Annotated in this window: 73 protein-coding genes (2 of these 73 cut by a window edge); 16 read left to right on the forward strand and 57 right to left on the reverse strand. The window is 68.2% G+C overall.

Annotation, left to right across the window (positions count from 1 at the left end):
- The 4 genes from E5F05_RS17565 to E5F05_RS21400 all read right to left on the reverse strand — a co-directional run.
- A protein-coding gene (locus E5F05_RS17565; RefSeq protein WP_129119940.1) for a 3'-5' exonuclease crosses the window boundary here: on the reverse strand, positions 1–285 show its 5' portion. 258 nt of this gene lie to the left of the window's left edge; only the first 285 of its 543 coding nucleotides appear in the window; the start codon lies at positions 283–285; the stop codon falls past the left edge of the window.
- Between the two features lie 70 nt (positions 286–355).
- Positions 356–925 (reverse strand): NADPH-dependent FMN reductase, encoded by a 570-nt coding sequence (locus E5F05_RS17570; RefSeq protein WP_129119941.1) that lies wholly within the window; start codon positions 923–925, stop codon positions 356–358.
- Positions 926–962: 37 nt separating this feature from the next.
- Positions 963–1,859: a UV DNA damage repair endonuclease UvsE gene (gene uvsE, locus E5F05_RS17575; RefSeq protein WP_129119942.1), complete on the reverse strand. Its 897-nt coding sequence runs from the start codon at positions 1,857–1,859 to the stop codon at positions 963–965.
- Positions 1,852–1,992 (reverse strand): hypothetical protein, encoded by a 141-nt coding sequence (locus E5F05_RS21400; RefSeq protein WP_164973544.1) that lies wholly within the window; start codon positions 1,990–1,992, stop codon positions 1,852–1,854. Before E5F05_RS21400 ends, uvsE begins: the two co-directional genes overlap by 8 nt.
- A gap of 86 nt (positions 1,993–2,078) precedes the next feature.
- On the opposite strand from E5F05_RS21400, the gene lhpI reads away from it, so the two are divergent.
- Positions 2,079–2,969 (forward strand): bifunctional Delta(1)-pyrroline-2-carboxylate/Delta(1)-piperideine-2-carboxylate reductase, encoded by an 891-nt coding sequence (gene lhpI / locus E5F05_RS17580; protein WP_129119943.1) that lies wholly within the window; start codon positions 2,079–2,081, stop codon positions 2,967–2,969.
- A gap of 4 nt (positions 2,970–2,973) precedes the next feature.
- Here the strand turns inward: lhpI and E5F05_RS17585 are convergent, their stop codons facing one another.
- Entirely contained in the window at positions 2,974–4,056 is a 1,083-nt protein-coding gene (locus E5F05_RS17585; RefSeq protein ID WP_129119944.1) for a 3-deoxy-7-phosphoheptulonate synthase, read from the reverse strand.
- A gap of 257 nt (positions 4,057–4,313) precedes the next feature.
- On the opposite strand from E5F05_RS17585, the gene E5F05_RS17590 reads away from it, so the two are divergent.
- The 8 genes from E5F05_RS17590 (at position 4,314) to mnhG (ending at position 11,606) form a co-directional block, all read left to right on the forward strand.
- On the forward strand, positions 4,314–4,967 hold the full coding sequence (locus E5F05_RS17590; protein WP_129119945.1) for a hypothetical protein: 654 nt from the start codon (positions 4,314–4,316) through the stop codon (positions 4,965–4,967).
- Positions 4,968–5,126: 159 nt separating this feature from the next.
- Entirely contained in the window at positions 5,127–7,487 is a 2,361-nt protein-coding gene (mbhE, locus tag E5F05_RS17595) for a hydrogen gas-evolving membrane-bound hydrogenase subunit E (protein WP_129119946.1), read from the forward strand.
- The gene (locus E5F05_RS17600) at positions 7,484–7,984 is read left to right on the forward strand and encodes a Na(+)/H(+) antiporter subunit B (protein WP_129119947.1); all 501 of its coding nucleotides are present in this window, start codon (positions 7,484–7,486) and stop codon (positions 7,982–7,984) included. The genes mbhE and E5F05_RS17600 overlap by 4 nt, the downstream gene beginning before the upstream one ends.
- A 430-nt stretch (positions 7,985–8,414) precedes the next feature.
- Complete coding sequence (locus tag E5F05_RS17605) at positions 8,415–8,861, forward strand: Na+/H+ antiporter subunit C (RefSeq protein WP_129119948.1); 447 nt, start codon at positions 8,415–8,417, stop codon at positions 8,859–8,861.
- On the forward strand, positions 8,858–10,396 hold the full coding sequence (locus E5F05_RS17610) for a proton-conducting transporter transmembrane domain-containing protein (RefSeq protein WP_129119949.1): 1,539 nt from the start codon (positions 8,858–8,860) through the stop codon (positions 10,394–10,396). The genes E5F05_RS17605 and E5F05_RS17610 overlap by 4 nt, the downstream gene beginning before the upstream one ends.
- Positions 10,393–10,890: a Na+/H+ antiporter subunit E gene (locus tag E5F05_RS17615; protein WP_129119950.1), complete on the forward strand. Its 498-nt coding sequence runs from the start codon at positions 10,393–10,395 to the stop codon at positions 10,888–10,890. The genes E5F05_RS17610 and E5F05_RS17615 overlap by 4 nt, the downstream gene beginning before the upstream one ends.
- Entirely contained in the window at positions 10,887–11,147 is a 261-nt protein-coding gene (locus E5F05_RS17620) for an MrpF/PhaF family protein (protein ID WP_034357405.1), read from the forward strand. The genes E5F05_RS17615 and E5F05_RS17620 overlap by 4 nt, the downstream gene beginning before the upstream one ends.
- 54 nt (positions 11,148–11,201) lie before the next feature.
- On the forward strand, positions 11,202–11,606 hold the full coding sequence (gene mnhG / locus E5F05_RS17625; RefSeq protein ID WP_129119951.1) for a monovalent cation/H(+) antiporter subunit G: 405 nt from the start codon (positions 11,202–11,204) through the stop codon (positions 11,604–11,606).
- A 230-nt stretch (positions 11,607–11,836) separates the two neighbouring features.
- On the opposite strand, the gene E5F05_RS17630 is transcribed toward mnhG, so the two are convergent.
- The gene (locus E5F05_RS17630) at positions 11,837–12,115 is read right to left on the reverse strand and encodes a hypothetical protein (RefSeq protein ID WP_129119952.1); all 279 of its coding nucleotides are present in this window, start codon (positions 12,113–12,115) and stop codon (positions 11,837–11,839) included.
- On the opposite strand from E5F05_RS17630, the gene E5F05_RS17635 reads away from it, so the two are divergent.
- Complete coding sequence (locus E5F05_RS17635) at positions 12,114–13,007, forward strand: DUF4142 domain-containing protein (protein WP_129119953.1); 894 nt, start codon at positions 12,114–12,116, stop codon at positions 13,005–13,007. The two genes, E5F05_RS17630 and E5F05_RS17635, sit on opposite strands and share 2 nt — an antisense overlap.
- A 62-nt stretch (positions 13,008–13,069) precedes the next feature.
- On the opposite strand, the gene E5F05_RS17640 is transcribed toward E5F05_RS17635, so the two are convergent.
- The gene (locus E5F05_RS17640) at positions 13,070–13,378 is read right to left on the reverse strand and encodes a hypothetical protein (protein WP_129119954.1); all 309 of its coding nucleotides are present in this window, start codon (positions 13,376–13,378) and stop codon (positions 13,070–13,072) included.
- A 66-nt stretch (positions 13,379–13,444) separates the two neighbouring features.
- The gene (locus E5F05_RS17645; RefSeq protein ID WP_129119955.1) at positions 13,445–14,008 is read right to left on the reverse strand and encodes a YIP1 family protein; all 564 of its coding nucleotides are present in this window, start codon (positions 14,006–14,008) and stop codon (positions 13,445–13,447) included.
- 157 nt (positions 14,009–14,165) lie between these two features.
- Between E5F05_RS17645 and era the strand changes: the two genes are divergently transcribed.
- Entirely contained in the window at positions 14,166–15,107 is a 942-nt protein-coding gene (gene era / locus E5F05_RS17650; RefSeq protein WP_129119956.1) for a GTPase Era, read from the forward strand.
- Between the two features lie 45 nt (positions 15,108–15,152).
- Here the strand turns inward: era and E5F05_RS17655 are convergent, their stop codons facing one another.
- The 4 genes from E5F05_RS17655 to E5F05_RS17670 form a co-directional block, all read right to left on the reverse strand.
- Positions 15,153–15,653, reverse strand: a complete 501-nt coding sequence (locus tag E5F05_RS17655) for a Nudix hydrolase (protein ID WP_129119957.1) — start codon at positions 15,651–15,653, stop codon at positions 15,153–15,155.
- Entirely contained in the window at positions 15,653–16,165 is a 513-nt protein-coding gene (locus E5F05_RS17660) for a YfiT family bacillithiol transferase (RefSeq protein ID WP_129119958.1), read from the reverse strand. Before E5F05_RS17660 ends, E5F05_RS17655 begins: the two co-directional genes overlap by 1 nt.
- On the reverse strand, positions 16,162–16,491 hold the full coding sequence (locus E5F05_RS17665; RefSeq protein WP_129119959.1) for a nucleotide pyrophosphohydrolase: 330 nt from the start codon (positions 16,489–16,491) through the stop codon (positions 16,162–16,164). Before E5F05_RS17665 ends, E5F05_RS17660 begins: the two co-directional genes overlap by 4 nt.
- 65 nt (positions 16,492–16,556) lie before the next feature.
- Complete coding sequence (locus E5F05_RS17670) at positions 16,557–17,048, reverse strand: DUF4384 domain-containing protein (protein ID WP_129119960.1); 492 nt, start codon at positions 17,046–17,048, stop codon at positions 16,557–16,559.
- Positions 17,049–17,178: 130 nt separating this feature from the next.
- Here E5F05_RS17670 and ftsH point away from each other — a divergent pair, with 130 nt between their 5' ends.
- Positions 17,179–19,071 (forward strand): ATP-dependent zinc metalloprotease FtsH, encoded by a 1,893-nt coding sequence (ftsH, locus tag E5F05_RS17675; RefSeq protein ID WP_146719930.1) that lies wholly within the window; start codon positions 17,179–17,181, stop codon positions 19,069–19,071.
- A gap of 42 nt (positions 19,072–19,113) precedes the next feature.
- Here ftsH and E5F05_RS17680 read toward each other — a convergent pair whose 3' ends face one another.
- From E5F05_RS17680 to E5F05_RS17695, 4 genes are all read right to left on the reverse strand, one after another.
- Positions 19,114–20,298, reverse strand: coding sequence for a mechanosensitive ion channel family protein (locus E5F05_RS17680; protein WP_129119967.1), 1,185 nt, complete (start codon positions 20,296–20,298; stop codon positions 19,114–19,116).
- 88 nt (positions 20,299–20,386) lie between these two features.
- Complete coding sequence (gene plsX / locus E5F05_RS17685) at positions 20,387–21,415, reverse strand: phosphate acyltransferase PlsX (protein WP_129119968.1); 1,029 nt, start codon at positions 21,413–21,415, stop codon at positions 20,387–20,389.
- Positions 21,405–21,986 (reverse strand): LabA-like NYN domain-containing protein, encoded by a 582-nt coding sequence (locus tag E5F05_RS17690; RefSeq protein ID WP_129119997.1) that lies wholly within the window; start codon positions 21,984–21,986, stop codon positions 21,405–21,407. Before E5F05_RS17690 ends, plsX begins: the two co-directional genes overlap by 11 nt.
- A gap of 74 nt (positions 21,987–22,060) precedes the next feature.
- Positions 22,061–22,399, reverse strand: a complete 339-nt coding sequence (locus E5F05_RS17695; RefSeq protein ID WP_129119969.1) for a DUF309 domain-containing protein — start codon at positions 22,397–22,399, stop codon at positions 22,061–22,063.
- A 94-nt stretch (positions 22,400–22,493) separates the two neighbouring features.
- On the opposite strand from E5F05_RS17695, the gene trxA reads away from it, so the two are divergent.
- Complete coding sequence (trxA, locus tag E5F05_RS17700) at positions 22,494–22,826, forward strand: thioredoxin (protein ID WP_129119970.1); 333 nt, start codon at positions 22,494–22,496, stop codon at positions 22,824–22,826.
- A gap of 53 nt (positions 22,827–22,879) precedes the next feature.
- Here the strand turns inward: trxA and E5F05_RS17705 are convergent, their stop codons facing one another.
- From E5F05_RS17705 to rpsL, 37 genes are all read right to left on the reverse strand, one after another.
- Positions 22,880–23,443, reverse strand: coding sequence for an RBBP9/YdeN family alpha/beta hydrolase (locus tag E5F05_RS17705; protein WP_129119971.1), 564 nt, complete (start codon positions 23,441–23,443; stop codon positions 22,880–22,882).
- 10 nt (positions 23,444–23,453) lie between these two features.
- Positions 23,454–24,473 (reverse strand): aminoglycoside phosphotransferase family protein, encoded by a 1,020-nt coding sequence (locus tag E5F05_RS17710; RefSeq protein WP_129119972.1) that lies wholly within the window; start codon positions 24,471–24,473, stop codon positions 23,454–23,456.
- 106 nt (positions 24,474–24,579) lie between these two features.
- Positions 24,580–24,930 carry a 50S ribosomal protein L17 gene (rplQ, locus tag E5F05_RS17715; protein WP_129119973.1) on the reverse strand — a complete coding sequence of 117 codons (351 nt, stop codon included), beginning with the start codon at positions 24,928–24,930 and terminating at the stop codon, positions 24,580–24,582.
- Between the two features lie 62 nt (positions 24,931–24,992).
- A complete protein-coding gene (locus E5F05_RS17720; protein ID WP_129119974.1) occupies positions 24,993–25,988 on the reverse strand; it encodes a DNA-directed RNA polymerase subunit alpha in 996 nt (331 codons plus the stop codon).
- A gap of 14 nt (positions 25,989–26,002) precedes the next feature.
- Entirely contained in the window at positions 26,003–26,623 is a 621-nt protein-coding gene (gene rpsD / locus E5F05_RS17725; protein WP_129119975.1) for a 30S ribosomal protein S4, read from the reverse strand.
- 143 nt (positions 26,624–26,766) lie between these two features.
- Positions 26,767–27,162 (reverse strand): 30S ribosomal protein S11, encoded by a 396-nt coding sequence (gene rpsK, locus E5F05_RS17730; RefSeq protein ID WP_103131472.1) that lies wholly within the window; start codon positions 27,160–27,162, stop codon positions 26,767–26,769.
- 3 nt (positions 27,163–27,165) lie between these two features.
- Positions 27,166–27,546 carry a 30S ribosomal protein S13 gene (gene rpsM, locus E5F05_RS17735; protein ID WP_129119976.1) on the reverse strand — a complete coding sequence of 127 codons (381 nt, stop codon included), beginning with the start codon at positions 27,544–27,546 and terminating at the stop codon, positions 27,166–27,168.
- A 2-nt stretch (positions 27,547–27,548) separates the two neighbouring features.
- Positions 27,549–27,662 (reverse strand): 50S ribosomal protein L36, encoded by a 114-nt coding sequence (gene rpmJ, locus E5F05_RS17740; protein WP_019012075.1) that lies wholly within the window; start codon positions 27,660–27,662, stop codon positions 27,549–27,551.
- 119 nt (positions 27,663–27,781) lie between these two features.
- On the reverse strand, positions 27,782–28,024 hold the full coding sequence (gene infA / locus E5F05_RS17745; RefSeq protein WP_129119998.1) for a translation initiation factor IF-1: 243 nt from the start codon (positions 28,022–28,024) through the stop codon (positions 27,782–27,784).
- 119 nt (positions 28,025–28,143) lie between these two features.
- Complete coding sequence (locus tag E5F05_RS17750; RefSeq protein WP_129119977.1) at positions 28,144–28,737, reverse strand: adenylate kinase; 594 nt, start codon at positions 28,735–28,737, stop codon at positions 28,144–28,146.
- Between the two features lie 147 nt (positions 28,738–28,884).
- Positions 28,885–30,210, reverse strand: coding sequence for a preprotein translocase subunit SecY (gene secY, locus E5F05_RS17755; RefSeq protein WP_129119978.1), 1,326 nt, complete (start codon positions 30,208–30,210; stop codon positions 28,885–28,887).
- A gap of 1 nt (position 30,211) precedes the next feature.
- A complete protein-coding gene (gene rplO, locus E5F05_RS17760; protein ID WP_129119979.1) occupies positions 30,212–30,685 on the reverse strand; it encodes a 50S ribosomal protein L15 in 474 nt (157 codons plus the stop codon).
- Positions 30,682–30,849 (reverse strand): 50S ribosomal protein L30, encoded by a 168-nt coding sequence (gene rpmD, locus E5F05_RS17765; RefSeq protein WP_129119999.1) that lies wholly within the window; start codon positions 30,847–30,849, stop codon positions 30,682–30,684. The genes rplO and rpmD overlap by 4 nt, the downstream gene beginning before the upstream one ends.
- Before the next feature lie 26 nt (positions 30,850–30,875).
- Entirely contained in the window at positions 30,876–31,463 is a 588-nt protein-coding gene (gene rpsE / locus E5F05_RS17770) for a 30S ribosomal protein S5 (RefSeq protein ID WP_164973545.1), read from the reverse strand.
- Positions 31,453–31,791, reverse strand: a complete 339-nt coding sequence (gene rplR, locus E5F05_RS17775) for a 50S ribosomal protein L18 (RefSeq protein WP_129119981.1) — start codon at positions 31,789–31,791, stop codon at positions 31,453–31,455. Before rplR ends, rpsE begins: the two co-directional genes overlap by 11 nt.
- Complete coding sequence (gene rplF / locus E5F05_RS17780) at positions 31,791–32,348, reverse strand: 50S ribosomal protein L6 (protein WP_129119982.1); 558 nt, start codon at positions 32,346–32,348, stop codon at positions 31,791–31,793. Before rplF ends, rplR begins: the two co-directional genes overlap by 1 nt.
- A gap of 80 nt (positions 32,349–32,428) precedes the next feature.
- Complete coding sequence (rpsH, locus tag E5F05_RS17785) at positions 32,429–32,830, reverse strand: 30S ribosomal protein S8 (protein ID WP_129119983.1); 402 nt, start codon at positions 32,828–32,830, stop codon at positions 32,429–32,431.
- A 178-nt stretch (positions 32,831–33,008) separates the two neighbouring features.
- On the reverse strand, positions 33,009–33,194 hold the full coding sequence (locus E5F05_RS17790; RefSeq protein ID WP_129119984.1) for a type Z 30S ribosomal protein S14: 186 nt from the start codon (positions 33,192–33,194) through the stop codon (positions 33,009–33,011).
- Between the two features lie 10 nt (positions 33,195–33,204).
- Entirely contained in the window at positions 33,205–33,744 is a 540-nt protein-coding gene (gene rplE / locus E5F05_RS17795) for a 50S ribosomal protein L5 (protein WP_129119985.1), read from the reverse strand.
- Positions 33,745–33,805: 61 nt separating this feature from the next.
- Positions 33,806–34,153: a 50S ribosomal protein L24 gene (gene rplX, locus E5F05_RS17800; RefSeq protein ID WP_129119986.1), complete on the reverse strand. Its 348-nt coding sequence runs from the start codon at positions 34,151–34,153 to the stop codon at positions 33,806–33,808.
- Positions 34,153–34,557, reverse strand: coding sequence for a 50S ribosomal protein L14 (rplN, locus tag E5F05_RS17805; RefSeq protein ID WP_129119987.1), 405 nt, complete (start codon positions 34,555–34,557; stop codon positions 34,153–34,155). The genes rplX and rplN overlap by 1 nt, the downstream gene beginning before the upstream one ends.
- Positions 34,554–34,838 carry a 30S ribosomal protein S17 gene (gene rpsQ / locus E5F05_RS17810; protein ID WP_129119988.1) on the reverse strand — a complete coding sequence of 95 codons (285 nt, stop codon included), beginning with the start codon at positions 34,836–34,838 and terminating at the stop codon, positions 34,554–34,556. Before rpsQ ends, rplN begins: the two co-directional genes overlap by 4 nt.
- On the reverse strand, positions 34,835–35,059 hold the full coding sequence (gene rpmC, locus E5F05_RS17815; protein WP_129119989.1) for a 50S ribosomal protein L29: 225 nt from the start codon (positions 35,057–35,059) through the stop codon (positions 34,835–34,837). Before rpmC ends, rpsQ begins: the two co-directional genes overlap by 4 nt.
- On the reverse strand, positions 35,046–35,471 hold the full coding sequence (gene rplP, locus E5F05_RS17820; RefSeq protein ID WP_129119990.1) for a 50S ribosomal protein L16: 426 nt from the start codon (positions 35,469–35,471) through the stop codon (positions 35,046–35,048). The genes rpmC and rplP overlap by 14 nt, the downstream gene beginning before the upstream one ends.
- Positions 35,471–36,217, reverse strand: coding sequence for a 30S ribosomal protein S3 (rpsC, locus tag E5F05_RS17825; protein ID WP_129119991.1), 747 nt, complete (start codon positions 36,215–36,217; stop codon positions 35,471–35,473). Before rpsC ends, rplP begins: the two co-directional genes overlap by 1 nt.
- Entirely contained in the window at positions 36,217–36,645 is a 429-nt protein-coding gene (gene rplV / locus E5F05_RS17830) for a 50S ribosomal protein L22 (RefSeq protein ID WP_129119992.1), read from the reverse strand. The genes rpsC and rplV overlap by 1 nt, the downstream gene beginning before the upstream one ends.
- Positions 36,642–36,929, reverse strand: coding sequence for a 30S ribosomal protein S19 (rpsS, locus tag E5F05_RS17835; RefSeq protein ID WP_027460648.1), 288 nt, complete (start codon positions 36,927–36,929; stop codon positions 36,642–36,644). Before rpsS ends, rplV begins: the two co-directional genes overlap by 4 nt.
- A 12-nt stretch (positions 36,930–36,941) precedes the next feature.
- A complete protein-coding gene (gene rplB / locus E5F05_RS17840) occupies positions 36,942–37,775 on the reverse strand; it encodes a 50S ribosomal protein L2 (protein ID WP_129119993.1) in 834 nt (277 codons plus the stop codon).
- A gap of 13 nt (positions 37,776–37,788) precedes the next feature.
- Positions 37,789–38,076: a 50S ribosomal protein L23 gene (locus E5F05_RS17845; RefSeq protein WP_129119994.1), complete on the reverse strand. Its 288-nt coding sequence runs from the start codon at positions 38,074–38,076 to the stop codon at positions 37,789–37,791.
- A complete protein-coding gene (rplD, locus tag E5F05_RS17850; protein WP_129119995.1) occupies positions 38,073–38,714 on the reverse strand; it encodes a 50S ribosomal protein L4 in 642 nt (213 codons plus the stop codon). Before rplD ends, E5F05_RS17845 begins: the two co-directional genes overlap by 4 nt.
- A gap of 3 nt (positions 38,715–38,717) precedes the next feature.
- Positions 38,718–39,341, reverse strand: a complete 624-nt coding sequence (gene rplC, locus E5F05_RS17855) for a 50S ribosomal protein L3 (RefSeq protein WP_129119996.1) — start codon at positions 39,339–39,341, stop codon at positions 38,718–38,720.
- Positions 39,338–39,661: a 30S ribosomal protein S10 gene (rpsJ, locus tag E5F05_RS17860; protein WP_010886955.1), complete on the reverse strand. Its 324-nt coding sequence runs from the start codon at positions 39,659–39,661 to the stop codon at positions 39,338–39,340. Before rpsJ ends, rplC begins: the two co-directional genes overlap by 4 nt.
- A gap of 6 nt (positions 39,662–39,667) precedes the next feature.
- A complete protein-coding gene (tuf, locus tag E5F05_RS17865) occupies positions 39,668–40,885 on the reverse strand; it encodes an elongation factor Tu (RefSeq protein ID WP_146719929.1) in 1,218 nt (405 codons plus the stop codon).
- A gap of 218 nt (positions 40,886–41,103) precedes the next feature.
- Complete coding sequence (locus tag E5F05_RS17870) at positions 41,104–41,520, reverse strand: hypothetical protein (RefSeq protein WP_129120000.1); 417 nt, start codon at positions 41,518–41,520, stop codon at positions 41,104–41,106.
- Positions 41,521–41,616: 96 nt separating this feature from the next.
- Positions 41,617–43,707 carry an elongation factor G gene (fusA, locus tag E5F05_RS17875; protein ID WP_129120001.1) on the reverse strand — a complete coding sequence of 697 codons (2,091 nt, stop codon included), beginning with the start codon at positions 43,705–43,707 and terminating at the stop codon, positions 41,617–41,619.
- 140 nt (positions 43,708–43,847) lie between these two features.
- Complete coding sequence (gene rpsG, locus E5F05_RS17880) at positions 43,848–44,318, reverse strand: 30S ribosomal protein S7 (protein ID WP_129120002.1); 471 nt, start codon at positions 44,316–44,318, stop codon at positions 43,848–43,850.
- A gap of 117 nt (positions 44,319–44,435) precedes the next feature.
- On the reverse strand, positions 44,436–44,840 hold the full coding sequence (gene rpsL / locus E5F05_RS17885) for a 30S ribosomal protein S12 (protein ID WP_041221741.1): 405 nt from the start codon (positions 44,838–44,840) through the stop codon (positions 44,436–44,438).
- 285 nt (positions 44,841–45,125) lie between these two features.
- On the opposite strand from rpsL, the gene E5F05_RS17890 reads away from it, so the two are divergent.
- Together E5F05_RS17890 and E5F05_RS17895 are read left to right on the forward strand one after the other, a co-directional pair.
- Complete coding sequence (locus E5F05_RS17890; protein ID WP_129120549.1) at positions 45,126–45,434, forward strand: IS1 family transposase; 309 nt, start codon at positions 45,126–45,128, stop codon at positions 45,432–45,434.
- 92 nt (positions 45,435–45,526) lie between these two features.
- Entirely contained in the window at positions 45,527–45,847 is a 321-nt protein-coding gene (locus tag E5F05_RS17895) for an IS1 family transposase (RefSeq protein WP_129120550.1), read from the forward strand.
- Positions 45,848–45,863: 16 nt separating this feature from the next.
- Here E5F05_RS17895 and E5F05_RS17900 read toward each other — a convergent pair whose 3' ends face one another.
- Complete coding sequence (locus E5F05_RS17900; RefSeq protein ID WP_129120003.1) at positions 45,864–46,325, reverse strand: hypothetical protein; 462 nt, start codon at positions 46,323–46,325, stop codon at positions 45,864–45,866.
- Complete coding sequence (pgm, locus tag E5F05_RS17905) at positions 46,322–47,965, reverse strand: phosphoglucomutase (alpha-D-glucose-1,6-bisphosphate-dependent) (protein WP_129120004.1); 1,644 nt, start codon at positions 47,963–47,965, stop codon at positions 46,322–46,324. Before pgm ends, E5F05_RS17900 begins: the two co-directional genes overlap by 4 nt.
- A 293-nt stretch (positions 47,966–48,258) precedes the next feature.
- Here pgm and glpX point away from each other — a divergent pair, with 293 nt between their 5' ends.
- The gene (glpX, locus tag E5F05_RS17910) at positions 48,259–49,263 is read left to right on the forward strand and encodes a class II fructose-bisphosphatase (protein ID WP_129120005.1); all 1,005 of its coding nucleotides are present in this window, start codon (positions 48,259–48,261) and stop codon (positions 49,261–49,263) included.
- On the opposite strand, the gene E5F05_RS17915 is transcribed toward glpX, so the two are convergent.
- Positions 49,221–50,429, reverse strand: a complete 1,209-nt coding sequence (locus E5F05_RS17915) for a sensor histidine kinase (RefSeq protein WP_129120006.1) — start codon at positions 50,427–50,429, stop codon at positions 49,221–49,223. The two genes, glpX and E5F05_RS17915, sit on opposite strands and share 43 nt — an antisense overlap.
- On the reverse strand, positions 50,426–50,565 hold the 3' portion of the coding sequence (locus E5F05_RS17920) for a response regulator (protein ID WP_129120007.1). It continues 532 nt past the right edge of the window; the window shows 140 of its 672 coding nt (coding positions 533–672); the start codon falls outside the window, past its right edge; the stop codon is at positions 50,426–50,428. Before E5F05_RS17920 ends, E5F05_RS17915 begins: the two co-directional genes overlap by 4 nt.

A 50,565-nucleotide genomic window follows, 5' to 3' on the forward strand; every position in this document is an offset into this window, starting at 1 on the left:
GTGCGCCACCACCGCCGAGCCGCCCACGAAGTCCAGAAACTCGGGGAGCACCTGTGCCAGCCCGGGCGCGTTGCGGACCATCTCGTCACTGATGCCGTGGACGCGCTGGGCGTACCAGGGAATCCGCAGCGGTTCGCCTGCGGCGCTGAGGGGCCGCACCAGCGTTTCGAAGCGTTCGGCCTCGACCACCCGCCCGTCCCGGACACGCAGCGCGCCGATTTCCACGATGGCGTCCCGCTCGGGCGACAGGCCGGTGGTTTCCAGGTCGAACACGACGACGTTCACAGCAGCAGGGTAGCGCGTCGGGCGCGGGGGCAGGCGCAGGTTTCCCGTTTTTTCGGAACCGGCACCCGAATCATTTCTCGTTACGGAGAGCCTGCCGCACGTACGCGGCCATAACCTCCAGCACACCCGCCACCTGTTCACGAAGTGTCGAATCGACGATCAGGCCGTCCGGGCCGACGCTCTGACGCGACACGGGAATCCGAACGCACGCGGCTTCGATGATGTCCACGCCCGTATAGCCGAGGACTTGACGTAGGGAATGATGGGCACCGGCGGCACCCGTAGGCGAATGGAGTCCTGAAGCGTTGATCCAGGCGGCGGGCATCCCGTAGGTTTCGCCCCCGCCCACGGTCCAGTCCAGCAGGTTTTTGAACGCTCCCGGGAGTGCTCCGGCATACTCCGGCGTCGAGAACAGAAGGGCATCGGCCCTCCCCAGGGCGTCCCGCAAGGCCCTGACGGCAGGATGGAGAGGTTCGTGATCGTCGTCCGGGTTGAAATGCGGCAGGCGGCCGAGTTCCGTGTAGAGCACCGCGTCCACCCCCCCCGGGGCCACGGCTGTCGCCGTGTTCAGCAGCGCGGTATTCGTTGACCCGGCCCGCAAACTGCCCGAGATCATCAGGATGGTTACCCGGCTCGTCATCCCCGCCAGCCTACAGCGCCCCACCTTCCCGCCGGGATCAACCCGGCCGCTCCCCCATCAACGCCGCCACCGCCTCCTCCTTCCCCTTGGCTTCCACCTCGATCCAGGGAACGTCTCGGTAGGCGCTGGGAAGGTGCGCGATCAGGGAGCTGTGGCGGCGGTCCTGCGGGCCTTCCAGGCCGTTGGAGAGGTGGACGACCTGCCACTCCGGGGGGTGCCAGGTCGCGCGGGCGGCCAGGACCCATGCCCTCACGCTGGGGTCTTCCTGATCCGGCAACTTCTCGCGGACGACGTGGTGGTGCGCGTCGAACACGAAGGGCACGCCCGCCGCCTCGCAAACGGGGAGGAGGTCGGCCGGGCCATAGGCCCGCTCGTCGTTTTCCAGCCCCAGGCGCAGGCGAACCGCGTCGGGCAGGTCGGGAATCAGGGCGGCAAGTTCGGCCCCGCGTCCGCCCTTGCCGCCGTGCAGGAGGAGCAGGTTCCAGGGACTGCGCGCAAAGCCGAAGCGGTCGAGCGTCTCGGCGTGGGCACCCAGCGTGCGGAGACTCGCGGCACGCACCTCGGGGCGATCACTGTTGAGCACGATGAACTGCTCGGGGTGCATCAGCACGCGAATCCCGGCGTCACGGAAGGCCTGTCCGGCGGCCCGCATCTGCGGCGCGAGCTGGTCCAGCACGGCCCGGCCGGTATCGTCCCCGGCGAGGTCGAACATCGGAAAGAGGCTGGAACTCAGGCGGTACAGCCGGATACCGCGTGCGGCGCAGAAGGCGGCGGCGCCCCTGACCCGCGCGATGTTGTCGGCGTACAGCTCGCTCAGTTTCGCCTCCCGCTGGGCAGGCGGCAGCGCCCGGTAGCGGGAGAGGGTGACCGTGCGAAAGCGCACCTCCGGGCCGACCGTGAGGCAAACCAGGCCGTAGGCGGGCGGCTCAGGCATAGGCCACTCCCAGCGCGTCCGGCGCACGGCGGGCGAGGTCGGCAGGTGGATTGGCCGCCGTTACCGCGAGCGTCACCACGTCCCGGCGTACGCTGCTTTTTCCGCTGCCCGCCACGCCCATCACCAGCCGCATGGGCGCAGTCTGAAGCAAGGGCAGCGGGAGAACCGTGGGAAGGAGAAAGTTCAGGGAGGCGCAGGTTCGCGGCGTATCGTGGCCGCGTGCCCCTGCCCCTGCCCGACGCCGCGCAGACCGCCCGTCTGCTGCCCTACCCGCTGCTGGTGGAGGCCCTGCGGACGGCCTGCCTGGAATACGCACGCGGCGAGATCCGCAGCCCGGACCGGCTGGCCCTGCCGCTGGGCAGCGGCGGCGTGATGCTGTCGATGCCCGCCGCCGCGCCGGACCTCGCCTCCCACAAGCTCGTGAACGTCTGTCCGGCGAACCGGGAGCGCGGCCTGCCCACGATCCTGGGCCAGGTGACCGCCTACGATGCCGCGACGGGCGTCCCCCTCTTCATGCTGGACGGCCCCACCGTCACCGCGCGGCGTACGGCGGCGGTGAGCCTGCTGGGGATTCAGGCCCTGCTCGGCACGCCGCGGGAAGTGGGACTGATCGGCACCGGCAAACAGGCGGAAGCGCACGCGCAGGCCATCGCCGCCGTCTTTCCGGAAGCGCGGCTGTGGGTCAAAGGCTCCCGGCTGGAAAGCGCGCAGGCGTTCTGCGAGCGCCTCGGCGGTCCACTCTCCCCCGTTTCCGAGCTTCCCGGCCGCGCCGAGGTGGTCATCACGGCCACCACCAGCAAAGTGCCCGTCTACACGCGGCCCGCCCGGCCCGGGAGGCTGGTCGTCGCGGTGGGGGCCTTCACGCCGGACGCCGCCGAGATCGCCCCGGATACCGTGCGGGCGAGCCGCGTGTACGTGGATGACCCGGCAGGTGCGCGGCACGAGGCGGGCGATCTGCTCCAGGCAGGCGTGGACTGGGCCGGGGTGCATTCCCTCGCGGACGCCCTGACCACGCCGCCGTCAGGCGAGAAACCGCTGCTGTTCAAGACGGTCGGCTGCGCCGCGTGGGACCTGGCGGCCTGCCGGGTGGCGCGGGAGCGGCCGGGCTGAGCGCCTACCCCCCCAGCGCCGCGTGCGCCTCCAGCAGCAGCGCCTCCGTCTCGTCCCAGCCCACGCAGGCGTCGGTGACACTCACGCCGGGGAGCAGAGCCGAGAGGTCGCCGGGGATGGTCTGCTTGCCGGGGCGCAGGTTGGACTCCACCATCAGGCCCTTGATGGCCGCCTGCCCGGCGAGGCGCTGTCCCAGCACGTCGCGCCAGACGAGCGCCTGCCGCCGGTGGTCCGAGCCGCTGTTGGCGTGCGAGCAGTCCACCATGACGGCGGGAGAGAGTCCGGCGGCGCGCATCAGCTCCCCGGCTTCCTGCACGAACTGCGGCGCGTAGTTGGGACCGCCCCGCCCGCCCCGCAGGATCACGTGGCCGTCCGGGTTGCCGCGCGTGTGGACGATGCAGGCCCGCCCGTCGTCGTCCACCGTGAAAAAGGCGTGGGGATGGCTGGCGGCGACGATGGCGTCCACCGCGAGCTTGAGGCCGCCGCCGGTGCCGTTCTTGAAGCCCATCGGGGCGCTGACGGCGCTCGCCATCACGCGGTGGGTCTGGGATTCGGTGGTGCGCGCGCCCAGACAGGCCCAGGCCACGGCGTCGAAGAGGTACTGCGGCGCGAAGGGGTCGAGCAGTTCGGTGGCGACCGGCAGGCCCAACTCCGAGACGCGGATCAACAGCTCGCGGGTGCGGCGCAGGCCCCCGTTCATGTCGTTCGCGCCGGTCATATCGGGATCGATCAGGGGGCCGCGCCAGCCGACGGTCGTGCGCGGCTTGTCCACGTAGACGCGCATCTGGACTTCCAGCCGGTCCCTGACCCGCGCCCGCAGCGCCGCCAGCCGCTCGGCGTACTGGGCGGCCTGCCCGAAATCGTGGACGCTGCACGGCCCGACCACCACCAGCAGCCGGTCGTCGCGGCCGTGCAGGATGTCCTGCGCGGCCCGGCGCCCGGCGAGCACGGTGCGCTCGGCGGCGGCCGTGAGGGGCAGCGCCGTTTTCAGTTCACGGGGCGTGACCAGCGGCGTGAAGCCGGTGACATTCAGGTTCTCGGTGCGGCCAGCCTGGAGGGTGGGCTGTGTTGTGGGGGGCTGGGTCATGGACGGCGTCCTCTCGGAAAAGAACAGGGCCCGGAGGGGAAGGTTCCTCCGGGCGGCGCGGGAGCTGGGGGGCAGCGCTGGCGTCAGGCCCGGAGGAACCTGGGCCAATAAAAAAACGCGGCGCTGAGCGACATGGGCCGAGTGTAGGCCGTGCGAGAGCGGACCGCCGCCGGGCCGTCTAGCCGGGCCTGACGGCAGCCTTCATGCGCGCCGCAACTGGGGGAACCCCGCTGGCCGCCACCCCGTACTCTGAGGGGATGAAACGCTCTCTGGCCCTGATGCTCACCACCCTCGCGCTCGCGACCGGTGTGGCGGACGCCGCGCGCCGCAGCGGTGGGGGCTTCGGTGGCAGCCGCAGTTCCGGGGGGTACAGCGCGCCCCGGTATACGCCCCGCACGACCACGCCCCGGTACATTCCCCCCAGCAACACCTACACCGCGCCGCGCACCCCCTCCCCCTCCACCCGCACGCCCAGCACCACGCAGCGCAGCACCGCCAGCAGCGGGGCGAGCGCCGCGAACCGGGCCGCCGCCGCACGGGTGACGCCCTCGCAACTGAACAGTTGGAAGAACGTGAATCTCCCGGCGGGGGTCCCGCGCAGCGCCATCACCTACAGCGCGACCAAAAGCGCCCAGTATCCCTACCAGCTCTCGCCCGGGCGCTACTTTCCCTACCCGCAGAGCTACTACCGCAGCCACGGCATCGGCTCCGACATCCTCAAATACGCGCTCATTTTTACGGCGGTGAGCAGCATCGCCAATGCGGTGAACGGCCCGAACGTGATCGTGAATGGCGGGATGCCGGGAACCGTGGTGACGCAGCCGCAGGGACCGAACCTGTGGACCTATGCGGGCGTGGGCTTTCTGGCCGCTGCGGCCGGGTGGTTCCTGCTGGGCCGCCGTCGGCGCTAGATCCCTGCCCTCTCCGCCCGCTACCCGCGGAGGTCTGTCGGCCGCCTGATCTCCAGCAGGACCGGAGTGTGACCGCGCACACCTCACATTCTCCAGAACGTCCGGGCGTGGTGTTATTGGGGGGATGACGAGACGCCTGACCCTGCGAGTCGGTGGGCCATGACGCTCGCCGTGTTCCTGCCCTTCCTGCTCTCGGCGCTGGCCGCCTGGCTGGGGCCGCGCCTGGGCCGCCGCACTGGATACGCAGCGGCGCTGGCCTTTGTGCCCGCGCTGCTGCTGGCCTTTCCCCTCGCGGGGATGCCGGGGGCCGCGCCTGCCCTGGAAGTCACCCGCTGGGTGCCGGACCTGGGGCTGAACCTGGCCTTCCGGGGCGACGGGTTCTCGCTGCTGTTCGCCGTGCTGATCGGCGTCATCGGAACGCTGGCGAGCCTGTATTCGGTGGCGTACCTGTCGGACCGGGAAAGGTTCGGGCGCTTCTATGCCTACCTGCTGCTCTTCGGCGGCTCGATGCTGGGGCTGGTCCTGAGTGACAACCTGCCAGCGCTGTTCGGCTTCTGGGAGATGACCAGCGTGACGAGCTTCCTGCTGATCGGGCTGTGGCACACCCGCGCGGCGGCCCGCGACGGCGCGGTGAAGGCCTTTCTGGTGAGCGCGCTGGGGGGCCTGGGCCTGCTGGCGGCGGTGTCGCTGATCGGCATCGCGGGGGGGAGCACTTCCCTCTCGGGGCTGGACGTGGCGGCGCTGCGGGCCTCGCCCCTGTTCACACCCGCGCTGCTGCTGACGCTGCTGGCGGCCTTCACCAAGAGCGCGCAGCTTCCCTTCCACCTCTGGCTGCCGACGGCGATGGAAGCCCCCACGCCCGTCTCGGCCTTCCTGCACTCGGCCACGATGGTCAAGGCGGGCGTGGTGCTGGTCGCCAAATTCGGTCTGCTGTTCGGCACCTCGCCGCTGTGGTCCGGCATCATCGTGCCGCTGGGTCTGGCGACACTGGTCTGGGGTGCCTGGCTGGCACTGCGGCAGACCGACCTCAAGGCGCTGCTGGCGTATTCCACCGTCTCGCAACTGGGCCTCCTGATGAGCCTGTACGGTCTGGCCCAGGCGGAGGGCAACTTCGCCGGGACCGCGCACCTGCTGAACCATGCGGCCTTCAAGGCGGCGCTGTTCTTCGTGGTGGGCATCATCGACCATGAGACGGGCACGCGGGAGGTTCCTTTGCTGGGCGGCCTCCGAAAGGCGCTGCCAGTGACGTTCGTGGTCGCCCTCCTCGCCGCCTTCAGCATGGCGGGACTACCGCCATTGGGGGGCTTCATCAGCAAGGAGCTGTTCTACGAGACGATGCTGCATCAGGGACCGCTGTTCATCGTGGTCGCGGTGGTCGGGAGTGCGCTGACCTTCGCGTACACCTTCCGGCTGCTGCGGGTGTTCGTGGGGACGCCGCGTGTCCCGGAAGGCGCGCGCCCGCACGAGGCCCCGCCCGGCCTGACGCTGCCCGCCGCGCTGCTGGCCGGGATCGCGCTGCTCTTTGGCGTGTGGCCTGCCAGTGCGGAGGCACTGACGCGGACGGCGCAGGCGGCGCTGAATTTCGCGGGCTACCGGGAGCATCTGGCGCTGTGGCACGGCGTCACGCCCGCGCTGCTCGCCACGGGGCTGACCTGGGCGCTGGGGGCACTGCTGGTGTGGCAGGCGGGACGGGTGGCCGCCCTGCAACGCCGCCTCACGCCGCGCACAAACGCGAACACGGTGTATTACGCCCTGCTGGAGAACGTCAACGTTTTCGCCACCTGGCTGATCTCGCGCACGCAGGGGCTGGCGCTGCCGGACCAGCTCCGCGTCATGCTGGTCGCCGCCGCCGTGATCGCGGGCTACGCCGTGCTGCGCGCGCCGCAGGTGTTTCACCCCTTCGGGCACCTGCCGCTGGGCGTGCTGCCCATCGCGGCGCTGCTGGTGGCGGGGGCGGTCGGCGTGCTGCTGGCGCGCAACCGGCTGACGGCGGTCGTGGTGACGGGCCTGACCGGGTTCGGGAGTGCCGCCGCCTTCCTGGCCCTGCGCGCGCCCGACCTCGCGCTCACGCAACTGCTGGTGGAGGCGGTGACGGTGATCCTGTTTCTGCTCGCCTTCCGCTACCTGCCCGGCGGGCGGGACCTGGGGCGCTCGCGCTGGCGGCTGCGGCTGGACGTGCTGCTGGCCGGGCTGGCGGGCATCGGGGCCACGCTGCTGGTGCTGTCCAGCGTGCGCTTTCTGGCGCCCCCCATCTCGCCCTACTACCTGGCGAACAGTTACAGCGGAGGCGGCGGCAAGAACGTGGTGAACGTGCTGCTGGTGGACTTCCGCGGCTTCGACACGCTGGGCGAGATCACGGTGGTCGGCATGGTCGCGCTGGCGGTGCTGGCCCTGGTCCGCCTGGGCAAACGGGGACGCACCGTGACCGCGCCGGAAGCCCTCCCCCCGGAAGGTCCGCCGCCCGAGGACCTGACGCCCACGGTCCAGCACCCCACAGCCTCGCACAAGGAGCCCGTATGAGTCCCAGACACAAGAAACCGGCTCCGGTTCCGACGACCGGCAGCAGCCCAACGACCGCGCTGCTCGCCAACGACCCGATTCTCCGCACCGTGAGCCGCGCGGTCTTCGCGCTGGTGCTGCTGTTCGCCTTCCTGCTGCTGTGGCGCGGGCACAATGCCCCCGGCGGCGGCTTTATCGCGGGGCTGATGACGGTCTGCGCGCTGATCCTGCACCGCATCGCCACCGGCACCAGCGCGCTGCGGGTGGACCCCATCCGGCTGGTGCCGTGGGGCCTGGCCCTGGCCTTCGTCACCGGTCTGGTGCCGTACCTGCTGGGCAAACCTTTTCTCAAGAGCGCCTTCGGGTACATCACCACGCCCCTGACCGGCGAGTTCGAGTGGGCCAGCGCCCTGCTGTTCGACTTCGGCGTGTATCTGGCCGTGGTCGGTGCCAGCCTCGCCATCGCCTACGCGCTGATCGACGTGGACCCGCAGGAGCGGGTGGAGGGGGATCAGTGAGAGGGGGCAGCTTTCAGCTTTCAGCCGTCAGCCTTCAGCGGGGGCATGGGGCAAACGTTGCGCTGCGGGACTGGGGGATCTGGGCCGAACGTGGCTCTGGGATGCCAGGCCCGTTCACCCCCTCTCCTGCGGAGCTTTACAAGTCCCAGCCTCTCCCCTCAAGACGCTTGATGTGCATTACAGGGCTGGCGGATAGGACAAGCAGGAGCGTTTTTCTCGTCTGGCACGAGGGCGAGCTACGCCCGCCACCCCTCTCCCGCAAGGGGAGAGGGAGCAAAAAGCCCATCCAAGGCAGCAACTTTCTATTGCACATCAGGCGTTCAAGGGGGAGGAGCAAGAAGCTTTCTCACACCCACACGCCCGCACCTTCTAACTCGCATCAGCCTCAAGCCTTCTGCCTGCCGCTCTCTGCCCCGCCGGAGGCCCGCTGATGGAAGCCCTCTTCTCCATCCTGATCGGCCTGCTGGTCGCGGCGGGGGTTTTTCTGCTGCTGTCGCGCAAGATTGTGCGGGTGGTGCTGGGCCTGTCCTTTATCGGGTACGCGGGCAATCTGGCGATTCTGACGGTGGCGGGGCTGCGGCAGGACAATCCGCCGCTGCTGACGCTGCCGGGGCCGTACATGGACCCGCTGCCCCAGGCGCTGATCCTGACCGCCATCGTGATCGGCTTCGCGACGACGGCGCTGCTGCTGACGGTCGCGCTGCGGGCCTATCAGGTGTCGGGGCACGACAACGTGGCGGCCTTCGGGGACAATCTGGCGCGGGACCCTCACACCGGGGAAGGCAGGTCCGCCGACCCGGAACACCAGGGGCCGGACCTGCCCGACCTGATCCACTCGGACCCGGAGGAACCCGAGCGGCCCGGAGGTCAGCCGTGAGTGGCCTCTCCTGGTTGCCGCTCGCCCCGTTCGTGACCTCGCTGGGCTTCGGGCTGCTGCTGCTGTGGCCTGCGGGGCGAAAGGTAAGGGTGGCGCTGTCCTTTGTGGGGACGCTCGCCACGCTGGCCTTTGCCGCCGGGCTGCTGCTGGCGACGGCCGACGGGACCGTGCTGGTGAGTGAGCTGGGGGGCTGGCGCGCGCCCTTCGGCATCGTGATGACTGCCGACCGCCTGGCCGCCTGGATGAGTCTGCTGGCGGCGTTGAGCGCGCTGCTGGCCGTCTGGCAGGCCGCCGCCGATCCCGACCCCGTGCGCGAGAAGTATCACCTGTTCGCGCTGATGCAGTTCCTGTTCGCGGGCGTGCAACTGTCGTTTTTGACCGGGGACCTCTTCAATCTGTTCGTGGCCTTCGAGGTGATGCTGGTCGCCAGCTACGCGCTGACCGTGCTGGGGTCCACCCGCGAGCAACTGCGCGAGGGCTTCCGCTACATCGTGATGAATCTGGCAGCGTCGTCGCTGCTGGTCGTGTCCTGCGGGCTGGCCTACGGGGTGCTGGGCACGCTGAACTTCGCGCACCTCGCGCAGCGGGCGGCCACCCTCGGGCCAAATGCCACCGTGACCAGTGTGGCCGTGCTGCTGCTGATCGTGTTCGCGGCCAAGGGCGCGCTGTTTCCGCTGGGCTTCTGGCTGCCGGGCACCTACCCGGCGCTGCCGCCCGCCGTGGGCACCTTCTTCGCGGCGGTGCTGACGAAGGTCGGCGTCTACGCCCTGATCCGCGTCTTCACCACCGTCTTCACGCAGGAACCGGAGCTGCCGCATTCGCTGCTGCTGCTACTGGGCAGCGTCACCATGTTGTACGGCGCGTTCGGGATGGTGTCGCAGCGCGAGTGGCGGCCGATCCTGTCCTTCACGGTGATCGGTAGCGTCGGCTACCTCGCCTTCGGGCTGGGGGTCGGGACGCCGGAGGCCGTGCGGGCCAGTGTGGCCTATCTGGCCGTGAGCGTCGTGGTGACCACCGCGCTCTTTGCCATTGCCACCGTCGCGGAGCGGGCGACCGGCACGCGGCTGGTGCGGGCGCGCGGGATGCTGGAGTTCCTGCCGCTGCTGGCCGCCTGCTTCCTGCTGTGCGCGCTGACGGTAGCGGGCCTGCCGCCTTCCGGGGGCTACGTCGCCAAGTACGCGCTGGTGCGGGCGGGGCTCGCGCAGGGGTCGCCCCTCGCATTGCTGGCGGTGGTCAGTGCGCTCGTCGGCAGTCTGGTCACGCTGTACGCGATGCTGAACGTGTGGCGCGGCTTTTTCTGGGGCAAGCATCCCACCTGGCTGCCGGTGTACCGCGTCTCCCGGCCCCTGCACGCCGCCGCCTACGCTGCCTCAGCGCTGGTGGCGGGCCTGACCCTCTTCGCGGGGCCGATCTTCGCGCAGGCGGGGGCGACCGCCGCCGAACTCAGCATCCCACAGCGGTATATCCGGGGCGTGCTGGGGGACCAGCCGGTGGTGATCCCGCCCGCGCCGACCGGAAAGGAGACGCGGCCGTGAACGGCTTCACGCTCAATCTGCTGCTGGCCGTCGTGTGGATGCTGTTCGTGGGCGAGGTCAGCCTGCGGGAACTGGTGGTCGGGTTCCTGCTGGGCTTCGGCATCCTGGCGGTGTTTCCCCGCGCGCTGGGCAGCGGGGGGTATGTGGGTCGCAGCCTCGCCGTGCTGGGCTTTGTCGGCTTCTTCCTGCGGGAACTGACGGTGGCGAACGTCCACATGGCGCTGCTGGCGCTGCGGCCCCACCCCCGGCTCAATCCCATGATCGTGGCCGTGCCGCTGCGGCTCCAGGGCGACGTCGCCCAGACCCTGCTGGCCGCCGTGATCGCCCTGATGCCCGGCACGGTGGCGATGGGCTTCAGCGCGGACCGCCGCACCCTGTACGCCCACGCCATCGGCAGCGCCACCCCGCAGGCCGCCCGCGACAGCATCACGCGGGTGGAAGACCGCCTGCTGCGCGTCACCTCGCCCCAGCCCCTTTCGGAGGAACCGGCATGATCATCAACCTGGCGCTCGGCATCGTGACCCTCTCGGTCCTGCTCGTCACCGTCCGCGTGCTGCGCGGCCCCTCCTGGGGGGACCGCATCATGGCCTTCGACTTCCTGAGCGTGAATCTGGTCGTGCTGTTCGCCCTGATCGCCGTCAAGACCCGGTTGATCGTGGTGCTGGACGCCGCCCTGGTCCTCAGCCTGCTGGGCTTCCTGTCCACCGTGGCCTTGACGCGCTACCTGCTGCTGGGGAGGGTGATGAAGTGAAGCGGTCAGCCGTCAGCGATCAGGCGTCAGCCAGCCCTCGCCTGGGGGCCGCCCGTGGCTGACTTCTCTCCCCTGCGGGACGTTCCTATCCTGATCGGGGCGTTTTTCGTCCTGACGGCGGCAATTGGTCTGATGCGCTTTCCCGATCTGTACGCGCGGCTGCACGCGAGCAGCAAGCTGGTCACGCTCGGCTCGGCGGGCATCTTCCTGGGAGCAGCGCTGGAACTGACGGACGCGGCGGCCTTTACCCGGCTGGCGGCGGTGCTGCTGTTTCACTTCCTGACCACGCCGCTGACGGCCCACTTGATCGCCCAGGCCGCCTATCTGCGGGGCCTGCCGCCCCTCCTGGGCGAAGGCGGGAAGCGCGGCCTCGACGAATGGGGCGCGCTCGGTCAGGCCGGGCAGGTCGCCCACGCCGACCACGAGGCGCAGCGGGCAATGACGGCCGAGGACGGTTAGGCCCTCCGGCCCGGTGAGGCGGCGGGCCGGGGAGCCAGAAGGAAGATGAACGGCCCGATAACGCCGATTTACCGCATTCAAGGAGAGGGATTCAAAGCGGCGGGAAAGCCCCTGCCGTCCTTTCACTCGGCCCGGCGCCCCACCCCCCAGGATGAAGCGGTCGGGGCGTCCCTGGGGTCCGCTGACGGCTGAACCCCCGGTTCCTACCGCCTGACGCCCACCGGAGGAGACTATATGAGACAGGCATCGGCTTTCAGTTGGAGCGCCGCCGTCCTGGGGGTCGCGCTGACCCTGGGGACTTCCACGCTCGCCCAGCAGGGCGGGACGACCAATACGACCCCGCCCGGAACAACGACGGCACCATCAGGGACACCGGGGACGACCACCCCGTCCACCTCCTCCACCCCTTCAACGTCCACCACGACGCCTTCCGCCGCGACCTCCCCCAGCATGGTCTGCGGGCTGACGGGCACGACGGGGACGACGAGGACGACGACCCCTGGAGGCATGGGCACCACCAACACGGGCGGCAACACTGCCGGGAACATGACCGGGGGCACCCAGAGCGGAACCACCGGTACGGCGGGCACCGGCAACACCAGCACCGGAAATGGCATGGGCGGAACGTCCGGGGCCGGAACCTCCGGCACGACCGGCACTACGGGCAACACCGGGAGCACCGGCAACATGGGGAGTACCGGCAGCACCTCCACCTCGGGCGCCGGAACCTCCGGGACGGCCACGGGCGGCACCTCCACCAGTGGGACGTCCACCCAGACCGGCAGCGGCAACACGGGCACTGGAACCGCCACGGGAGGAACGTCCGGCAGCGGAAGCACAACCAATACGGGCGGCACTACGGGCAACATGGGCAACGCCGGGAATACCGGCAACATGGGGAGCACCAGCGGCACTTCCACTTCGGGAACGGGCACCTCGGCCCGCCTGAGCAGCACCGACACCTGCTTTATCCAGCAGGCGGCGATGAGTGACATGTTCGAGATTCAGTCGTCGCAGGTGGCGGAGAGCCGGGCCAGCAGCGCGAACATCAAGAGCTTCGCCAAGCAGATGATTCAGGACCACACCAAGGCCAGCCAGGCCCTGAAGAGCGTCGCCAGCAAGCTCGGCGCGACGGTGCCCACCACGCTCAGCGGCCCCAAGACCCAGATTCTCACCACGCTGCGGGGGCAGCAGGGCAACACCTTCGACCGCACCTACATTGACGCACAGGTGATGGCGCACGAGCAGGCCGTGAATCTCTTCAGAGACTATATCGCCTGGAGCCTGCGTTCGGGCGGCAACGCGAGCCTGCGCGCCCACGCGACCCAAACGCTGCCGGTGCTGCGCGAACACCTCCAACGCGCCATGAACCTGCAAAAGGCGATGGCCAAGACCAAGTAAAGCGTTGCAAGGAGCAGAGGGCGGGAGCGTTCCCATGCCCTCTGCCCTTTGCCCTCGTTTCCCTACTCCCCACCGATCCGCCGCAGGTTCTCGACCCGCCCGGCGAGGTCGCCCAGGCCCAGGCTGCGGAGGGCTTTCGTACTGCGCTGCACGCCTGCCTCGTCCACACGGTTCTGGTTCCAGCCCGCGATCAGCATGGCGCAGCCTTGCAGGGCCTCCGCGACGCTCTCCTTGTGGAACATCGCCGCGAGATTGCCGGGCTGCTCGGGTCTGGTCTGCTGCACCTGCGCCTGCACGTCCAGCACCACCTGCATGAACACCTGATCGAGACGCGCCCGGTCATCTGGGGAGATGTTCTTATCCTGGGTCATGGGCGCAGTCTAGAGGGACGAAGAAAGGTGGGGGCCTCTGCCACCCCCACCTGCGGCTCTCGCCCCTCAGACACCCAAGATCAGGCGGACAAGCAGGTAACCGACCACCCAGTTCGCCACACCGGAGAGAATCAGCGTAACGGCGGAACTCATGGTGTCGCGCAGGTTCATGCTGGACTGCACCGCCAGGTACCCGAAGAAGATCAGCAGGGCGGCGATCAGGATGGGGATCAGCACGTTCAGAATCGGAATCCAGCCCAGCAGCGTCCCGATGATGCTGAGCGGCACGTAGAACAGCGCGAAGGTATACGCGACTTCCGGATAGGTGCCGGTGCCCCGGAACAGCGACCGCCCGATCAGGTAGACCAGGCCGGTAAAGATGCCGAACTGGACCGGAAGCGCGATCAGGCGCGTGATGAACTGCCCAATCACGGTCACGTCGCGGTGAAAAGGCGCGAACAGGGCCCCGATCACGGCCGACACCAACGCCGCCAGCAGCACGTAGATGAAAGCCTGCTTGGTCCCCCCACGCCGCTCGAACAGCTCGAAGGTGGCCGGACTGGGCCGTGACAGGACCGCTATGCTCTGACCGAACATGTCCGAGAGGCTGGCTTGGAGAGGGTTCGTCATGCTCCAGGGTACGGGTGAGAGGGCCACGCCGTTCCAGGCCACCGGCAAGGATGAAGGGAAGATGAACCGGGAGAATTGCCTCCCGTCCTGAAGCGGGTGGGGCCACAAGGCGGGTGCAGAACGGTTGCCGCCGCGTCCCCGTGAGACAATCAGCCCCATGACCGATCAGATTCCCTCTCCCGAGTCCGGCGAGACGCAGCCCCCTAGTGAGACACACAGCGGGTTCGTCGCCATCGTCGGCAAGCCGAACGTCGGCAAGAGCACGCTGCTGAACGCCTTCCTGAACACCAAGGTCGCGCCGACCAGCCCGCGGCCGCAGACCACCCGCCGGGGCGTGCGCGGCATCTACAGCACCGACACGCACCAGATCGTCTTCGTGGACACGCCCGGCCTGCACAGGCCCAAGGACGCGCTGGGCAAGTACATGAACCAGGAGGTCCACAGCGCCCTTGCGGACGTGGACGCGATTCTCTGGGTGGCGGACCTGCGCCACCCGCCCACCGAGGAAGACGAACTGGTGGCCCGCCAGGTGCGCGACCTGCCCAAGCCCCTCTTTTTGATCGGCAACAAGACCGACGCCGCCAAGTACCCCGACGAGGCGATGAAGCTCTACCGCGCGCTGCTGGAGGGCCGCACGGGCGAGACGCACGACCTGATGCTCAGCGCGCAGAACAATCCGCAGGCGGTCGCCACGCTGCGCGAACAGGTGCTGGACACCCTGCCCGAGAACCCCTTCTTCTTCCCGCGCGGCAGCGCGTCGGATCAGACCCGCGAGCAGTGGGCCGCCGAGATCATCCGCGAGGAAGCGATGAAGAAGCTGCGCGACGAACTGCCCTATGCGGTCGCCACCCGCGTCACGAGCTGGACCGAGCGCGAGGACGGCCTCCAGCGCATCGAGGCCGAGATCATCGTGGAGAAGAACGCCCACAAGGGCATGGTGATAGGCGCGGGCGGCAAGATGCTGCGCGAGATCGGCCAGGCGGCCCGCAAGCAGCTTGAGGTCTTCCTCGACCGCAAGGTCTTCCTGGGCCTGGAAGTCATCGTGATCCCCGGCTGGCGCGAGGACGAGGAGGCGCTGCGCGAACTGGGGTACGAGTAAAGCCGTCAGCCGACAGTGGTCAGCTTTCAGCAGAGGGGCGGGCGCTCAGGCGTTCGCCCCTGCGGCTTCCGACCCTACACGCAGCCTCGTCCACTCCCGCAGCGCATCCTCGCAAAAGAGTTTGGTCTGGGACATGCGAATCTGCCCGGCCTCGTACAGCGCGGCGAACTCCTCGCGGCTGACATAACGGGCCTCGGCCACCTCGTGCGCGAAGGTGGGCCTGGGGGTCTGCCCGGGGAGCGGTTCGGCCAGCCAGACGGTGCGGAGGATGTGGACTCCGTCCGGAAAGCGGCCCAGGTAAGCGTTCAGGAACTTCACCAGGCGCACGCGCAGGCCGGTTTCCTCGCAGGCCTCTCGCAAGGCGGTGTCCTGCGGGTTCTCGCCCTCCTCCACACTTCCGGAAGGGATATGCCACAGCCCAGCTTTGGCCGGTTGATCCGGCGCTCCCAGCTCCCGCACCAGCAGGATGTCGCCGCCTTCATTCAGGATGACCACGCCGCTCGCGCGTAGGGTCACGGGCACGTGCATCTTCTCGCCGTACTGCATCAGCCCGTCACCTGCCGGATATGGGCCAGGTGATGCCGCCCGTGCCAGGCGTACATGGCGGCCAGCGTATCCACCGTGAAGGTCTGTCCCTGCGCCGGGTGGGTCCATTCCCGCGCCCACTGTCCGGGCGTGAGGGCGTCCAAGAGCGCGGCCCAGCGCGTATGCAGCCCGTCCAGCAGGCTCAGGCTGGGTTCGAGCGGCAGGCGGGTGTCGGGCAACTCGGCCCAGTCCCCCTCCTCGTAGGGTTTCACGGTGGGGTTGTCCTCGGTCAGCGCCAGCTTCAGGCGCACCAAGGCGTTGAGGTGGCTGTCCGCGAGGTGATGCACCACCTGCCGCACGGTCCAGCCGCCCTCGCGGTAGGGCGTCTCCAGCAACGTGTCCGGCTGGCCTTCGACCAGCGCGCGCAGTTCGGCGGGCAGGGCCCGGATCGCCTGGACCGCCTCTGACCGCTCCTGCGGCGTGAGGGCGAGGCGTTGTGGCATGGGTCCGAGGGGATAACGCGCGTCCGTCATTCCCCCGCCTCCTTGCGCGTCCACCGCTGTGCGTCGCGCGTCTCGATCTTCTGCATCATGCGCTCGAAGCCGCGTTCCAGGCTCAGACCGCGCTCGTTCGCCAGACAGATCATCACGAACAGCAGGTCGGCCAGTTCCATCTCCAGGTCGCCCGCGTCCTCGCCGGGCTTGGGCGTCTTGCCGTGCTGGTGGGCCAGAACGCGGGCAATCTCGCCGGTTTCCTCCGTCAGACGGGCGAGCAGCAGCAGCGGCGGGAAGTAGCCTTCCTCGAACTGGCCGATGTAGGCGTCCACGCGCCGCCGGGCTTCCTCGAAGGTCAAACTCATGCGTCCCAGGGTAAGAGAAAACCAGCCGCGCGGGGGCGACTGGCTGAAGGCTGAGCGTTGGCCGCTTACCGGATGTAGAAGTACGTCTCCTGCACGTCCCGGTCGGCCTGCGCGTAGGGCTGCACGTACTGCGTGGTCACGGTGTTCCAGCCATTGACGTCGTACACGCCGCTCAGCACCAGATCGGTGGTCGGGCGCACGCGGGTGAAGATCGCGCGGACGCGCTGGAGGCCGGTCGGCGGCGCGACGTTGTAGGTCACGGCGTCCTGCGCGCGCGGGAAGACGGTGGTGCCCGCCGGGACGTAGGCGTTGCGAATCAGCGTGCTGGCATAGCCGTTGGGCTGGAGCGCCACCAGCGTGACGTAGCCGGGGGCACGGGTGGTGACGCTGATCCGCACCGGCTCCCCGATGTAGTAGGTGGCGCCCGCACCCCGGTCGGGGCGGACATCGGCAATCAGGTTGCTGCTGCTGCCCACCAGGCCCAGATTCGAGCGAACGGAGACGGTGCAGGCGCTCAGCCCCAGGGCGAGCGCGCCAAGCAGAAGAGCAGGACGCATAGAGTCAGCATAGTCACCCTGCCTGACGGAAGGCTGAGGGAAAGGGCAACGCGCCCCGAGCATTCCAGATGCCCGCCGGAAGGTCACGTAACGCAGGGTAGACCCCGCCATTCCCGGCGTAGCATGGGGCATGCCTCGTCTGCTTGCCGTATGGACGGCGTTTCTGCTGCTGGCCGCACCCGCCGGGGCGGGACAGGTGGGGGTGCCCCCGGCCGCCAGTTCGCCGGAGGTGCTCAGCGCCCCGGCCCAGGCTCCAGGCCAGTCCCCGGTTGACCTGTACGGGAGCGGGACCTACACCACCAACCGCTTTTTTCAGGACCTGAAGGCCGGAGAGGTGGAGTCGGTTACCCTGGACGGCGCGGGAAATGCGTCAGTCAGCCTGCTGAACGTCACCAAGCCGCAGTCGGTGGTCGTGCCGCCCGACGCCGCTACCCTGACGCGGCTGCGGGAGGCGGGGGTGCCGGTGCATATCCTGTCGGGCACCTCCCCCTTCGGCTGGGTGGGGCAGGTGCTCCCGCTGGTGCTGACGGCCCTGATCCTGCTGGTGCTGTGGCGCACGCTGCGTGGGGCCTCCGGCGGCGCGTCGGCGGGCAGTTTCGGGAAGTCGAAGGCGGCGGTGATCGCGGAGGGACAGGTCAAACTGACCTTCCAGGATGTCGCCGGGTGTGACGAGGCCAAGCAGGATTTGCAGGAAGTCGTCGACTTCCTGCGCCACCCCGAGCGTTACCACCAGCTCGGCGCCCGCATCCCCCACGGCGTCCTCCTCGTCGGCCCCCCCGGCTCCGGCAAAACCCTGCTCGCCAAAGCCGTCGCGGGTGAAGCCAAAGTCCCCTACTTCTCCATCTCGGGCAGTGACTTCGTCGAGATGTTCGTGGGGGTGGGCGCCGCCCGGGTGCGTGACCTGTTCGAGCAGGCGCGCAAAAGCGCGCCCTGCATCGTCTTCATCGACGAGATCGACGCCGTCGGCCGCAAGCGTGGCGTCAACCTGCAAGGCGGCAACGACGAACGCGAACAGACCCTCAACCAACTGCTGGTCGAGATGGACGGCTTCTCCAGCGGCCAGGAAGTCATCATCCTGGCCGCCACCAACCGCCCCGATGTGCTGGACGCCGCTTTGCTGCGTCCGGGACGCTTTGACCGTCAGGTGGTGGTGGACGCCCCCGACGTGCGGGGGCGTGAGATGATCCTGCGCATTCATGCCCGCAAGAAACCGCTCGATCCCAGTGTGGACCTCGCAGTGATCGCCCGGAGGACGGCGGGGATGGTGGGGGCGGACCTGGAGAACTTGTTGAATGAGGCGGCGCTGGGGGCGGCGCGGGCGGGACGGTCACGGATCGTGATGCGGGATGTGGAGGAGGCGCGGGACCGGGTGTTGATGGGACCGGAACGGCGCTCACTGGTGGTCCGGGAAGCGGACCGCAAGGTCACGGCGTATCACGAGGTCGGTCATGCCCTCGCCGCGCAGTTGCTCCCCCATGCCCACCGGGTAGCGAAACTGACCGTGGTGCCGCGGGGGCGGGCGGCGGGGTTCATGATGCCGGACGCGGACGACCGGCTGCATGTCACGCGACCGGCGCTGGAGGACATGATCGCGGTGGCGCTGGCGGGCCGCGCCGCTGAGGAGGTCGTGTACGGCGAGGTGACGACCGGCGCGCAGAACGACTTCCAGCAGGCGACCGGCCTGGCCCGGCGCATGGTGACCGAGTGGGGCATGTCGGGCCGGATCGGCAAGGTCGCGCTCGCCACCGACGAGGGGGCCTTTCTGGGCGGCGGCCCGCAACTGCTGCCCATGAGCGAGGCCACCGCCTTTGCCGTGGACGAGGAGGTCCGTGACCTGATCGACGCCGCCTATGACCGGGTGCTGGCCCTGGTGCGCGAACATCTGCACCGCGTTCACGAGGTCGTGACCGTCCTGATGCGCCGCGAAACCCTCAGCGGCGAGGAGTTCTCCACCCTGCTGGCCGGGGGCACGCTGGAGGACGGGCGGGCGGACGGCCCCGCGCCCTCTCCCCTGCCTGCCTGAAGGGGCGTGGGGCAAGAGCCGCAGGCACTGCCCCCTTGCCTCCTACACCTCCTCTTCCTCCGGGTCGCGGGTGAGGCTGGGTTTGACCGGGGCGTGCGTGCGTTCCTGGGTGTCGCGCAGGTCGCGGCCTTCCGGTCCCTCCCGGGTGAGCTTGATCTCCAGGGGGGCGTTGCCCAGCGTGATGGTGCGCTGCGGGGAGGGGATTTTGATGCCCGCCTGGTCCATCGCGATCTTGATGCGGCGGTTGAACTCGCGCCCGATCCCGTACTGGCTCTTGGGCTGCACCTTGAACAGCGCGCGCAGGGTCACGCCGTCCGGGGCGAGCTGGGTCACGCCCTGAATCTCGGGGGCGTCGAGGAAAAAGCCCCGCCACTCGGGGTCGGCGTACAGTTCCTGGCTGACAGCCTCCAGCACCCGCAGCGCGTCGTTGATATTCGCCGCGTAGGTCACGTCCACGGTGGCGACCACGCGCGACCAGTCCTTGCTGCTCACGCTGACGGTCTGAATCTGGCCGTTGGGGATGATGTGGACGGTGCCGTCCAGCGCGCGCAGCACGGTCAGGCGCAGGTTCAGGCGCTCTACATTGCCGCTGAGCTGCCCGGTGTTCACGGTGATCACGTCGCCCACCCCGTACTGGTCTTCCAGCAGGATGAAAAAGCCGGTGAACACATCCTTGATCAGGCTCTGCGCGCCGAAGCCCACCGCCAGGCCCAGCACCGACACCCCCGCCAGCAGGCTGGTCGCGTTCACGCCGAGCGCCTGGAGGCCCGCGATCAGGCCGATGATCACCACCACAGCCTTGAGGGTGCTCTCGACCACGCCCTTGAGCGTCTGCACCCGCACCGTCCGGCGGTTGAACTCCTCCTCCGCCACGATGCGCGCACTCAGGCTGCCAATCAGGTTCCAGGCGATCAGCGCCAGCGCCAGGATCACCAGCACCTGTCCGGCACTGTTGCGAAACCCGTTCTCGATGTCCTGCCCCAGATCGAACAGGACCGGGACACTGGGCAGATAGGCGATGTGGGTGGCAACCGCCAGCCAGGACACGGCGACCACCAGCAACCACAGTCCCTTCAGAGCGGTCAGCAGCGGGCCGCGCACGTAGCCCTCCAGCGGGCGGAGCAGGATTCGCCCGAAACGGTACAGGGCGTAGGCCACCAGCAGCGTCAGGCCGAGGCCCAGCCAGACCTGGGGCTTTTGCAGTTGAATCATCAGTTCGTCAAGCACCTCCCCAGCCTCTCATGAGGACGTGAGGAAGGGCAGAACAAACGCCCCCACCACGGCGGGGCGGGGGCGAACAGGCAGAAGTGGTCCCCTACTGGGGAGCCAGGGCCGCCTCCAGCCGCCCGATCAGGTGGGCCTGGTGGGCGCGGGACGCCCGCAGCAAGGCATTCTTGACCGCGCGGGCGTCGGCGCTGCCATGCCCGATAAAGGCGAGGCCGCGCACGCCCAGCAGGATGCTCGCGCCGTAGGTGCTGGGGTCCATCCGCTCGGCCAGGCCGCGCAGCGCCCCGCGCACCAGCAGGCCGCCCAGCCTGGTCTGGAGGCTGCTCCCCAGCGCGTCACGCACCCAGCCGAACAGCACCTTCGCCTCCCCCTCCGCGAGCTTCAGCACCACGTTGCCGGTAAAGCCGTCGGTCACGACGATGTCGGTGGTGCCCTGGAAGATGTCGCGGCCCTCCACATTGCCGTAAAAGCGGAGGCCGCGCCCGTCCTGCTCGCGCAGCAGCGCGTGCGCCTCCAGCACGAGCTGGCTGCCCTTGTGTTCCTCCTCACCGATGGAGAGCAGGCCGACCGTGGGGTCCTCCTTGCCCTCCACGACCCGCAGGTACACGGTGGCGAGCCGCGCCCACTGCGCGAGGTACACCGGTTTCACGTCCGCGTTCGCGCCCACGTCGAGCAGGGTCACGAAGCCCGTCTTGCTGGGCAGGTGCGTGAGGATGGCGGGCCGGTCCACCCCCCGGATGCGCCCCAGGGTCAGGAGCGCCGAGGCCATCGTCGCGCCGCTGTGGCCCATGCTGACGGCGGCGGCGGCCTGGCCCTCCTTCACCAGCCGGGTGCAGATGTTGATGCTGGCCCCGCTGCGGCTGCGGACATCGCTGGCGTGTTCGTCCATGCCGATCACGTCGGGGGCGTCCACCACCGTGAGGGGCAGCCCCGCGCTCCCGGCGTGCTTGCCCAGTTCGGCGTGCAGGGCCACCCGCGGCCCCACCAGCAGCACCGGCACCCCGGCGCGGGCTGCCTGCACCGCGCCCTCGACATTGGGGGCGATCCCGTGATCCCCGCCCGCCGCGTCGAGCGCGATGGGCAGCGCCGCGGGCGGGTCGGGGGCCTCAGCGTTCATCGTTCTCCATCAGGGGCGCGGTCACGTAGTACGGCCGGTTGTCCGCGCTGCGCTGCTCGCTGGGCAGGCGGTAGCCGGGGCGCTCGACATGCTCGCGGATGGTGCCCAGGTCCACGTACTCGTCGGCGGCGTTCCGCAGCTCGTAGCTGGTCATCTCGGGAATGCTCGCCACCACAACGCGCTTGCCGCGTGCCCGCAGCACCTCCACCGGCCGCTCGAAGTCGCCGTCGCCGGTCAGCAGCACGGCGGTGTCGAAACGGCCCTCGGTGGTCAGCAGGTCCGTCACGATCTCGATGTCCAGGCTGGCGCGGCGGTGCGTGTCACCGTGTTCGTCGGTGCTCTCGCGCAGCGGGCGGGTGCGGACCGTGTAGCCCATGTACGTCAGCGCGTCGATAAAGCGCTTCTGCTTGTCGTCCAGCGGCAGCGGAACCGCCGTGTAGTAGAAGGCGTTATGCAGCGTCCCGTAGCCCCGGAAGTACTCCAGAATCTTGCGGTGGTCGAAGTTCCACCCCAGCCGCTTGGCGGCCGCGTACACGTTGGCTCCGTCAATAAAGAGTGCGATGCGTTCCATCATGGTCCTGCCTTTCCTGCGCGGGCCTTGCTGGCCCGTGGCCCCCTCTAGGATACGGGGGCGCGGGAGGCGCCTCAATCCACCCCCGCTTCATCCGCCGCGAGCAGCCGGGGCCGCCGGGTGGGGTCGTGCAGCGCGGCCCACACCTCGGCGCGCAGGCGGGCCAGGTTCACTCCGCCGTACTCGGCGGGGAGCCGGTCCAGATATCGCTCGGCCTTGTGGTAGTTGCGGTGCGTGAGGCTGCCGTGGTGCCAGCGTTTGTGCAGTGCGGCGGCCAGCAGGATCAGCGCCTGGACGAAGTGCCGTTCGTCGCTGGTCGCCCGGCTCCAGGGTCCCTCCCAGGCCTCGTGCGCCTCCCACCACTCGCCCGCGTCGAACAGGGCCGCTCCCGCCCGCAACTCCTCCCGCAGCATGCGCGTAGCCTATCCCTCCGGGGCATGAAAGGCGCGTTAGCCTCTGTCCATCTGCCGCATATCCGCTGTTGCCCCCCAGGGGTATAGTCCAGCTATGAAGCCTGTGGAACTGACGGACAGCAACTTCCAGACTGAGACAGGACAGGGCCTGACGCTGGTCGACTTCTGGGCACCCTGGTGCGGCCCCTGCCGCATCATCGCGCCGGTGATCGAGGAACTCGCCAGCCAGTACGAGGGCCGCGTGAAGGTCGGCAAGCTCAACGTGGACGACAACCCCGGCATCTCCGGCCAGTACCGCGTGATGAGCATCCCCACCCTGATCCTCTTCAAGGACGGCCAGCCGGTCGAGGGCATGGTCGGCGCCCAGCCCAAGCGGGCCTTCGAGGCGCTGCTCGACAAGTACGCCACCCCCGCCGCCACGCACTGAACCCCGGCAGGAAGCGGGCCGCATCCATTGTCGGTGCGGCCTTTCTTCTTGCTTCAGAAGCGGGTGATGTCCGGCGGGGTCCAGGCGTGCAGCGCCTCCGAGAGCAGCACCTCGCCCTCCGGCCACTCGCCGTGACCGCTCTCGGTGTTGATGTGCCCTGCCTCCCCCGCCGTGACGAACTCCGCGCCCCAGGCATCCGCGAAGGCCTGTGCCCGCTCGAACGTCGCGTAAGGGTCGTTCTCGCTGGCGACCACCAGCGCCGGGAAGGGGAGCGGGCCGGTGGGCCACGGGACGAAACGGCGGACCTCCTCCAGGGCGCCCTGGCGTTCGGGGTCGGGCGGGGCGACCAGCAGGGCGCCGCGTACCCGTTCGGGCACGTCGAAGCGGGCGGCCCAGTGCGCGACGGTCGGCACACCCAGGCTATGCGCCACCAATACCAGCTCGCCGGGCGTAGTCCGCACCACCTCGTCAAGACGTGCCGCCCAGCATTCCGGGTCCGGTTGGTCGGGGTCGTCCTGGCGCACGCGCGCCGCGCCGTACTTCCGCTCCCAGAGGGACTGCCAGTGCTCCGGCCCGCTGTCACCGAGGCCGGGCACGAGGATGAGGGTGGGGGTCATGCCCGCCAGCTTATCCCGCCACCCAGCGGAATTCGTTCAGGCGGTCCTGAACCGTCAGCAGGTCCGGCAGCACGTACTCCCGCAGGGTCGAGAGAGTGTGGGCATCTTCCTCAGGTCGGGTGTGTTCGTGCAGGATCATCTGCACGTCCACGGCGAGGTCTTCCAGCACCCGGCGGCACACGTAGAAGGCCAGCGTGCCGAAGTGCAGCCCGGCCGGGCGTCCCAGGGCCGTCTCGTAGGCAGGCAGAACGTCCTTCAGGTGACTGCCCAGCATCCACAGGTCATGTTCCGGCGGGGCGAGGCGGGCTGTCTCCCAGTCGATGAGCCACAGCCGCCCGTCCTCGTCACGCATGACATTCCCGCCGTGCGCGTCCGTGTGGCACACGGCGAACGGCACCGGACGTGTCCGGGTGGCCGCCTGATACCTCCCGGCTTCGTCCAGCAGACCCTCGATCCTGCCGAGGTGAGGGGTCAGCACCTGGCGCAACTTTGCCATCCCCGCCCGGCTCCCGGCGGGAAGCGCCTGGAGGTGCCGGAGATTCCGGGTGAGTTGCTCCGCGAACGGGAAGGCAAACTCCTCGGGGGGAGTGGGCAACTGCTCGATTCGCGCCATGATTCTCTCCGTGGCCCCGTGGAGTCGCCCCAGCAGCGGCGCAAGCCCGGGGAGGGCCGCCTGCCACTCCAGGCCGAGGTTGCGCGCCTCGATCCACTCGTAGAGCAGCATGGGGTGCCCCTCCACCCAGGCGAGATCGCCGCCAGACCGCGTGAACAGCGGCCGGGGCACCCGCTCCAGCGTCTCCTCCCGCAAGGCCAGCAGGAGCGGCACCTCCGCCCGCACGCGTTCCAGCATCTCCTGTCCGTACTCTCCACCCGGCACCAGTTTCAGGAAATACGTCCCATGTGGTCCCTCGGCCCGGTAGGCATGCGCCGTCCCCGCGTCCAGGTAGGACAGCCGATTCAGGTCGAGGCTGTACTGCTCGTCCAGCACGCGGAGAATCAGGGCGTGGGGAATGAGGGGTTCACGGCTCATAGGGGAGCCCCAGTATCCCCTATCGGGCGGGGTTGTGCATTGTGCCGAGGAGGCTCTGGGGAATGAAAAACCCCCGCACCGGGCGGGGGCGGTTGGTCTGTTTCGCTCAGACCAGTTCGATCAGGGCCATCGTCACGCCGTCACCGCGGCGGGTGCCCACGCGCAGGATGCGGGTGTAGCCGCCCTGGCGCTCGGCGTAGCGGGGGGCCACCTCGTCCATCACCTTGCGGACCACGTCCTTGTCGTGGATGTCGCGGGCGACCAGTCGGAGGGCGTGCAGATCGCCGCCCTTGGCGGTGGTGATCAGCTTCTCAACGTAGGGGCGCAGCTCCTTGGCCTTCGTGAGGGTCGTCTGGATGCGGCCCTCGCGCAGCAGGGCGGTCGCCTGGGCACGGGCCAGGGCGACGCGGGCGCTGCTGTTGCGGTTGAGCTTGCGACCGGCTTTGCCGTGACGCATGGGAATCTCCTTGGGGAATCAGGCGGAGGTGAGGCCGCGCTGGAAAGTGAGTCTCGTGGGGCTTAATCGCGCAGGGCCAGGCCGAACTGGGCGAGCTGCTGCTTGATCTCGTCCAGGCTGCGCTCCCCGATGCCGGGCACCTTCTTCAGGTCGCGGTCGGAGAGGGCGCACAGGGCGTCCACCGAATCGATGCCTTCCTCCTTGAGGGAGTGCAGCACGCGGGTGGTGAGGCCCAGGCCTTCCAGCGTCACGCGGGGCGTGTCGAGGTCGGCGGGGTACGGCTGGGGGTTGATGCTGAGTTCGGGCTGGCGCGGCAGGTCGTAGCCGTTCGCGACGGGCGCGGCGGGCGTGTACACCGGCTGCACCTCGGGCACGGCGGCGGGCAGCGTCTCCACGTTGCCGAACACGGTCAGCTCGTCCCGCAGGAGCTCGACGGCCTTGTCGAGCGCGTCCTGGGGGCCGGTGCTGCCGTCCGTCCAGACCCGCAAAATCAGGCGGTCCAGGTCGGTCTGCTGGCCCACACGGGTGTTCTCCACGTGGTAGGCCACCCGGCGCACCGGGGAAAACACGGCGTCCACCGGGATCGAGTTGATGCGGTCCTTGGTGGAGTGCTTGTCGGCGGGGACGTAGCCCTCGCCTTCCTCGACGCGCACCTCCATCACCAGCTTGCCGTCCTCGGCCAGCGTGGCAATGGTCAGGTCGGGGTTGACGATCTCGGCGTCGCTGGGGACCTCAAAGGCGCTGGCCTTCACCACGCCCTCGCCCTGCGCGCGCAGGGTCAGGGTCTTGGGGCCGGGCGCGTGGAATTTCACCACGAGTTCCTTGAGGTTCAGAATCAGCCGGATGACGTCTTCCTTGACGCCGGGAATGGTGGAAAACTCGTGCAGGACATCCTCGATATACACACTCGTCACGGCGGTGCCGGGGATCGAGGACATCAGGATGCGCCGGATGGGATTCCCGATGGTGACGCCGTAGCCGCGCGTGAGCGGTTCGAGCACGAACTCGCCGTAATCACCGTCGACGCGGGCCTTGAGTTGAGGGCGCTTTTGATCCACTGGGGCCTCCCTGATTAACGCGAGTAATACTCGATGATGAAGTTCTCGTTGATCGGCAGCGCCAGGTCCTCGCGCGCGGGCAGGCGCACGAAGGTGCCGGTAAAGGTATCGGGGTTCAGTTCGATCCAGGGGCTGGTGCGGCGGCGCTTCTGCGCTTCCATGTTCTCCTGGATGAAGCCCATCTGGCGGCTCTTGTCGCTGACGCTGATCTCGTCACCCACACGGACGCGGTAGGACGCGATGTCCACCTTCTTGCCGTTCACCAGCACGTGCCCGTGGCCGACGAACTGCCGGGCCTGGCGGCGGGTGCTGGCAAAGCCCATGCGGAAGACGACGTTGTCGAGGCGGCGCTCCAGCAGTTGCAGGAACACCGTCCCGGTCACGCCGGGCACGTTCGCCGCTTCCTCGAAGAGGTTGCGGAACTGCTTCTCGTTCACGCCGTACAGCCGGGCCAGCTTCTGCTTTTCACGCAGACGCACGCTGTAATCGCTGGGACGGCCGCGGCCGCGGCGCTGGCCGTGCTGGCCGGGCGCGTAGGGACGGCGGTCGAGGTACTTCTGGACTTTTTCAGTCTCCGCGAGGTTGATGCCCTCGCGGCGGCTGAGCTTGGTGATGGAACCACGGAAACGACCCATGTCTTGACTCTCCTTGCGGTGCGCCCCTTCTGCGGGCATTCACCGGGTCTGCGGCCCTCTGGTGCCCGCCTCCTCGCCGGTGGTGCGGCTTCAGTGCTCGATAGGCACAGTGGAGGCGGGGCAGGTGGGCGCGCGCTGCGCTCTCAGGCGCGGAACTTTTTCTTGGGGCGGCAGCCGTTGTGGGGCACGGGGCTGTCGTCCATGATCGACTTCACTTCGATGCCCGACGCCTGAATCGCGCGGATCGCCTGCTCGCGGCCCGAGCCGGTGCCGCGCACAATCACGTCCACCACGTTCATGCCGAAGGTCTGCTGGGCCTTTTTCACGGCGTCGGCGGCGGCGAGCTGGGCCGCGTAGGGCGTGCCCTTCTTGCTGCCCTTGTAGCCGATGGTGCCGCCCGAGGACCAGGCGACGGAGTTGCCGTCGAGGTCGGTGATGGTCACGATGGTGTTGTTGTAGCTCGCGTGGACGTACGCGCGGCCCGCGCTGATGTTGCGGCGGGCGCGGCGCGGGGCCTTGCCTTTGGTGGGTTTCGCCATGGCTTACTTCCTCGTCGCTTTCTTCTTGCCAGCGACGGTCTTGCGCGGCCCCTTGCGGGTGCGGGCGTTCGTCTTGGTGCGCTGGCCGCGCACGGGCAGGCCGCGGCGGTGGCGCAGGCCCCGGTACGCGCCGATGTCCATCAGACGCTTGATGTTCTGGCCGACTTCCGAGCGGAGGTCACCCTCGACCTTGTAGGTCCGCTCAATGGCGTCGCGCAGGGCCGTCTGCTCCGCCTCGCTGAGGTTCTTCACGCGGGTGTCGGGGTTGATCCCGGTGCGCGCGAGCACTTCCTTGGACCGGGTCAGGCCGATCCCGTAGATGTAGGTCAGGGCAATCTCGACGCGCTTCTCGCGCGGAAGGTCAACACCGGCAACTCGCGCCATGCTTAGCCCTGCCTCTGCTTGTGCTTGACGTTGGTGCAGATGACCAGCACGCGCCCGTGGCGGCGGATCACCTTGCAGTTGTCGCACATCTTCTTGACACTGCTGCGAACTTTCATGCTTCCTCCTCGCGCCGCCTCACGTCACCGTCCATCATGACGGTGCGCCCGGCAGCGCTCGACCCCCCCGGCCCCTGAGGCCCCGTGCGGGGAATCTGTTGGGTACCTGCGCCCGGACGTTACTTGCGGTAGACGATGCGCCCGCGCGACGTGTCGTACGGGCTGATCTCCAGAACCACGCGGTCCCCCGGCAGAATCCGGATGTAGTGAATCCGCATCTTGCCGCTGATGTACGCCAGAATGTCATGCCCGGTGTCGAGCTTCACGCGGAACGTGGTGTTCGGCAGCGCCTCTTCGACCACGCCCTCCGCCCGCACGACGTCGGACTCTTCCTTCTTACGCTTTTCCCGCTGTTCCGGCATTCTTCGTCTCGCCACGCAACCTCCAGGCTTGATACAAGCCAAAGGTAAAGGTAGCACGTGGCCGCGCCAGGCAGCAAGAGGGGTGGGAGAGGCCCGGACCTCCCCCGCAGGGGCCGCGCTCAGCGCATGGTCTGCATGATGCGGTCGTGCACCTCGTCCAGCGTGCCCACGCCGTCCACATGGCGCAGGTGGCTGCGCGCCCCGTAGTAGTCGATGAGGGGCTGGGTCTGCTCGCGGTAGACCTGCTGGCGCCTCCGGGCGACCTCCTCGGTGTCGTCGCTGCGGACCGGTTCGCCGCGTGCGGCCGCCTGCCGCCCACGCTCCACGATGCGCTCGATCAGCGTCTCGTCGGGCACTTCCAGCAGCGGCACCGCGCTCACGGGCGCGCCCAGTTCCTCCAGCAGCATGTCGAGCGCCTCGGCCTGGGCGCAGGTGCGCGGGAAGCCGTCGAAGATCACCCGCACCGGCTCCATTCCGGCCAGACGGTCGCGGATCAGCGCGATCAGGATGTCGTCGGGCACGAGTTGCCCGGCGTCAAGGATCGGTTTGACCTGCTGCCCGAGGGCGGTGCCGCGCTTCACATGGTCGCGCAGGATGTCCCCGGTGCTGATCTTGGTCAGATTCTGCTCGCGGGCGAGGCGCTCGGCCTGGGTGCCCTTGCCCGCGCCCGGCGGGCCGAGGAAAATCACGACCTTGTTTCTGGGTTGAGTCATCGTTCCTCCTCTAGGCTCTACAGCATAGAGGCCCAGCGTGAAGGCGCACACGTTCCTGCCCAGCCCTGTTCCCGCTGAGGTAACGCGGTGCCGCGCGGGCACAGCAAAAACCGCCCACCGTACAGGTGGGCGGCGGCTGGAGCGGGGTCAGCCGTTCAGGCGGCCCCGGATGCGGCCCTTGCTGATAAAGCCGTCGTAACGGCGCACCGTGAGCTGCGCTTCGAGCTGCTTGAGGGTTTCCAGCCCCACGCCCACGATGATCAGCAGGCCGGTGCCGCTGAACTGGAAGGTCGTGATGCCGGTCACGCGCTGCACGATCTGCGGGATGATGGTGAGGACCACCAGGAAGATCGCGCCCCACAGGCTCAGGCGCCCGCTGATGCCCCCCAGGAATTCGGCGGTCGGGGTGCCCGGGCGCACACCGGGGATGAAGCCGCCCGCCTCGCGCAGTTGCTCGCTGATGCGCCGGGGATCGAACTGCACGCTGTTGTACAGGTACGTGAACCCGAAGATCAGCAGGGCCTCCAGCGCGATGTACCAGGGACTGCCCGCCGTCAGGTGCGTCTGGATGAAGGCGTTCACCGCAGGCGCGCGGGTGGCGGTCGCGCTGGCGATCAGGTTGGGAATGATCAGCATCGCGCTGGCGAAGATCACCGGGATCACGCCCGCCTGGTTCACCTTGATCGGCAGCCAGGTGGCCTGCCCGCCCAGGTTGCGGGCCGCGCCACCGGGGGCGCCGCCACGGGCACGGGCGTAGGTCACCGGCACCCGCCGCTCGCCCTGGTACACGTACACGATCCCGGCGATGGTCGCCAGAATCACGACGGCAAAGGCGACGATCTGGAGCAGCGACACCTGATCGGTGCGGAAGAGCTGCCCGGTCGCCGCGATTTCACGGGGGTAGTTGGCGATGATGCCCACCGTGATGATCAGGCTGATGCCGTTGCCGACGCCGACCTCGGTGATGCGCTCGCCGATCCACATCGTAAAGGCGATGCCCGCCACCTGCGTCAGCACCATCACCAGGACGGTAAAGAGGCCGGGGTCCCAGCCCACCGCGATGAACTGCGAGTTGCTGGTGATGTACAGCGAGAAGAACAGCGCCTGCGCCGCGCCGAGGCCGATGGCCGCGTAGCGGGTGAACTGGTTGATCTTCTTGCGGCCCTCCTCGCCCTCCTTGCTGAGCTTTTCCAGCGCGGGGACGGTGGTGGTCAGGAGCTGAATGACGATGCTGGCCGTGATGTACGGCAGCACGCCCAGCGCGAAGATCGAGAACTGCGAAAGATTGCCGCCCGAGATCAGGCTGATCAACCCAAAGAGGCCACCCTGGGTGGCCTGTTGGAGTTGCGCCGTGTTCACACCAGGCGTCGGAATGGCGCTTCCGAGGCGGAACACGGCGAGGAGCAGCAGGGTGAAGACAATCTTCCGCCGAAGGTCCGGAATGCGGAACGCGTCGCGGAAGGCGCGCAGCATGTTAGCCCGCCTGCTCGGTCTGCTCGGCGTTGTCGCTGCCCGCGCCTGTCAGGACGACCCGGCCACCCGCCGCTTCCACGGCCCGGACCGCCGCTTCGCTGGCGGCGTCCACGTGGACCGTCACCGGACGGGTCACTTCACCGCGCGCGAGGAGCTTCACGGGCCGGTTCTTGCGGCGCACCAGGCCCGCGAGTTCCAGCGCCGTGCGGTCCAGGGTGTCGCCCTCGACCTTCGCCAGTTGAGCGAGGTTGATCACCTCGTAGGTCGTGCCGACGTTGTTGAAGCCGCGCTTGGGCAGGCGGCTGATCAGCGTGCTGCGGCCACCCTCGAAGAACTGGCCCTTACCCGCGCCGCTGCGCGACTTCTGGCCCTTGTGACCACGGCCCGCGGTCTTGTCGGTGCCGCCGGGGCCACGGCCGACGCGCTTGCGGTCCTTGCGGCTGCCGGGCGCGGGCGTCAAATCGTGGAGCTTCACGCTTCCACCTCCACCAGATGCTGGACGGTCTTGATCATGCCGCGAATTGCGGGCGTGTCCGTCAGTTCACGGCTGTCGCCGATTCTTTTCAGGCCGAGCGCCTTGACGGTTTCCACCTGGTTCTTGGGGCGACCGATCACGCTGCGCTTCAGCGTCACCTTCACGGTCGCGCCCGTCGTCGTCGGGGTCGTCACAGGGCACCTCCTGCCTCGGCCGCACCGGCCTGGGTGGTGGCGGACACGGCGCCCGCGCCCACCTCGCCTGCGCGGGGCTGCACGTCCAGGCCGCGGATCGCGCGCACCTGCTTGGCGGTGCGGAGGTTCTTCAAGCCGTCGAACACCGCGTAGGCCACGTTGACCTTGTTGCGGCTGCCGAGTTCCTTGGACAGCATGTTGGTGATCCCGGCCAGCTCGGCAATCGAACGGGGCACGGTGCCCGCGATCACGCCGGTACCGGGACCAGCGGGCTTGAGCAGCACGCGGCTGGTGCTGTTCTCCCCGATGATGTCGTGGGGAATGGTGCCGTTCTCGACCGGCACGGTGATCATGTTCTTGCGCGCGATGGCCTTGGCCTTTTCAATCGCGACCGGCACTTCCTTGGCCTTGCCGATGCCCATCCCGACGCGACCGTTGCGGTCACCCAGGATCACCAGCGCGGCGAAGCGGAAGCGGCGGCCCCCCTGATAGGTCTTGGACGTGCGGTTGACGAACAGCATCTTCTCTTCGAATTCGCTGGTTTCGCGCTCGCTATTGCGGTCATTCCGACGGTTAAAAGTCAAGGCCACCCTCCCGCGCCGCTTCCGCGAGCGCCTTCACGCGGCCGTGGTACTTGTACTGGCCGCGGTCGAATACGACCTGCTTCACACCCCTGGCGGCGGCGGCTTCGGCGAGTGCCCGGCCGACCGCGGCGGCGGTGTCGGTCTTGGTGCCCGTCTTGACGGCGCTGCTGCTGGCGGCCGCGAGGGTCGTGCCAGTCGAGTCGTCGATGATCTGGGCGTAGATGTGCTTGCTGGACCGGAACACGCTGAGGCGGGGACGTTCCCCGGCGACGACGCGGACCTTGCGGCGGGCGCGCAGCTTGCGCCGAACGGCAGTCTGGGTGGCCATCACTTCTTCCCTTTCCCGCCCGTGGCACCGGCCTTACCGGCCTTGAGGGCGATCTGTTCGCCGACGAAGCGCACACCCTTGCCGTGGTAGGCGTCGGGCTTGCGGACCTTGCGGACATTCGCGGCCACCTGGCCGACGAGCTGCTTGTCGATGCCGCTCACGTCGATGCGGGTGGGTTCGGGCACCGTAAAGGTCACGCCTGCGGGCGGCTCGATCACGACCGGGTGGCTGTAGCCGATGGTCAGTTCGAGGTTCTTCCCGGCGAGGCGGGCACGGTAACCGACGCCGCGCAGTTCCAGATTGATGGTGTAGCCGTCGCTGACGCCCTTGACGGCGTTGGCGACCAGGGTGCGGGTCAGGCCGTGCAACGCGCGGTGCTCCTGGCGGTCGCTGGGCCGGGTCACCAGCAGTTGACCGTTTTCGTTGCTGATATTCAGGGCCGGGTTGTAGGGAACCGTCAGTTCGCCTTTGGGCCCCTTGACCGTGAACACGCCGTTGTGGGCATTCGCGGTCACGCCGCTGGGCACGGCGATGGGTTGTTTACCGATGCGGGACATGGTTGTCCTCCTGGGGTCCTTAAATTCGTGAACCGCGGCCGGGCCGGGTTCCGAGGTCAGGGAGAGGGCTTGAGCGCGTCTTACCAGACGACGCAGACGACTTCGCCGCCGACGCCCTGCTTGCGGGCTTCGCGGTCGGGCAGCAGGCCCTTGCTGGTCGAGACGACCGCCAGGCCCAGGCCGCGCTGGATGCGGGGCAGGTTCTCGGCACTCACGTAGGCGCGGCGACCGGGGCGGCTGACGCGCTCGATGTGCTTGATGACCTGCTCGCGCTTCTGGCCGTACTTGAGGGTGAGGCGCAGCACGTCGAACTTCTGGCCTTCGGGGCGGGTACGCTCGACCGAGGCGACGTAGCCTTCCTGCACCAGCAGGCGGGCGAGCTGCTCCTTGAAGTTGGAGGCGGGGATGTCGACGCTCTCCTTGTGGGTGCGCGTCGCGTTGCGGATGCGCGTGAGCATGTCGGCGATGGGATCACTCAGCATGATGCCTCCGGGGGCGCGGGGGCCCCGGGCGGGGGGGAAGCTGCCTTTCTGACAGCCTCCCGAGTCTTCCCAAAGAACGTGGTCCAGCCCAAGCGGGCGGGCGCTTCTTCTGTTGGGTCCTTCTCCCTGTTCCGGACGATCACCCCTCAAAATGGAGCGGTTCGTATCCGGCAGGGGCTTACCAGCTTGCCTTCTTGACGCCGGGCAGTTCGCCCTTGTGTGCCAGCTCGCGGATGCAGATGCGGCACATGCCGAAGAAGCGGTAGTAGCCACGGGCGCGGCCACAGCGGGCGCAGCGGTTGTAGTTCTGCACGGCAAACTTGTGGCCGCGCTCCGCCTTCACAACTTTAGAGGTATTCGCCATTCGCCTGTCCTTACTTGCGGAACGGAAGACCCATCGCCTGGAGGAGCGCGCGGGCTTCTTCGTCGGTTTTCGCGGATGTTACGATGGTGATGTCCATCCCGCGCACCTTATCCACCATATCATAGGTGATCTCGGGGAAGATCAGCTGCTCTTTGATGCCGAGGTTGTAGTTGCCGCGGCCATCGAAGGCATTGGGGTTGATCCCGCGGAAGTCGCGGATGCGGGGCAGGCCGATGTTGATCAGCTTCTCCAGGAACACGTACATGCGCTCGTTGCGCAGCGTGACCTTCACGCCGACGGGCATGCCCTGACGGAGCTTGAAGTTGCTGATGCTCTTCTTGGCCTTGGTGATGATGGGCTTCTGGAGGGTGATCAGGCCGAGTTCCTTGGCCGCCTTGTCGATGGCCTTGCTGTCTTCCTTGGAAGAACCCAGGCCCTCGTTGATCACGATCTTCTCGATGCGGGGCACGGCCATCACGCTGGAGTAGCCGAACTGCTGCATCAGCGCGGGCCTGACCTGCTCGTTGTACTTCGCTTTGAGCGTCTGCATGCTTGCCTCTCTTCGGGCGGACTTCGTCGCCCGGGATCACGCTTCACGCGTGGCCCAACAATCAGTCGATGACCTTGCCGCTCTTGACGGCGACGCGGACCTTCTTGCCGTCCACGATAGCCTTGCGCACGCGGGTGGCCTTGCCGGTTTCGGGGTCGACCAGGGCGACCTTGCTGGCGTGCAGGGCACCTTCGCGCTGCTCGATGCCGCCCTGGGGGTTGGCCGCGCTGGGCTTGACGTGCTTGGTGACGAGGTTCACGCCCTCGACGACCACCTTCGCGTCACGGGGCAGCGCGAGCAGGACCTTGCCGGTCGCGCCCTTGTGCTTGCCGCGCAGCACGACGACGGTGTCGCCCTTCTTGACGTGCAGCTTGTCGCTGTGGTGGCTTCCGGCGCTGGGACGGGGCATTACAGCACCTCCGGGGCCAGGGACACGATCTTCATGAAGCGGCGGTCGCGCAGTTCGCGGGCGACCGGCCCGAAGACGCGGGTGCCGCGAGGCTCGCCCTGGTTGTTGATGATGACGGCGGCGTTCTTGTCGAAGCGGATGGTGGAGCCGTCGGCGCGCTTGATGGCGTGGCTGGTGCGCACGACCACGGCCTTGACCACGTCACCGGCCTTCACGGCGCCGCGCGGGGCCGCGTCCTTCACGCTGGCGACGATGATGTCCCCCACGTGGGCGTAGCGCTTGTTGCCGCCGCCACCCGTGGTGAGGCCCTTGCCGCCGATGCCGCTGTTCAGCACGCGGATGCACATGATCTCGCGCGCGCCGCTGTTGTCCGCCACGTCGAGGCGGGTCTGGGGCATGATCATGCTTGGCCGCCTTCCGTCTCGACCGCCGTCGTCTCGATGCCGCGCGGGCGCTCGATCAGGCGGGTGACCTTCCAGGTCTTGGTCTTGCTGATCGGGCGCACCGCGATGATCTCGACGCGGTCCCCGATCCGGTACTCGTTGGTTTCGTCATGCGCCGCGTACTTCTTGCTGCGGGTCACGACCTTGCCGTACAGGGGGTGCATGAAGCGGCGCTCGACCTTGACGCTGACGGTCTTGTCGGCCTTGTCGCTCACCACGACACCCGTGAAGGTCTTTTTCATTGCTGCTCTCCCGACAGGGCGCTCACCCGCGCCGCGCGGTCCTGCTCGCTGCGGATGGTGTTGAGCTGGGCGACTTCACGGCGGAGCTGCTTGACACGGTGCGGCTGGGCAAGCTGGCCCATCGCCGCCTGGAAGCGCAGCTCCATCAGTTCCTTCTTGCGGCTCTCGATCTCGCGGGCAAAGTCGGCCGCGGACAGCGCGCGCATGTCACTGGGCTTCATCGTACACCTCGCGCCTCACCATCTTGGTCTGGATCGGGAGCTTGTGACCGGCCAGGCGGAAGGCTTCCTTGGCCTGCTCCTCGGTCACGCCGGACACCTCGAACATCACGCGGCCGGGCTTCACCACGCTGACCCAGTACTCCACCGCGCCCTTGCCCTTCCCCATTCGGGTTTCGGCGGGCTTCTTGGTGACGGGCTTGTCGGGGAAGATGCGGATGTAGATCTTGCCGCCGCGGCGGAAGTGGCGGCTCATCACGATGCGGCACGCCTCGATCTGGTTGCTCTTGATCCAGGCGGGTTCCAGGGCAACCAGACCGTAGTCACCGAAGGCGACGTAATCGCCGCCCTTGGCGTCGCCGGTCATGCGGCCGCGGAACTGCTTGCGGTACTTGGTGCGCTTCGGAAGAAGCATCACTCACCTCCGGGGCGGCGCCGCGCGGTCGGACGGCGGCGGTTGGGACGGTCACCGTCTTCACGGCGGCGCTCGTCGTTGCGGCGGGGGGGACGGGCGAGCGTCTCGGTCTTGCCCCCGATGACTTCACCGTTGAACACCAGCACCTTGACGCCCAGGATGCCGTAGGTCGTGCGGGCCAGCGCGGTGCCGTAGTCGATGTCGGCGCGCAGCGTGTGCAGCGGCACGCGGCCTTCGAGGACCTTCTCGGTGCGGGCCTGCTCGGCGCCGCCCAGGCGACCCGACAGGATCACCTTGACGCCGCGGGCGCCCGACTCCATCACGCGCTGCGCGGCCTGCTTCATCGCGCGGCGGAACGCGAAGCGGCGCTCGATCTGCTCGGCAATGCGCAGGGCCACGAGGGGCGCGCTGATGTTGGGGTTGGGAATCTCGGCGACGTTCACCGCGACGGTGCCCGCGCTGACGAGGCGCTCGATGTCACCGCGCAGTTGCTTGATGCTCTCGCCGCCCTTGCCGATCACGATGCCGGGCTTGGCCGCGGAGATGATCACGTTGACCTGCTGGCCCGCGCGCTCGATCTCGATGCGGGCGATCCCGGCGGCGGCCAGCTTCTTGCCGACCAGCTTGCGGATCTTCTCGTCTTCCTTCAGGAGCTGGCTGTACTGCTTCTTGCCCGCGTACCAGCGGCTGTTCCAGCCCTTGGTGATGCCCAGGCGGAAGCCGTTGGGGTTGATCTTGTTGCCCATTATCTGCTTCCCTTCCGGCCAAGGCTCTCGCGCTCGCCCACGATGATCGTGATGTGGCTGGTGCGCTTCTTGATGATGTTGGCGCTGCCGCGCGCGCGGGGGATCAGGCGCTTGAGTGTCGGACCCGCGTCGACGTAGGCCGCCTGGACAAAGAGGCGGTCTTCGAGCATCTCGTCGTTGTTGATCGCGTTGCTCTTGGCGCTCTTGAGCACCTTGGCGACGGGTTCCGACGCGCTCTTGGGCAGGAAGCGCAGCAGGTCCTCGGCGTCCTGCACGCTTTTGCCGCGGATCACGTCCACGACCAGGCGCACCTTGCGGGGGCTCATCCGCACATACTTGGCCACAGCGTAGCCGGGGCGGCGCAGCTTGACCTGCTGCTTGCGCTGCTTCTTGTTGCGGAAGCTCAGTTCAGTGGTGGGGATGCTCATTTCTTCTTGCTCCCCTTGGCGTTCTTGTCGGCGCCGTGCCCGCGGTAGGTGCGGGTGGGGCTGAACTCGCCGAGCTTGTGGCCGATCATCTGCTCGTTCACGAAGACCGGCACGTGCTGCTTGCCGTTGTGGACGGCGATGGTGTGGCCGATCATCTCGGGCACGATGGTGGAGCGGCGGCTCCAGGTCTTGATGACGCGCTTGTCCTTGCGCTCGTTCTGGGCGTCCACCTTCTTCAGGAGGTGGTCATCCACGAACGGCCCTTTCTTCAGGCTACGGGGCATAACTGACCCTCCTTACTTCCCGCCGCGGCGGGCGATGATGAAGCGGTCGGAATTCTTGCGCTTCCTGCGGGTCTTGAGGCCCTTGGCGGGCTGACCCCAGGGAGACACGGGCACGCGGCCCGCGCCAGTGCGGCCTTCACCACCGCCGTGCGGGTGGTCCACCGGGTTCATCGCGCTGCCGCGCTGGTGCGGCTTCTGGCCCAGCCAGCGGCTGCGACCGGCCTTGCCCAGCACGATGTTCTTGTGCTCGGCGTTGCCCACCGTGCCGATGGTGGCGTAGCACTCGCTGTGGACGCGGCGCAGTTCGCCGCTGGGCAGGCGCAGGATCACGTAGTCGCTTTCCTTGCCCTGCACCTGGATGCTGGTCCCGGCGCTGCGGGCGAGCTGGGCGCCCTTGCCGGGGACCAGTTCGACGGCGTGAACCACCGCACCGACCGGCACGAAGCGCAGGGGCAGCGCGTTGCCGAGCTTGGGATCGGCCTCGGGACCCGCGTTGACGATCTGACCGACCGCCAGGCCTTCGGGCGCGAGGACATACCGCTTCTCGCCGTCCACGTAGTGCAGCAGGGCGATGCGGGCGCTGCGGTTGGGGTCGTACTCGATGGCGGCGACCTTCGCGGGCACGTTCGCCTTGTCGCGGCGCTTGAAGTCGATGATGCGGTAAAGGCGCTTGTGGCCCCCGCCGATAAAGCGGCTGGTGATGCGCCCGTGGTTGTTGCGGCCACCGGTCTTGGGCAGCGCAGTGGTCAGCGCCTTTTCGGGGCGCTTCTTGGTCAGTCCGCTGAAGTCCGCCGTCGTCATCTGGCGACGCGACGGGGTGTAGGGACGGTATTTCTTGACGGCCATGTTCCAACTCTCCTTAGGCCTGGCCCTCGAGGGCCTGGATGGTCTGGCCTTCGGCGAGGCGCACGATGGCCTTCTTGCGGTCGGCACGCTGGCCGACGAAGCGGCCCACGCGCTTGCGCTTGCCCGGCACGTTCATGGTGCTGATGCCCACGACGGTCACGCCGAAGACCTGCTGCACGGCCGACTTGATCTCGGTCTTGGTCGCCTTGGGGTCCACCCAGAACGAGTAGACGCCGCGCTCCATGCCCGCGTAGGCCTTCTCGCTGATCACGGGCTGCTTGATGATGTCGTACTGGCTCACAGCGAGGCCCCTTCCTGCACGTTCCCCTCAAAAGGAACGATTTCCAGTTCCTGGGCAGGTTCCAGCGCGACCGCGTCGATCACCAGGCGCTCGTGGCGCAGGATGTCGTAGGCGTTGAGGCCCGCGACGGGCAGCACCGTGGCCCAGGCGACGTTGCGCGCCGCGCGGCGGGTCAGCTCGTCGTCGGTGACGATCAGCACGCGCTCGCTGCCGTCGAGGCCGTTCTGGGCGGCCCAGTTGATAAAGCTCTTGGTCTTGCCGTCGAGGTCGAAGCCGTCCACGGCGGTCAGCTTGCCGGTGTTCTGGCGGTCGGCCAGCGCCATCGCCAGGCCGAGCTGCCGCACCTTGCGGGGCAGGGTGTAGCTGTAGGAGCGGGGCTTGGGGCCGAAAGCGACGCCGCCGCCCACGAAGGTCGGCACGCTGCGGTCGCCGTGACGGGCGTTGCCGGTGCCCTTCTGGCTGAACATCTTCTTGCCGGTCTTGCTGACCTGCGCGCGGGTCTTGGTGCTGGCGGTGCCGCGGCGGCGGCCCGCGAGCTGCCAGGTCACGACCTCGTGCAGCACGTGCGGGTTCACTTCCGGCAGGTCGAGGTCGATGCTGCGGCCCCCGTTCTTGCCGATGACGTTGATCTGCGCCATGTCTTACTTGCCTCCCTTGGCGGCCTGGCGCAGCATCACGAGCCCACCGTTCGCGCCGGGGATGGCCCCCTTCACGAGGATGATGTTCTCACCGGCGCGCACCTCGACCACTTCCAGGTTCTGCACGGTGACGCGCTCCATGCCCATGTGGCCCGCCATCTTCTTGCCCTTGTACACGCGGCCCGGCGTCTTGCGCTGGCCGATGGAGCCGGGGCGGCGGTGCCACTTCTTGGAGCCGTGGCTGGCAGGACCGCCCTTGAAGTTCCAGCGCTTCATCACGCCCTGGGTGCCCTTGCCCTTGCTGGTGCCGGTCGCGTCGATCTTCTCGCCTTCCGCGAAAATGTCCACGTTCACGGTGTCGCCGTCGGGGCTGAAGCCGCGGAACTCGCGCAGGAAGCGCACCGGGGCAACCCCGGCCTTCTGGAAGTGGCCCATCTGGGGCCTATTCACGCGCTTCTCGCTCTTGGGCGCGAAGCCGAGCTGCACGGCCTCGTAGCCGTCGGTCAGCGCGGTCTTGCGCTGCACGACGGGGCAGGGGCCAGCCAGCACGACCGTCACCGGAATGGCGCGGTCGCCCTTCCAGATCTGGGTCATGCCGATCTTGGTGCCGAGGATGCCCTTGGTCATGCCCGGCCCCCGACGGTCTTGATCTCGATGTCCACGCCGGTGGGCAGATCGAGGGTCATCAGCGAATCAATCGTCTTCTTGGTGGGGTTCATGATGTCCACCAGACGGTTGTGGGTGCGAATCTCGAAGTGCTCGCGGCTGTCCTTGTACTTGAAGGGCGAGCGCAGCACGGTGAAACGGCGGATGCGGGTGGGGAGCGGCACGGGACCGCTCACGTCCGCCCCGGTGCGCCGGACCGTGTCCACGATCTTGCTCGCGGACTGGTCCAGCGCCTTGTGGTCAAAGCCACGCAGTTTGATACGAATCTTCGGGGCAACCATGTTTGTTTACTCCAGGACCTTGGTGACGACGCCCGCGCCGACGGTACGGCCGCCCTCGCGGATGGCGAAGCGCAGACCTTCTTCCATGGCGATGGGCTTGATCAGTTCCACCGTGAAGGTCACGTTGTCCCCGGGCATCACCATCTCCACCCCTTCGGCCAGTTCCACCACCCCAGTCACGTCCGTCGTCCGGAAGTAGAACTGCGGGCGGTAGCCCCCGAAGAACGCCGAGTGACGCCCGCCCTCATCCTTGCTCAAGACGTACACGCTGGCCTCGAACTTGGTGTGCGGCTTGATGCTGCCGGGCTTGGCCAGCACCTGTCCGCGCTCCACGTCGTCGCGCGCCACGCCGCGCAGCAGCACGCCGACGTTGTCCCCGGCCATGCCCTGATCCAGCAGCTTGCGGTGCATCTCGATGCCGGTCACGGTGGTCTTGCGGGTATCCGCCAACCCCACGATCTCGACTTCGTCCTGCACCTTCACCACGCCGCGCTCCACGCGGCCGGTCGCGACGGTGCCGCGACCGGTGATGGTAAACACATCTTCGACCGGCATCAAGAAGGCCTTGTCGGTGTCGCGCTCGGGGGTGGGGATGTAGCTGTCGATGGCGTCGAGCAGTTCCCAGATCTTGTCCACCCACTGGTTTTCGCCGCGGGCGGTCTTGGGGTTGGCCTGGAGCTGTTCCAGCGCCTGCAGGGCGCTGCCCTTGATCACCGGCAGGTCGTCACCCGGGAACTCGTAGCGCGAGAGCAGCTCGCGCACTTCCATCTCGACCAGTTCCAGCAGTTCCTCGTCGTCGACCATGTCGACCTTGTTCATGAACACGACGATGTAGGGCACGCCGACCTGACGGGCCAGCAGGATGTGCTCGCGGGTCTGGGGCATCGGGCCGTCCGCGCTGCTGACGACCAGGATGGCGCCGTCCATCTGGGCCGCGCCGGTGATCATGTTCTTGACGTAGTCGGCGTGACCGGGGCAGTCGACGTGGGAGTAGTGCCGAGCGGGGGTGTTGTATTCGACGTGGGCGGTGTTGATGGTGATGCCGCGGGCCTTTTCCTCGGGGGCCTTGTCGATCTGGTCGTAGGCCAGTTTTTCGACGGTGGGGTCCATCGCCGCCGCCGTGAAGGTGATCGCCGCGGTCAGCGTGGTCTTGCCGTGGTCCACGTGCCCGATCGTCCCCACGTTCACGTGGGGCTTCGTCCGCTCAAACGTTCCTTTTGCCATGATGTTTCTCCTCCAAGCGGTGGAAGACACGCCAAAAAAACCCTTTGATCGGGCTGTGGGCGCGCTCCCACATTGGGTTGATTCCCGCCAGGGCGGTGTCCCGCCGTGCTGGCACGTTGCGCGGGAGCCTGAACCTCAGGGCACGGACTCCCAGCGCACCGACTTGTTAGGGTACTAAAAAATCAAGCGGTCTTCAAGACCTCCAGACGCGCCCCGCGTCAGCGGCTGGTGTAGGCCTGCACGTCCCGGTCAAAGGCCCCGATCAGCATGATGATGCCCAGTACGGTGCCGACCGGAAAGAGCAGCAGGCTCAGCACCGCGATCACGATGCTCGCCACCCGGCCCCAGCTCCGGCCTTCCAGCACGGCCCGGCGGGTGAAGTACAGCAGCAGGATCAGTCCGGCGGTCAGAAAAAAGGACAGCCACAGCACCGTCATGATCTGTGCCTGGGACAGCGTGACCGGGGGCTGGCCGGAGGCCGCGCCCAGCTCGCCCAGCAGGGTGTTGAGCGTGTCCCCGGAAAAGGGCAGCGTCAGCAGCGAGATGGCGTTATAGATCAGCCCGATCATCAGGGGCACGGTCAGGAACGCGAGGCGTGGGGGCCTGCGGGTGGGTGGGGCAACAGGTGAAGACATGCGTGCAGGCTAGCGCGGACGGGCGGGGCACCCCCCGACGCCAAAAGAAGCGGGGAGGAAGCCCTCCCGGACCTCCTCCCCCGAACCCCGCAGGATTTACTTCTTCATCAACTGCTGCGCCAGGTTGTTGGGCACCTGGCTGTAGTGGTCGAAGAACATGGAGTAGCTGGCGCGGCCCTGCGTCATCGAGCGCATGTCGGTCGCGTAGCCGAACATCTCCGAGAGCGGCACGAACGACTTGACGATCTGCGCGTTGCCGCGGGCTTCCATGCCCTGAATCTGGCCGCGGCGGCTGTTCAGGTCACCGATGATGTCGCCCATGTACTCCTCGGGCACCGTCACCTCGACGCGCATGATGGGTTCCAGCAGCGCCGGGGCGCCCTTCTGCACGGCTTCCTTGAGCGCCATCGAACCGGCGATCTTGAAGGCCATTTCGCTGGAGTCCACCTCGTGGTAGCTGCCGTCGTAGACGGTGACCTTCATGTCCACGACCGGGAAGCCCAGCATGGGGCCCGACTGCATGGCTTCCTCGATGCCCTTCTGGGCCGGGGCGATGTACTCGCGGGGCACGGTGCCGCCCACGACGGCGTTCTCGAACACGAAGCCCGCGCCGGGTTCCAGCGGCTCGGCCTTGATCTTCACGTGGCCGAACTGACCGCGGCCGCCGGACTGACGCACGAACTTGCCTTCCACGTCCACCGGCTTGGTGATCGTCTCGCGGTAGGCCACCTGGGGCGCGCCCACGTTGGCGTCCACCTTGTACTCGCGCTTCAGGCGGTCCACCAGGATCTCCAGGTGCAGCTCGCCCATGCCCGCGATGGTGGTCTGGCCCGACTCCTGGTCGGTTTCGACCTTGAAGGTGGGGTCTTCTTCCGCCAGCTTCTGGAGGCCGACGCCCATCTTTTCCTGGTCGGCCTTGGTCTTCGGCTCGATGGCGAGCTTGATGACGGGCTCGGGCACGTCGATGCTCTCCAGCAGCACGCGCGTGTCACCGTCGCCGATCAGGGTGTTGCCGGTGCCCGCTTCCTTGAGGCCGATCACGGCGCCCAGTTCGCCCGCCTTGAGCTCGGAGACTTCCTCGCGGCTGTTGGCGTGCATCTTGAGGAGTCGGCCCACGCGCTCGCGGCGTTCCTTGGAGGCGTTGTACACGTAGGAACCGCTCTGGAGGGTGCCCGAGTAGATGCGCACGAAGGTCAGGCGGCCCACGTAGGGGTCGGCCATGATCTTGAACGCGAGCGCGGCCAGCTTGCCTTCGGGGTCGGCGGGGTACTCGACCGTCTCGCCGTCCTCGGTCGTGCCCTTGATGGCGGGCACTTCCAGCGGGCTGGGCAGGTAGTCCACGACCGCGTCGAGGAGGAGCTGAACGCCCTTGTTCTTGAGGGAGGAGCCGCACAGCACCGGGAAGATCTTCTTCTCGATGGTGCCCTTGCGGATGGCGTTGACGAGCTGCTCGGCGCTGGGTTCCTCGCCTTCGAGGTACATCATCATCAGGTCTTCGTCGACCTCGGCGGCGGCCTCGATCAGCTGGGTCCGCATCTCGGCGACCTTGTCCGCGTACTCGGCGGGGATGTCGTGTTCCTCGATGTCGGTGCCCAGGTCGTTGGTGTAGGTGTAGGCGCGCTGACGCACCAGGTCGATGATGCCCTTGAACTCGTTCTCCTGGCCCATCGGGTACTGGATGGGGGCGGGGATCGCGCCCAGGCGCTCGCGGATGTCGTTCACCACGAGTTCGAACGAGGCGCCCGTCTTGTCCATCTTGTTGGAGAAGGCGATGCGGGGCACGCCGTAGCGGTCGGCCTGACGCCACACGGTTTCGGACTGAGGCTCGACGCCCTGCGAGGAGTCGAACACCGCCACCGCGCCGTCCAGCACGCGCATGGAACGCTCCACCTCGATGGTGAAGTCCACGTGGCCGGGCGTGTCGATGATGTTGATGGTGTATTCCTGGTCGGTGCCGGACCGCTTCCACTTGGCGGTGGTGGCGGCGGCGGTGATGGTGATGCCGCGCTCGCGCTCCTGCTCCATCCAGTCCATCGTGGCGGCGCCGTCGTGCACCTCACCGATGTTGTGCGTGCGCCCCGTGTAGTACAGGATGCGCTCGGTGGTGGTGGTCTTCCCGGCGTCGATGTGCGCGGCAATCCCGATATTGCGGAAGTGGGTGAGGTAGCTCTGGGCTTTAGTCGTCATAAGACTCCCTGTTTCTGGCGGATGACGTGTCCCGTCACCGGAAGGTCTACCGTTCCTGTGGCAGCGAAACGGGACAGCAGGCGCAGAAGCCGCTGTCCGGTCACACTCTTCAGCGGTGCTGGTTTACCAGCAGTGCTGCATTACCAACGGTAGTGCGCGTAGGCGCGGTTGGCTTCCGCCATGCGCTCCACGTCGTCTTTTTTCTTGATGGCGCCGCCACGGCCCTGCGCGGCGTCCATGATCTCGCCCGCCAGGCGCTCGATAGCCGTGCGCTCGGGGCGGCCGTCCACCGCGGCCAGCATCCAGCGCAGCGTGAGGCTCTGCTTGCGGCGCTCGGTCGGCTCCACCGGCACCTGGTAGGTGCTCCCGCCCACGCGGCGGCTGCGGACCTCCACGCGCGGCTTGACGTTGTCGAAGGCCTGCTTGAAGACCTTCAGCGGCTCCTGGCCGGTGCGCTCCTGCACCAGGCGGCAGGCGCCGTAGAAGATGCGGCTAGCGAGGTTCTTCTTGCCGTCTTCCATGATGCGGTTGATCATCGCGCTGACCAGCACGTCCTGGTAGACCAGGTCAGGCTGGAGCTGGCGCACTTCTGCTCTGCGGCGACGTGCCATGTTGACTCCTTGAACACTAGAGGTTCTGCTGCATTGGCCTCACCCCTTCTCGGGAAGTGGCCTGGACCGCGCGGGGCGGCGGGGGCCAGTTCCTCCCCCGGCGCCGGACGCGGGGGATTACTTCTTCTTGGCGCCCGCGGCGGCAGCGCCCGCCTTGGGCTTCTTGGTGCCGTACTTGGAACGGCTCTTGTTGCGGTCCTTGACGCCCTGGGTGTCGAGGCTGCCGCGCACGATGTGGTAACGCACACCCGGGAGGTCCTTCACACGGCCACCGCGGATCAGCACGACGCTGTGCTCCTGGAGGTTGTGGCCTTCGCCGGGGATATACGCGGTCACTTCAAAGCCGCTGGAGAGCCGCACGCGGGCGATCTTGCGGAGCGCCGAGTTGGGCTTCTTGGGCGTGGTGGTCTTCACGACCGTGCAGACGCCGCGGCGGAAGGGGCTGCCCTTGAGCGCCGGAACCTTGCTCTTCTTCTGGAGGGTGGTGCGCCCCTTGCGGAGCAACTGTTGGGTGGTAGGCAGGGTGAATCACTCCTCGTCTTGGCAGATTTGCTGGGGGTCCCGCCCACACGGGGAAACACGGACAGGGGGGCGGGGTCGGGTTGGCAGTGAAGCCTGAGGTAATCAACGCATGTCACCTTCACTGTCAGCATCAGCGCGGGACATGGCGTGCCGAGAAACTTCCCTGGTGCAACCCTGTACCGGGCAGTTTTCAACCGCAGTAGCATAGCGCGCGGGAGGGGAAGAGTGCAAGGATGCCCCGCGTTCGGTCGTGGCTTTTAGCGGAGGACGGGGGTTTAATGAAGTATGAACGACCCGGTCTGCCCCAGGTGCCATGGCGTTCACATCGTCAAAAATGGGCAGGCCCACACGGGGAAACAGCGCTACCTGTGTCGTGAATGCCGGTACCAGTTCACCCCTGACGCCACCTGGCACCGCATTTCGCCTGAAAAAGAGGCTGAAGTAGACCGCCTGCTGACCGAACGCCTCTCCCATCGCGGCATCTGTCGGGTTGCCGGGGTCAGTCGTTGCTGGTTCCGTCTTCACCTCAAAAAGCTTAAAAAGACCGTTTTGCACAGCATTCCTGAAGAACAACCCCAAGCAAAAAAAGCCTGAGCATTCCAGCACCAGCCTCGCTGGTGCTGGAATGCGATGAGTGATGCACCTTCGTCGGACGCCAAGACCGACGGCTGTGGATCTGGCTGGCCATGGACCGAGCTTCCCGACGGATCGTCGGCTGCTTTTTCGGGCAGCGTGACGCAACAGGTGCCTTTGGCCTCTGGCAGAGCCTCCCCACACCCTACCTGGATGCGGTCTGTCCTACAGACCGCTTGTCGGCCTACAAAGGGGTGGTCTTCGGAGGACTGCATCGGATTGGCGGAACTCAGCACATCGAGCGCTTCAATGCCACCCTCCGTGCCAAATTGCCCTTCCTGGTCCGCAAAAGTCTCTCGTTCTGCCGTCAGCAGGCCAACCTCGAACTCATCGTCTGGCTCTTCCTCCACCGCGACAACGCGTCATTACCCTGAAACCACTACCCCGCGTTCAGGGCGCGGCGCGCAGGACTTCCGCCCCGCCGTCCTCGCGGGCGCGCAGCCGCGCCGCCCCAAATGTGACGGGCAGCCTGACCGTCTCCAGGTAGGCCCGCAACCGCTCGGGCAGTTCGGTGAGATGGAGTGGTGTGCGCGGCGCGGCCACCAGCCGGTACACCCCCGCCTCCCCCGGCACGTGGTCATAGACGTAGGCGCCCCGGCGCTGCGGCGGCGTGAGATGTTCGTCAAAGCCGCCCGCCGGGGCGTTGGCCTCCTCGGTTTCCGGGCGGGTGTCGATCCAGACGTGCAGGGCTTCGAGGAGTTCTTCCGAGGCGAGAGCCGCTTCGGGCACATGCGGGTCACCCGCTGCGAGGAACTGCGCCACCTGCCCCCGCTCGTCGGTGGCGAACCAGTCGAATTCCACGCCCGTGATCTCCTCGCGGGTGATGACGGTGTGCCCTTCGGTGAGGCTCACTCGGCCCCTCCCGCCTTGAAGGCCGCGTCCACGACCTCGCGCGCTTCAGCCAGGACCTCGCGCAGGTGGGCCTCGCCCTTGAAGCTCTCGGCGTAGATCTTGTACACGTCCTCGGTGCCGCTGGGGCGGGCGGCGAACCAGGCGAAGTCGGTGGTCACCTTCAGGCCGCCGATGGGTTCCCCGTTGCCGGGCGCGCGGGTGAGCTTGGCCGTGATCGGATCGCCCGCCAGGGTGGTGGCCGTCACCTGTTCGGGGCTGAGGTTCGCCAGCACCTTTTTCTGGGCGGCGTTGGCGGGCGCGTCCTGGCGGGCGTAGGCGGTTTCGCCGTACCGTTCCGTCAACGCGGCGAAGCGTTGCGAGGGCGTCTGCCCGGTCCTCGCGGTGATCTCGGCGGCCAGCAGCCCCGCGATGATGCCGTCCTTGTCGGTGCTCCACGCGCCGCCGTCCATCCGCAGGAAACTCGCCCCGGCGCTCTCCTCGCCACCGAAGCCGAGGGAGCCGGTCAGCAGCCCTTCCACAAAGTACTTGAACCCGACGGGCACCTCCACCAGCCGCCGCCCCAGCCCCGCCGTCACGCGGTCGATCAGGGCGCTCGACACCACCGTCTTGCCCACGCCCGCCTCCGCGCTCCAGCCGGGGCGGTTCTGGAAGAGGTAGTCGATCATCACCGAGAGGTAGTGGTTGGGATTCATCAGACCGTCCACTGTCACGATGCCGTGGCGGTCGGCGTCGGGGTCGTTGCCGATGGCAACGTCGAAGTCGCCCTTCAGGCGCAGCAGGCTCGCCATCGCGTAGGGGCTGGAGCAGTCCATCCGGATCTTGCCGTCCTTGTCCACGCTCATAAAGGCGAACTGCGGATCGATCCGGTCGTTCACGATGGTGAGGTTCAGGCCGTGCGTGTCGCGGATCGCCTCCCAGACCGGCAGGCTGGAGCCGCCGAGGGGATCGACACCCAGGCGCACCCCGCTTTGCCGGATGGCGTCCAGGTCGATCACCTGATCCAGTTCCGCGACATACGGCGTGATGAAGTCGAAGGGGTCGAGGGCGGCGAGGGCGTCCGCCAGCGAAACGCGCTTCACGTCCCGCAGCCCACCTTCCAGCAGGGCGTTCGCCCGGTTCTGCACGGCTTTGGTGATGTCGGTGTCGGCGGGGCCGCCCGAAGGCGGGTTGTACTTGAAGCCGCCGTCCTGCGGGGGGTTGTGGCTGGGCGTGATCACGATACCGTCCGCCACGTCGCCCACGCCCGCCCGGTTGTGGTTGAGGATCGCGTGGCTGACGAGGGGCGTGGGGGTGAAGAAGCCCGGCTGCGCCCGCACCCGCACACCGTTGGCGACCAGCACCTCCAGGGCGGTGATCCAGGCGGGTTCGCTGAGGGCGTGGGTGTCGAGGCCCAGGTAGAGCGGCCCGGTGATGCCCGCCGCCGCGCGGTGCTCGGCCACCGCCTGGCTGATCGCCAGGATGTGCGCCTCGTTGAAGGAGCCGTCCAGTGACGTTCCCCGGTGCCCGCTGGTGCCGAAGGCCACGCGCTGGGCCGGGTCCTGCACGTCCGGGCGCTTCTCGTAGTAGTACGCAATCAGGCGGGGAACGTTCGTCAGGAGGGACTGTGGAGCCATTTTCCCGGCCAGAGGACTCAGCGTCATAGGGGCAGTGTAAGCAGAGCGCCGGGAAAAGCAGAACCGCCACCCCATTCAGGGACGGCTCATTCACGTGACCGGCCACCCGGACAGCCTCTCCCCCACCCGCTACCCTGTTCCCATGCGCGAGTTCCTCAACGACTGGTGGCGCCTGGGCAAGCTGATTGCCGGAGTGATCGCCCTCCCGCTGCTGCTGTGGCTGCTGCTGGTGTGGGCAGGCGTGCTGCGGTAGCCTCCGCCCCTTCCCCTGGAACCGTTCCCAGCCGCCTTTTTCCTTCCCAGCATGGTACGTTGCCAGCATGAGCGGCAAAGGGCAGGGGACGGCAGCCAGAACGGACAACTTCGAGCACGCGCTGGTGCTGGAGACGGCGCGGGTGACCGAGGGGGCGGCGCTGGCCGCGAGCCGCTGGGTAGGCATGGGCGACAAGAACGCGGTGGACGGCGCGGGCACCGAGGCCATGCGCGAACTGCTGAACAGCCTGGATATCCGGGGCACGGTGGTGATCGGCGAGGGCGAGATGGACGAGGCGCCCATGCTGTACATCGGCGAGCAGCTCGGGCAGGGGCGCTACGAGGTGGACATCGCGGTGGACCCGGTGGAGGGCACCAACGTGACCGCCAAGGGGCTGCCCAACGGCCTGGCGGTGATCGCCCTCTCCGAGCGCGGCGGCCTGATGCACGCGCCCGACTGCTACATGGAAAAACTGGTGGTGCCGCCCCCCGCGGCGGGCCGGGTCCACCTGGAGTGGCCGGTGGAGGCCAACCTCGCCGCCCTCGCCCAGAGCCTGGACCGCGGCGTGGAGGACCTGCTGGTGACCATCCTCGACCGCGAGCGGCACGAAGGGCTGATCCGCCGGGTGCGGGCCGCCGGGGCGCGCGTCAAGCTGATCGGGGACGGGGACGTGGTGGCGAGCCTCGCGGTGGGCGTGCGCGGGACGGGCGTCCACGCGCTGATGGGGTCGGGCGGCGCGCCGGAAGGGGTGCTGTCGGCGGCGGCGATGAAGTGCCTCGGTGCTGAGATCCAGGGCCGCTTCATCGCGGAGGACGACGCGATGCGCGAACGCTTCCAGGCGATGGGCGTGGACGAGAACCGGGTGTACAAGACGGACGAACTCGCCTCCGGCAGCCAGATCGTCTTCAGCGCGACCGGGATCACCTACGGTGAACTGCTGAACGGCGTGCGGCGCTTCGGCGGCGGCGCCCGGACGCACACGCTGGTGATGGGCTATGCCAGCCGCGTGGTGCGCTTCATCGACACCGTTCACCTGGAAAAAGAGGGCGCGCGCGTCACCATCCGGGTCTGATCCGGAAAGGTCAGGGTGAACTCCGCCCCTCCCCCGGGATGGTTGCGGGCGGTGAGCTGGCCGCCCTGCGCCTCCACCAGCGCCCGGGCGATGGCGAGGCCGAGGCCGCTGCTGGCCCGTCCCTGGGGATCGCGGGTGCGGCTGGCGTCCGCACGGTAGAACCGCTCGAAGGCGCGGGCCAGGTCGTCCGGCTGAAACCCCGGGCCGTGATCGCGCACGCGCAGGTTCGCCCCCCGGTCGTCCGCCCAGGCGCCGAGTTCGACCGGGCCGGGCGCGGCGTACCGCAGGGCATTGTCCAGCAGGTTCTGGAGGGCCTGCCGCAGGCGGTCCGGGTCCGCCTGGAGGGGAACGGGCGCGGGCGCCTGAACGCCGAGGGCCGCGCCCACTTCCGCCGCACGGGCCGCGTAGGCTTCCGCGAGGCCCCGCAACGCCTCCCCGCCGTCCAGGGTCCGGAGGTCCAGGCTCAGCGCCCCGCTTTCCGCCAGGGACAGGGTCCGCAGGTCGGTCACCAGCCGCGCGAGCAGCAGCACCTCGCCGTGCAACCGGGCGAGGGCGGCGGCGTCCGTGGCCTGCACGCCGTCCTGCATGGCCTCGATCTCCGAGCGCATCACGGCCAGCGGCGTGCGGAGGTCATGGGCGATGTCCGCGACCAGGCCGCGCCGCCACGCCTCCTGCCGCGCCAGGCTGGCCGTCAGGTCGTTGAAGGTGAGGGTGAGGTCGCGCAGCTCGTCCCGGCGGGGGGGGACCGGCAACTGCACGCTGCGGTCCCCCGCCTGGAGCCGCCCCACCCCTTCCGCGAGGCGGGCCAGCGGGCGCGTGAGCTGCCGCGTGACCAGCCCGGCGATGACGGTGGCGAGCAGCGCGCTCAGCAGGGCGGCCTGCACCGCGCTGCGAACGATGCTGCGCCCCGCCCCACCCGCCACCTGCTGCCAGGTCGCCGCGTCCCAGGTGGTCCCGGTGCCGACCTGCGAGCCTGCCTGGGGGCCGAACTGCGCGAGGACACGGAAGGTCGCGCCCACCGTCAGCACGGTCGTCAGCATCACGGCGAGGAGGGCGACCAGGGCAAACATCCGCGTCAGGCGGGCGCGCAGCCCGGAGCGTGGGCGGCGGCCTGGCCGGAAGCCCCGCCCCCCCCAGGCACCGGCAGGCCGCCGGGGTCCCCTCATGACACCTTCAGGCGGTAGCCCACGCCGCGCACGGTGTCCAGCAACTCGCCCCGCGCGCCGAACTTGCGCCGCAGGTTCTTGATGTGGGCGTCCACCGTGCGTTCGTCGGTGCCGCGGTCCAGCGCGCCCAGCGCCG

It is taken from the genome of Deinococcus metallilatus, assembly GCF_004758605.1.
In the GTDB taxonomy this organism is placed as follows: Bacteria; Deinococcota; Deinococci; order Deinococcales; family Deinococcaceae; genus Deinococcus; species Deinococcus metallilatus.

Excerpts from the sequence above, each read along its gene's own strand:
- E5F05_RS17570 (WP_129119941.1), bottom strand. The coding sequence starts at position 925 with ATGACGAGCCGGGTAACCATCCTGATGATCTCGGGCAGTTTGCGGGCC.
- uvsE (WP_129119942.1), bottom strand. The coding sequence starts at position 1,859 with ATGCCTGAGCCGCCCGCCTACGGCCTGGTTTGCCTCACGGTCGGCCCG.
- E5F05_RS21400 (WP_164973544.1), bottom strand. The coding sequence starts at position 1,992 with ATGCGGCTGGTGATGGGCGTGGCGGGCAGCGGAAAAAGCAGCGTACGC.
- E5F05_RS17585 (WP_129119944.1), bottom strand. The coding sequence starts at position 4,056 with ATGACCCAGCCCCCCACAACACAGCCCACCCTCCAGGCTGGCCGCACC.
- E5F05_RS17590 (WP_129119945.1), top strand. The coding sequence starts at position 4,314 with ATGAAACGCTCTCTGGCCCTGATGCTCACCACCCTCGCGCTCGCGACC.
- mbhE (WP_129119946.1), top strand. The coding sequence starts at position 5,127 with ATGACGCTCGCCGTGTTCCTGCCCTTCCTGCTCTCGGCGCTGGCCGCC.
- E5F05_RS17600 (WP_129119947.1), top strand. The coding sequence starts at position 7,484 with ATGAGTCCCAGACACAAGAAACCGGCTCCGGTTCCGACGACCGGCAGC.
- E5F05_RS17605 (WP_129119948.1), top strand. The coding sequence starts at position 8,415 with ATGGAAGCCCTCTTCTCCATCCTGATCGGCCTGCTGGTCGCGGCGGGG.
- E5F05_RS17620 (WP_034357405.1), top strand. The coding sequence starts at position 10,887 with ATGATCATCAACCTGGCGCTCGGCATCGTGACCCTCTCGGTCCTGCTC.
- E5F05_RS17635 (WP_129119953.1), top strand. The coding sequence starts at position 12,114 with ATGGGCACCACCAACACGGGCGGCAACACTGCCGGGAACATGACCGGG.
- E5F05_RS17630 (WP_129119952.1), bottom strand. The coding sequence starts at position 12,115 with ATGCCTCCAGGGGTCGTCGTCCTCGTCGTCCCCGTCGTGCCCGTCAGC.
- E5F05_RS17640 (WP_129119954.1), bottom strand. The coding sequence starts at position 13,378 with ATGACCCAGGATAAGAACATCTCCCCAGATGACCGGGCGCGTCTCGAT.
- E5F05_RS17645 (WP_129119955.1), bottom strand. The coding sequence starts at position 14,008 with ATGACGAACCCTCTCCAAGCCAGCCTCTCGGACATGTTCGGTCAGAGC.
- era (WP_129119956.1), top strand. The coding sequence starts at position 14,166 with ATGACCGATCAGATTCCCTCTCCCGAGTCCGGCGAGACGCAGCCCCCT.
- E5F05_RS17655 (WP_129119957.1), bottom strand. The coding sequence starts at position 15,653 with ATGCAGTACGGCGAGAAGATGCACGTGCCCGTGACCCTACGCGCGAGC.
- E5F05_RS17660 (WP_129119958.1), bottom strand. The coding sequence starts at position 16,165 with ATGACGGACGCGCGTTATCCCCTCGGACCCATGCCACAACGCCTCGCC.
- E5F05_RS17665 (WP_129119959.1), bottom strand. The coding sequence starts at position 16,491 with ATGAGTTTGACCTTCGAGGAAGCCCGGCGGCGCGTGGACGCCTACATC.
- E5F05_RS17670 (WP_129119960.1), bottom strand. The coding sequence starts at position 17,048 with ATGCGTCCTGCTCTTCTGCTTGGCGCGCTCGCCCTGGGGCTGAGCGCC.
- ftsH (WP_146719930.1), top strand. The coding sequence starts at position 17,179 with ATGCCTCGTCTGCTTGCCGTATGGACGGCGTTTCTGCTGCTGGCCGCA.
- plsX (WP_129119968.1), bottom strand. The coding sequence starts at position 21,415 with ATGAACGCTGAGGCCCCCGACCCGCCCGCGGCGCTGCCCATCGCGCTC.
- E5F05_RS17690 (WP_129119997.1), bottom strand. The coding sequence starts at position 21,986 with ATGGAACGCATCGCACTCTTTATTGACGGAGCCAACGTGTACGCGGCC.
- E5F05_RS17695 (WP_129119969.1), bottom strand. The coding sequence starts at position 22,399 with ATGCTGCGGGAGGAGTTGCGGGCGGGAGCGGCCCTGTTCGACGCGGGC.
- trxA (WP_129119970.1), top strand. The coding sequence starts at position 22,494 with ATGAAGCCTGTGGAACTGACGGACAGCAACTTCCAGACTGAGACAGGA.
- E5F05_RS17705 (WP_129119971.1), bottom strand. The coding sequence starts at position 23,443 with ATGACCCCCACCCTCATCCTCGTGCCCGGCCTCGGTGACAGCGGGCCG.
- E5F05_RS17710 (WP_129119972.1), bottom strand. The coding sequence starts at position 24,473 with ATGAGCCGTGAACCCCTCATTCCCCACGCCCTGATTCTCCGCGTGCTG.
- rplQ (WP_129119973.1), bottom strand. The coding sequence starts at position 24,930 with ATGCGTCACGGCAAAGCCGGTCGCAAGCTCAACCGCAACAGCAGCGCC.
- rpsD (WP_129119975.1), bottom strand. The coding sequence starts at position 26,623 with ATGGGTCGTTTCCGTGGTTCCATCACCAAGCTCAGCCGCCGCGAGGGC.
- rpsK (WP_103131472.1), bottom strand. The coding sequence starts at position 27,162 with ATGGCGAAACCCACCAAAGGCAAGGCCCCGCGCCGCGCCCGCCGCAAC.
- rpsM (WP_129119976.1), bottom strand. The coding sequence starts at position 27,546 with ATGGCGCGAGTTGCCGGTGTTGACCTTCCGCGCGAGAAGCGCGTCGAG.
- rpmJ (WP_019012075.1), bottom strand. The coding sequence starts at position 27,662 with ATGAAAGTTCGCAGCAGTGTCAAGAAGATGTGCGACAACTGCAAGGTG.
- infA (WP_129119998.1), bottom strand. The coding sequence starts at position 28,024 with ATGCCGGAACAGCGGGAAAAGCGTAAGAAGGAAGAGTCCGACGTCGTG.
- E5F05_RS17750 (WP_129119977.1), bottom strand. The coding sequence starts at position 28,737 with ATGACTCAACCCAGAAACAAGGTCGTGATTTTCCTCGGCCCGCCGGGC.
- secY (WP_129119978.1), bottom strand. The coding sequence starts at position 30,210 with ATGCTGCGCGCCTTCCGCGACGCGTTCCGCATTCCGGACCTTCGGCGG.
- rplR (WP_129119981.1), bottom strand. The coding sequence starts at position 31,791 with ATGGCCACCCAGACTGCCGTTCGGCGCAAGCTGCGCGCCCGCCGCAAG.
- rplF (WP_129119982.1), bottom strand. The coding sequence starts at position 32,348 with ATGTCCCGCATCGGTAAACAACCCATCGCCGTGCCCAGCGGCGTGACC.
- rpsH (WP_129119983.1), bottom strand. The coding sequence starts at position 32,830 with ATGCTGAGTGATCCCATCGCCGACATGCTCACGCGCATCCGCAACGCG.
- E5F05_RS17790 (WP_129119984.1), bottom strand. The coding sequence starts at position 33,194 with ATGGCGAATACCTCTAAAGTTGTGAAGGCGGAGCGCGGCCACAAGTTT.
- rplE (WP_129119985.1), bottom strand. The coding sequence starts at position 33,744 with ATGCAGACGCTCAAAGCGAAGTACAACGAGCAGGTCAGGCCCGCGCTG.
- rplX (WP_129119986.1), bottom strand. The coding sequence starts at position 34,153 with ATGCCCCGTCCCAGCGCCGGAAGCCACCACAGCGACAAGCTGCACGTC.
- rplN (WP_129119987.1), bottom strand. The coding sequence starts at position 34,557 with ATGATCATGCCCCAGACCCGCCTCGACGTGGCGGACAACAGCGGCGCG.
- rpsQ (WP_129119988.1), bottom strand. The coding sequence starts at position 34,838 with ATGAAAAAGACCTTCACGGGTGTCGTGGTGAGCGACAAGGCCGACAAG.
- rpmC (WP_129119989.1), bottom strand. The coding sequence starts at position 35,059 with ATGAAGCCCAGTGACATGCGCGCGCTGTCCGCGGCCGACTTTGCCCGC.
- rplP (WP_129119990.1), bottom strand. The coding sequence starts at position 35,471 with ATGCTTCTTCCGAAGCGCACCAAGTACCGCAAGCAGTTCCGCGGCCGC.
- rpsC (WP_129119991.1), bottom strand. The coding sequence starts at position 36,217 with ATGGGCAACAAGATCAACCCCAACGGCTTCCGCCTGGGCATCACCAAG.
- rplV (WP_129119992.1), bottom strand. The coding sequence starts at position 36,645 with ATGAGCATCCCCACCACTGAACTGAGCTTCCGCAACAAGAAGCAGCGC.
- rpsS (WP_027460648.1), bottom strand. The coding sequence starts at position 36,929 with ATGCCCCGTAGCCTGAAGAAAGGGCCGTTCGTGGATGACCACCTCCTG.
- rplB (WP_129119993.1), bottom strand. The coding sequence starts at position 37,775 with ATGGCCGTCAAGAAATACCGTCCCTACACCCCGTCGCGTCGCCAGATG.
- rplD (WP_129119995.1), bottom strand. The coding sequence starts at position 38,714 with ATGGCGCAGATCAACGTCATCGGCAAGAACGGGGGCCGCAGCATCGAC.
- rplC (WP_129119996.1), bottom strand. The coding sequence starts at position 39,341 with ATGACCAAGGGCATCCTCGGCACCAAGATCGGCATGACCCAGATCTGG.
- rpsJ (WP_010886955.1), bottom strand. The coding sequence starts at position 39,661 with ATGGTTGCCCCGAAGATTCGTATCAAACTGCGTGGCTTTGACCACAAG.
- tuf (WP_146719929.1), bottom strand. The coding sequence starts at position 40,885 with ATGGCAAAAGGAACGTTTGAGCGGACGAAGCCCCACGTGAACGTGGGG.
- E5F05_RS17870 (WP_129120000.1), bottom strand. The coding sequence starts at position 41,520 with ATGTCTTCACCTGTTGCCCCACCCACCCGCAGGCCCCCACGCCTCGCG.
- fusA (WP_129120001.1), bottom strand. The coding sequence starts at position 43,707 with ATGACGACTAAAGCCCAGAGCTACCTCACCCACTTCCGCAATATCGGG.
- rpsG (WP_129120002.1), bottom strand. The coding sequence starts at position 44,318 with ATGGCACGTCGCCGCAGAGCAGAAGTGCGCCAGCTCCAGCCTGACCTG.
- E5F05_RS17890 (WP_129120549.1), top strand. The coding sequence starts at position 45,126 with ATGAACGACCCGGTCTGCCCCAGGTGCCATGGCGTTCACATCGTCAAA.
- E5F05_RS17895 (WP_129120550.1), top strand. The coding sequence starts at position 45,527 with ATGGACCGAGCTTCCCGACGGATCGTCGGCTGCTTTTTCGGGCAGCGT.
- pgm (WP_129120004.1), bottom strand. The coding sequence starts at position 47,965 with ATGACGCTGAGTCCTCTGGCCGGGAAAATGGCTCCACAGTCCCTCCTG.
- glpX (WP_129120005.1), top strand. The coding sequence starts at position 48,259 with ATGAGCGGCAAAGGGCAGGGGACGGCAGCCAGAACGGACAACTTCGAG.
- E5F05_RS17915 (WP_129120006.1), bottom strand. The coding sequence starts at position 50,429 with ATGAGGGGACCCCGGCGGCCTGCCGGTGCCTGGGGGGGGCGGGGCTTC.